The 57,671-nt window shown below is 46.6% G+C and carries 54 protein-coding genes and 4 tRNA genes (1 of these 58 only partly in view); 24 read left to right on the forward strand and 34 right to left on the reverse strand.

Translation table 11 applies throughout. The features are described 5' to 3' along the window. Positions 1-13: 13 nt before the first annotated feature. From BN3349_RS00580 to lexA, 10 genes are all read right to left on the reverse strand, one after another. Complete coding sequence (locus BN3349_RS00580) at positions 14-1,255, reverse strand: serine/threonine transporter (protein WP_040975377.1); 1,242 nt, start codon at positions 1,253-1,255, stop codon at positions 14-16. Between the two features lie 299 nt (positions 1,256-1,554). Further along, positions 1,555-2,382 carry a class II glutamine amidotransferase gene (locus BN3349_RS00585; protein ID WP_040975378.1) on the reverse strand — a complete coding sequence of 276 codons (828 nt, stop codon included), beginning with the start codon at positions 2,380-2,382 and terminating at the stop codon, positions 1,555-1,557. Positions 2,383-2,899: 517 nt separating this feature from the next. Continuing rightward, a complete protein-coding gene (locus BN3349_RS00590) occupies positions 2,900-3,454 on the reverse strand; it encodes a DUF5358 domain-containing protein (RefSeq protein ID WP_040975379.1) in 555 nt (184 codons plus the stop codon). Positions 3,455-3,585: 131 nt separating this feature from the next. Beyond that, the gene (gene rlmB / locus BN3349_RS00595) at positions 3,586-4,326 is read right to left on the reverse strand and encodes a 23S rRNA (guanosine(2251)-2'-O)-methyltransferase RlmB (protein ID WP_040975380.1); all 741 of its coding nucleotides are present in this window, start codon (positions 4,324-4,326) and stop codon (positions 3,586-3,588) included. A 124-nt stretch (positions 4,327-4,450) separates the two neighbouring features. Continuing rightward, entirely contained in the window at positions 4,451-6,811 is a 2,361-nt protein-coding gene (gene rnr / locus BN3349_RS00600) for a ribonuclease R (RefSeq protein ID WP_040975381.1), read from the reverse strand. A 132-nt stretch (positions 6,812-6,943) separates the two neighbouring features. Beyond that, complete coding sequence (rplI, locus tag BN3349_RS00605) at positions 6,944-7,393, reverse strand: 50S ribosomal protein L9 (RefSeq protein WP_040975382.1); 450 nt, start codon at positions 7,391-7,393, stop codon at positions 6,944-6,946. Positions 7,394-7,411: 18 nt separating this feature from the next. Continuing rightward, positions 7,412-7,639 (reverse strand): 30S ribosomal protein S18, encoded by a 228-nt coding sequence (rpsR, locus tag BN3349_RS00610; RefSeq protein WP_032108441.1) that lies wholly within the window; start codon positions 7,637-7,639, stop codon positions 7,412-7,414. A 12-nt stretch (positions 7,640-7,651) separates the two neighbouring features. After that, positions 7,652-7,978: a primosomal replication protein N gene (priB, locus tag BN3349_RS00615; protein ID WP_040975383.1), complete on the reverse strand. Its 327-nt coding sequence runs from the start codon at positions 7,976-7,978 to the stop codon at positions 7,652-7,654. Then, on the reverse strand, positions 7,965-8,342 hold the full coding sequence (gene rpsF / locus BN3349_RS00620; protein WP_032092350.1) for a 30S ribosomal protein S6: 378 nt from the start codon (positions 8,340-8,342) through the stop codon (positions 7,965-7,967). Before rpsF ends, priB begins: the two co-directional genes overlap by 14 nt. A gap of 246 nt (positions 8,343-8,588) precedes the next feature. Beyond that, a complete protein-coding gene (gene lexA, locus BN3349_RS00625) occupies positions 8,589-9,221 on the reverse strand; it encodes a transcriptional repressor LexA (RefSeq protein WP_040975384.1) in 633 nt (210 codons plus the stop codon). Positions 9,222-9,377: 156 nt separating this feature from the next. Here lexA and plsB point away from each other — a divergent pair, with 156 nt between their 5' ends. Continuing rightward, positions 9,378-11,801, forward strand: a complete 2,424-nt coding sequence (gene plsB, locus BN3349_RS00630; protein ID WP_040975385.1) for a glycerol-3-phosphate 1-O-acyltransferase PlsB — start codon at positions 9,378-9,380, stop codon at positions 11,799-11,801. A gap of 115 nt (positions 11,802-11,916) precedes the next feature. Here plsB and ffh read toward each other — a convergent pair whose 3' ends face one another. Beyond that, positions 11,917-13,302 (reverse strand): signal recognition particle protein, encoded by a 1,386-nt coding sequence (gene ffh, locus BN3349_RS00635; protein ID WP_040975386.1) that lies wholly within the window; start codon positions 13,300-13,302, stop codon positions 11,917-11,919. A gap of 146 nt (positions 13,303-13,448) precedes the next feature. Here ffh and BN3349_RS00640 point away from each other — a divergent pair, with 146 nt between their 5' ends. The 6 genes from BN3349_RS00640 to BN3349_RS00665 all read left to right on the forward strand — a co-directional run bounded on the left by BN3349_RS00640 (position 13,449) and on the right by BN3349_RS00665 (position 19,565). Continuing rightward, positions 13,449-14,258 carry a cytochrome C assembly family protein gene (locus BN3349_RS00640; RefSeq protein WP_040975387.1) on the forward strand — a complete coding sequence of 270 codons (810 nt, stop codon included), beginning with the start codon at positions 13,449-13,451 and terminating at the stop codon, positions 14,256-14,258. 99 nt (positions 14,259-14,357) lie between these two features. Further along, positions 14,358-15,638 (forward strand): HlyC/CorC family transporter, encoded by a 1,281-nt coding sequence (locus BN3349_RS00645; protein WP_040975619.1) that lies wholly within the window; start codon positions 14,358-14,360, stop codon positions 15,636-15,638. A 136-nt stretch (positions 15,639-15,774) separates the two neighbouring features. Beyond that, positions 15,775-17,778: a TonB-dependent receptor domain-containing protein gene (locus BN3349_RS00650; protein ID WP_082024863.1), complete on the forward strand. Its 2,004-nt coding sequence runs from the start codon at positions 15,775-15,777 to the stop codon at positions 17,776-17,778. Between the two features lie 181 nt (positions 17,779-17,959). Next, the gene (gene exbB / locus BN3349_RS00655) at positions 17,960-18,415 is read left to right on the forward strand and encodes a TonB-system energizer ExbB (protein ID WP_032092343.1); all 456 of its coding nucleotides are present in this window, start codon (positions 17,960-17,962) and stop codon (positions 18,413-18,415) included. Position 18,416: 1 nt separating this feature from the next. After that, entirely contained in the window at positions 18,417-18,803 is a 387-nt protein-coding gene (gene exbD, locus BN3349_RS00660; protein ID WP_032108450.1) for a TonB system transport protein ExbD, read from the forward strand. Then, positions 18,804-19,565, forward strand: a complete 762-nt coding sequence (locus BN3349_RS00665; protein ID WP_040975388.1) for an energy transducer TonB — start codon at positions 18,804-18,806, stop codon at positions 19,563-19,565. It abuts the gene before it with no gap. A 312-nt stretch (positions 19,566-19,877) separates the two neighbouring features. Here BN3349_RS00665 and BN3349_RS00670 read toward each other — a convergent pair whose 3' ends face one another. The 10 genes from BN3349_RS00670 to gltX all read right to left on the reverse strand — a co-directional run bounded on the left by BN3349_RS00670 (position 19,878) and on the right by gltX (position 28,912). Continuing rightward, entirely contained in the window at positions 19,878-20,801 is a 924-nt protein-coding gene (locus tag BN3349_RS00670) for an inorganic pyrophosphatase (protein ID WP_040975389.1), read from the reverse strand. Between the two features lie 9 nt (positions 20,802-20,810). Further along, on the reverse strand, positions 20,811-21,683 hold the full coding sequence (locus BN3349_RS00675) for a hypothetical protein (RefSeq protein ID WP_040975390.1): 873 nt from the start codon (positions 21,681-21,683) through the stop codon (positions 20,811-20,813). Next, positions 21,670-21,978, reverse strand: coding sequence for a Mor transcription activator family protein (locus tag BN3349_RS00680; protein ID WP_040975391.1), 309 nt, complete (start codon positions 21,976-21,978; stop codon positions 21,670-21,672). The genes BN3349_RS00675 and BN3349_RS00680 overlap by 14 nt, the downstream gene beginning before the upstream one ends. Before the next feature lie 372 nt (positions 21,979-22,350). Then, a complete protein-coding gene (locus BN3349_RS00685; RefSeq protein WP_040975392.1) occupies positions 22,351-24,171 on the reverse strand; it encodes a DNA primase family protein in 1,821 nt (606 codons plus the stop codon). Further along, positions 24,161-24,481: a hypothetical protein gene (locus BN3349_RS00690; RefSeq protein ID WP_040975393.1), complete on the reverse strand. Its 321-nt coding sequence runs from the start codon at positions 24,479-24,481 to the stop codon at positions 24,161-24,163. The genes BN3349_RS00685 and BN3349_RS00690 overlap by 11 nt, the downstream gene beginning before the upstream one ends. After that, positions 24,474-25,106: a host cell division inhibitor Icd-like protein gene (locus BN3349_RS00695; protein WP_245853693.1), complete on the reverse strand. Its 633-nt coding sequence runs from the start codon at positions 25,104-25,106 to the stop codon at positions 24,474-24,476. The genes BN3349_RS00690 and BN3349_RS00695 overlap by 8 nt, the downstream gene beginning before the upstream one ends. Beyond that, positions 25,103-25,294, reverse strand: coding sequence for a helix-turn-helix domain-containing protein (locus BN3349_RS00700; protein ID WP_040975395.1), 192 nt, complete (start codon positions 25,292-25,294; stop codon positions 25,103-25,105). Before BN3349_RS00700 ends, BN3349_RS00695 begins: the two co-directional genes overlap by 4 nt. Before the next feature lie 624 nt (positions 25,295-25,918). Beyond that, the gene (locus BN3349_RS00705) at positions 25,919-27,133 is read right to left on the reverse strand and encodes a tyrosine-type recombinase/integrase (protein WP_040975396.1); all 1,215 of its coding nucleotides are present in this window, start codon (positions 27,131-27,133) and stop codon (positions 25,919-25,921) included. 175 nt (positions 27,134-27,308) lie between these two features. Next, positions 27,309-27,384 (reverse strand) — tRNA-Ala (locus BN3349_RS00710). Between the two features lie 85 nt (positions 27,385-27,469). After that, complete coding sequence (gene gltX / locus BN3349_RS00715; protein ID WP_040975397.1) at positions 27,470-28,912, reverse strand: glutamate--tRNA ligase; 1,443 nt, start codon at positions 28,910-28,912, stop codon at positions 27,470-27,472. A gap of 172 nt (positions 28,913-29,084) precedes the next feature. Here gltX and BN3349_RS00720 point away from each other — a divergent pair. The 4 genes from BN3349_RS00720 (at position 29,085) to BN3349_RS00735 (ending at position 30,306) form a co-directional block, all read left to right on the forward strand. After that, positions 29,085-29,160 (forward strand) — tRNA-Val (locus BN3349_RS00720). A gap of 39 nt (positions 29,161-29,199) precedes the next feature. Then, positions 29,200-29,275 (forward strand) — tRNA-Val (locus tag BN3349_RS00725). 78 nt (positions 29,276-29,353) lie between these two features. Beyond that, positions 29,354-29,429, forward strand: a tRNA-Val gene (locus BN3349_RS00730). An 88-nt stretch (positions 29,430-29,517) separates the two neighbouring features. Further along, positions 29,518-30,306, forward strand: coding sequence for a glycosyltransferase family 32 protein (locus BN3349_RS00735; protein ID WP_040975398.1), 789 nt, complete (start codon positions 29,518-29,520; stop codon positions 30,304-30,306). A gap of 187 nt (positions 30,307-30,493) precedes the next feature. On the opposite strand, the gene argE is transcribed toward BN3349_RS00735, so the two are convergent. Then, positions 30,494-31,639 carry an acetylornithine deacetylase gene (argE, locus tag BN3349_RS00740; protein WP_040975399.1) on the reverse strand — a complete coding sequence of 382 codons (1,146 nt, stop codon included), beginning with the start codon at positions 31,637-31,639 and terminating at the stop codon, positions 30,494-30,496. 111 nt (positions 31,640-31,750) lie between these two features. Here argE and argC point away from each other — a divergent pair, with 111 nt between their 5' ends. Genes argC through argH form a run of 3 tightly spaced genes read left to right on the forward strand, consistent with a single transcriptional unit; the run spans position 31,751 to position 34,967 of the window. After that, entirely contained in the window at positions 31,751-32,758 is a 1,008-nt protein-coding gene (argC, locus tag BN3349_RS00745; RefSeq protein WP_040975400.1) for an N-acetyl-gamma-glutamyl-phosphate reductase, read from the forward strand. Between the two features lie 9 nt (positions 32,759-32,767). Continuing rightward, positions 32,768-33,541, forward strand: coding sequence for an acetylglutamate kinase (argB, locus tag BN3349_RS00750; protein ID WP_040975401.1), 774 nt, complete (start codon positions 32,768-32,770; stop codon positions 33,539-33,541). Positions 33,542-33,593: 52 nt separating this feature from the next. Next, positions 33,594-34,967, forward strand: a complete 1,374-nt coding sequence (argH, locus tag BN3349_RS00755) for an argininosuccinate lyase (protein WP_040975402.1) — start codon at positions 33,594-33,596, stop codon at positions 34,965-34,967. Between the two features lie 69 nt (positions 34,968-35,036). On the opposite strand, the gene BN3349_RS00760 is transcribed toward argH, so the two are convergent. Beyond that, on the reverse strand, positions 35,037-35,591 hold the full coding sequence (locus BN3349_RS00760) for a TetR/AcrR family transcriptional regulator (protein ID WP_032108368.1): 555 nt from the start codon (positions 35,589-35,591) through the stop codon (positions 35,037-35,039). Between the two features lie 152 nt (positions 35,592-35,743). Here BN3349_RS00760 and BN3349_RS00765 point away from each other — a divergent pair, with 152 nt between their 5' ends. The 6 genes from BN3349_RS00765 to BN3349_RS00790 all read left to right on the forward strand — a co-directional run bounded on the left by BN3349_RS00765 (position 35,744) and on the right by BN3349_RS00790 (position 45,225). Next, on the forward strand, positions 35,744-36,724 hold the full coding sequence (locus BN3349_RS00765; protein WP_040975403.1) for an HlyD family secretion protein: 981 nt from the start codon (positions 35,744-35,746) through the stop codon (positions 36,722-36,724). 11 nt (positions 36,725-36,735) lie between these two features. Continuing rightward, on the forward strand, positions 36,736-39,474 hold the full coding sequence (gene rbbA / locus BN3349_RS00770; protein WP_040975404.1) for a ribosome-associated ATPase/putative transporter RbbA: 2,739 nt from the start codon (positions 36,736-36,738) through the stop codon (positions 39,472-39,474). Position 39,475: 1 nt separating this feature from the next. After that, positions 39,476-40,600, forward strand: a complete 1,125-nt coding sequence (locus BN3349_RS00775) for an ABC transporter permease (RefSeq protein ID WP_040975405.1) — start codon at positions 39,476-39,478, stop codon at positions 40,598-40,600. 13 nt (positions 40,601-40,613) lie between these two features. Beyond that, complete coding sequence (locus BN3349_RS00780; RefSeq protein ID WP_040975406.1) at positions 40,614-42,011, forward strand: efflux transporter outer membrane subunit; 1,398 nt, start codon at positions 40,614-40,616, stop codon at positions 42,009-42,011. A 697-nt stretch (positions 42,012-42,708) separates the two neighbouring features. Further along, on the forward strand, positions 42,709-43,416 hold the full coding sequence (locus tag BN3349_RS00785; protein WP_040975407.1) for a type 1 glutamine amidotransferase: 708 nt from the start codon (positions 42,709-42,711) through the stop codon (positions 43,414-43,416). A 462-nt stretch (positions 43,417-43,878) separates the two neighbouring features. Next, positions 43,879-45,225, forward strand: a complete 1,347-nt coding sequence (locus BN3349_RS00790) for a patatin-like phospholipase family protein (protein WP_040975408.1) — start codon at positions 43,879-43,881, stop codon at positions 45,223-45,225. A gap of 40 nt (positions 45,226-45,265) precedes the next feature. On the opposite strand, the gene BN3349_RS00795 is transcribed toward BN3349_RS00790, so the two are convergent. From BN3349_RS00795 to ispF, 7 genes are all read right to left on the reverse strand, one after another. Then, complete coding sequence (locus tag BN3349_RS00795) at positions 45,266-45,625, reverse strand: hypothetical protein (RefSeq protein ID WP_218971796.1); 360 nt, start codon at positions 45,623-45,625, stop codon at positions 45,266-45,268. Positions 45,626-45,666: 41 nt separating this feature from the next. Then, the gene (gene nlpD, locus BN3349_RS00800; protein ID WP_040975410.1) at positions 45,667-46,905 is read right to left on the reverse strand and encodes a murein hydrolase activator NlpD; all 1,239 of its coding nucleotides are present in this window, start codon (positions 46,903-46,905) and stop codon (positions 45,667-45,669) included. A gap of 16 nt (positions 46,906-46,921) precedes the next feature. Beyond that, positions 46,922-47,113 (reverse strand): hypothetical protein, encoded by a 192-nt coding sequence (locus tag BN3349_RS00805; RefSeq protein ID WP_082024864.1) that lies wholly within the window; start codon positions 47,111-47,113, stop codon positions 46,922-46,924. 13 nt (positions 47,114-47,126) lie between these two features. Then, a complete protein-coding gene (locus BN3349_RS00810; RefSeq protein ID WP_040975411.1) occupies positions 47,127-47,702 on the reverse strand; it encodes a YqaA family protein in 576 nt (191 codons plus the stop codon). A gap of 36 nt (positions 47,703-47,738) precedes the next feature. Next, positions 47,739-48,479 carry a 5'/3'-nucleotidase SurE gene (surE, locus tag BN3349_RS00815; RefSeq protein ID WP_040975412.1) on the reverse strand — a complete coding sequence of 247 codons (741 nt, stop codon included), beginning with the start codon at positions 48,477-48,479 and terminating at the stop codon, positions 47,739-47,741. A 63-nt stretch (positions 48,480-48,542) separates the two neighbouring features. Further along, on the reverse strand, positions 48,543-49,559 hold the full coding sequence (gene truD, locus BN3349_RS00820; protein WP_040975413.1) for a tRNA pseudouridine(13) synthase TruD: 1,017 nt from the start codon (positions 49,557-49,559) through the stop codon (positions 48,543-48,545). A 9-nt stretch (positions 49,560-49,568) separates the two neighbouring features. Beyond that, entirely contained in the window at positions 49,569-50,045 is a 477-nt protein-coding gene (gene ispF, locus BN3349_RS00825; RefSeq protein WP_040975414.1) for a 2-C-methyl-D-erythritol 2,4-cyclodiphosphate synthase, read from the reverse strand. A 172-nt stretch (positions 50,046-50,217) separates the two neighbouring features. Here ispF and mprA point away from each other — a divergent pair, with 172 nt between their 5' ends. The 3 genes from mprA to BN3349_RS00840 are packed head-to-tail and all read left to right on the forward strand — an operon-like array spanning position 50,218 to position 53,485. Further along, a complete protein-coding gene (mprA, locus tag BN3349_RS00830; RefSeq protein WP_040975415.1) occupies positions 50,218-50,724 on the forward strand; it encodes a transcriptional repressor MprA in 507 nt (168 codons plus the stop codon). Positions 50,725-50,739: 15 nt separating this feature from the next. Then, entirely contained in the window at positions 50,740-51,957 is a 1,218-nt protein-coding gene (locus tag BN3349_RS00835) for an EmrA/EmrK family multidrug efflux transporter periplasmic adaptor subunit (RefSeq protein WP_048736615.1), read from the forward strand. A gap of 13 nt (positions 51,958-51,970) precedes the next feature. Next, positions 51,971-53,485 carry a DHA2 family efflux MFS transporter permease subunit gene (locus BN3349_RS00840; RefSeq protein WP_040975416.1) on the forward strand — a complete coding sequence of 505 codons (1,515 nt, stop codon included), beginning with the start codon at positions 51,971-51,973 and terminating at the stop codon, positions 53,483-53,485. A 38-nt stretch (positions 53,486-53,523) separates the two neighbouring features. Here BN3349_RS00840 and BN3349_RS00845 read toward each other — a convergent pair whose 3' ends face one another. The 4 genes from BN3349_RS00845 to BN3349_RS00860 all read right to left on the reverse strand — a co-directional run bounded on the left by BN3349_RS00845 (position 53,524) and on the right by BN3349_RS00860 (position 57,052). Next, positions 53,524-55,335, reverse strand: coding sequence for a monovalent cation:proton antiporter-2 (CPA2) family protein (locus BN3349_RS00845; RefSeq protein WP_040975417.1), 1,812 nt, complete (start codon positions 55,333-55,335; stop codon positions 53,524-53,526). A 14-nt stretch (positions 55,336-55,349) separates the two neighbouring features. Further along, entirely contained in the window at positions 55,350-56,042 is a 693-nt protein-coding gene (gene ispD, locus BN3349_RS00850; RefSeq protein ID WP_040975622.1) for a 2-C-methyl-D-erythritol 4-phosphate cytidylyltransferase, read from the reverse strand. Then, entirely contained in the window at positions 56,042-56,320 is a 279-nt protein-coding gene (gene ftsB, locus BN3349_RS00855) for a cell division protein FtsB (RefSeq protein WP_040975418.1), read from the reverse strand. Before ftsB ends, ispD begins: the two co-directional genes overlap by 1 nt. A gap of 135 nt (positions 56,321-56,455) precedes the next feature. Next, complete coding sequence (locus BN3349_RS00860; RefSeq protein WP_040975623.1) at positions 56,456-57,052, reverse strand: GDSL-type esterase/lipase family protein; 597 nt, start codon at positions 57,050-57,052, stop codon at positions 56,456-56,458. A gap of 385 nt (positions 57,053-57,437) precedes the next feature. Between BN3349_RS00860 and BN3349_RS00865 the strand changes: the two genes are divergently transcribed. Next, positions 57,438-57,671, forward strand: partial view of an N-acetylmannosamine-6-phosphate 2-epimerase gene (locus tag BN3349_RS00865; RefSeq protein WP_040975419.1) — the 5' portion only. The gene runs 456 nt beyond the window's last position; the window shows 234 of its 690 coding nt (coding positions 1-234); it begins with the start codon at positions 57,438-57,440; the stop codon falls past the right edge of the window.

The raw sequence follows: 57,671 nt of genomic DNA on the forward strand, positions 1-57,671 counted from the left end.
TTTACATTAATTTCTAGAATAAGCCATATATTACCGCGGAAATAGCGATAATACCCATGACCGTTACAAAAACGTTGCTGAGCTGCCCTTGATAGCGTTGCATTGCCGGAATTTTACGAATGGCATACATCGGCATAATAAACAGGATTGCCGCAATAATCGGACCGCCGAAGGATTCGATTAAGCCCAGAATGCTCGGATTCATGATCGCCACGCCCCACAGGGTTATCAAGAAGAAAAGTGCGGTCATATAATTGAGTTTTTTACGATTAATGCGGTGGTTGTCGGTCATTTTAACGAAAAGACCTTCCAATCCTTCTTTAGCCCCCAAATAATGTCCGAAGAAAGAACTGGTAATCGCTAAAAACGCCACCAATGGTCCTAAATAAGAAATATAAGGATTTTCAAATTTGTTAGCCAGAAAAGAGAGAATGCTGATATTTTGCAATTTGGCTAATGCCAGTTCTTCCGGGGTTAGCGTCAGTACGCAGCTGAACACAAAGAACATCACAAAAAATAACAGAATCGTCGCAGTGCCTTTTAACGTATGCGCCGCATGTTTTTCGGTTAACGCTCTGTCCTGATATTGGCGCTGCTGTGATTGCGAAAATGAAGAAATTGCCGGCGAATGGTTAAAAGAGAAAACCAACACCGGAATGGTGATCCATAATGTAGTAATAAATCCTTGTGCAGTTGGCATTTCGTGCAGCATTGAGGTATTCCATTCGGGAATCAGATAAATGGACAGCACAAATAAAATCAGCACCAGCGGATACACCAGAAATTCGGTGATTTTCAGCATGATTTTTTCGCCCATCAACATCACCGAAATTAATGATGCGATAAGCACAAAAGATAAGATCACGCGATTCGGTGAAGCTAAGCCCATTTGGTTCACAATAAAGGAGTCTACTGTATTGGTGATACCGTTGCCGTAAATCAGCAGAATAGGGAAAATGGCGAAGAAATACAGTAACGTGATCAGCTTGCCAGCATTTTTACCGAAATGCTCTTCAACCACTTCGGTAATGTCGCTGCCTTCGATGGAAGAGGATAAGACGAAACGTGACAGCGCTCGGTGCGCAAAATAGGTCATCGGTCCGACCAATATTGCCATTACGACTAACGGCCAGAAGCCACCCATCCCAGCGTTAATCGGTAAAAACAGCACGCCGGCGCCGACGGCGGTACCGAATAAATTTAACGCCCAAAGCAAATCAAATTTGTTCCATTTAACGGAAGAATTATTAACCATATACATCCCCATATTTTGTATTTATTTTGGTTTTTTATGTTTTATTTCCAGTCTAAAACGACATATTGACAAATATGCCGATTTTCGGTGCGGAATAATATGTTGATTGGAGAAATATTTCAAATAAAGATGCCTGATTTGTGAAAACGATCGCATTTTTATTTTAAAGTTGGTTAAAGAATGGTTCGTTATTTACCGAATTTTAACATTGTAATGCTAAATGGCATGAATAAATGATATAAAGAAAAGGAATAAAGATAATATGACAGCGCAATAACTTGCGCTGTATCCTGCCGTTTTTATGCCGCTTTACGATTGCCTAAAGTGCCGTCGTCAATGGCTTCTTTCGGTGTTCCGAGTATTTCATAGACTTTTTCGCCGTCTTTAAAAAAGGCGAAACCGCCGTGTTCCATTTTGGTCCAGACTTCATTTTTAGTAATCGGGAAAGTCGCGATAATCGTAATCTGATCGCCATCTTTGGCATAATCCCGAAAATCAATGATGCTATCGTCATCAATCCGCTGCGCCGTACCGAAAGGCGCTTTGCGGGTGAGATAATGCAAATTGGTCGAGCAATGGGCGATCATCCATTCGCCGTTGGACAAAATAAAGTTAAAAGTTCCGCGCGAAGAAAGATCTTCGGTAATTTCACGGATCGCGGTGAAGATTTCTTTTTCGGTCGGTTTTTTGCGGAAACGGTTTTTCAACTGTTCTGCCATATAGCAAAATGCGGTTTCCGAATCAGTGGAACCGATTGGTTGGCAGAAACTTTCCGACATATCTGGCAGGCTGGTGAGGTTGCCGTTATGCGCGAACACCCAGTTTTCTCCCCAAATCTCGCGGATAAACGGATGCGTATTTTCAATATTGACTTCACCCTGCGTTGCTTTGCGAATGTGAGCGATAACGTTTAAGGATTTAATGTTGTACTGCTTAACGCAATCGGCGATCGGCGAGGAATGACCGGGATGATTATCGCGGAAAATCCGCACCCCTTTGCCTTCGAAAAAGGCAATGCCGAAACCGTCCGAGTGGCAGTCCGTCAACCCCGCCCGACGGCGAAATCCCTCAAAGGAGAAAACGATATCTGTCGGGGTATTACAGTTCATTCCGAGTAGTTGGCACATAATATTTCTGACCTGTGTAAAATCTATCTAACTAGGTGTGATTTAACACGATAATGTACGGAAATTCAAGCTTACCGTTAGATTAAAATGTTACATAAAATAACCTACGGGAATGATTTTAGATAACCCTGTTTCATTTCGCTTTTCTTCTTTCTTTCCATTTATCTTGGATTTGCGTTGGCGATGATGCTGGGTGACTTAATAGAGTGCTTTTTTGGGTGGTTGAACACGGAACGTTTTTCTCTCAACAGTTTGATACAGTTAAAGCGCTTATTGCTATAATTAAACAAAATCTTGAATATGGTAACCGCAACGGTATTGCTTCAACCTGACTCAACAAGAAAAAACAGCGAAAATCCGACCGCACTTTAAATCTATTATTGATAGGCAAAAAGTGCGGTCGTTTTTTTATGCGTTTTTACGCGTATGCCGTGGCAGTAGTGCAACATTGCGGCGCAAGGCTTAGCGGTTTTTAGGTTTGTGGCAGCAGTTGTTGCAATAGGGCATGTTTTCCGATTTACAGCAACAATGCCGAGCCCCATTTGATAATGTCAAAGAAGAATTTGTTCTGGTTGGTGGCGACGCCGTCGGTGTTTTTGCTGCCATCGCTGTTGGTTTCTTCCACCATGCCGCTTTTATACTGCCCTTTTACCACCGCGAGATCATCACGGGCCTTCTGGCGCAGTACCGCACATTGCGCGCCTGCGAGCGGTTCGAATTCGGTATCTTTGAATTTTTTATATTGATACTGCGCATAACCCATGGATTTTGCATCTGTCTGAATCATCTTGACATAGTCGGCACCGATGATTCGCTCTAACGGATAAAAGAAGACATATTGCGAGTGAATATAGGCGTCTTCTTTGGAGAAATGTTCCTGCTGGATACGAGTTAAATTCGGGTAAACACATTGTTCCGCCTGATGGCTGGCGGCAACCCAGCGTTGCGCGTCGTCATCGGAAAGCAGGTAGTCAGCATTGGCGAACTCGCCCGGCATCGTATCCGGTTGGGTATGCCACGAACAGCCGATAACAGCACAAAGCATAACGGCTAATATACATTTTCTTAACATATTAAATCCTGAATAGATAGCATTAAATTGCTGCGAATTTTAACAATAACATTGTGATTGATAAAGGGGTTATCCAAAATCAGGGAAAGAAAAACGGACGGCAACGCATTTGCCGCCCGGCTGTACAGGGATTATGTGTTGAGTCGTTGTCTGACAATTTCAAACAAGCAAACGCCGGTGGCGACGGAAACATTGAGCGATGAAACCGAGCCCGCCATCGGGATGCTGATTAGCTGATCGCAGGTTTCGCGGGTTAAACGGCGCATACCCTCGCCCTCAGCTCCCATCACCAGCGCCAGTGCGCCGTTCAGTTTGCTTTGATAAAGCGTTTCGCTTGCTTCGCCTGCCGTGCCGACCACCCAAATATTGTGTTTTTGCTGCAAATCCCGCAATGTACGGGCAAGGTTGGTGACGCGAATCAGCGGCACAACTTCCGCTGCGCCGCAGGCAACTTTGCGCGCGGTGGCGGTCAGCTGAGCCGATTTGTCTTTTGGTACGATGACGGCGCACACGCCTGCCGCATCCGCCGTGCGCAAACAGGCGCCTAAATTATGCGGATCGGTAACGCCGTCCAACACTAACAATAACGGTGTCGTGGTGTGCTGCAACAGGCTGTCGAGATCGGTTTCATTCAGCTCTTTTGCTGTCTGTACGCGGGCGATAATACCTTGATGCACTTCGCCACCGGCTTTTTTATCCAACGTGTCGCGGTTGAGAAACTGCACTGCGATACCAAGCTGCTGAAGTGCGTCAAGTACCGGTTGCAAGCGTTTATCCGCTCTACCTTTAAGAACGTACACCTCGATCAAACGCTCGGGCGCAGTGGCGAGGAAGGCGTTAACGGCATGAATGCCATAGATATTTTCAGACATATTTTCCTTTGACTGTCAGTTGAGATTCAATAATTTGCTTGTCATCTGACGGGCGGTAATGAATGCCGCCCGCGGTTTTTGGGTGCTCGCAAAGATTATTTTCTGCCGGAAACACTTAATTTTTTCACCGCACTTTTTTCTTGGTATTGGCTTTTTTCGTGCTTTTTTGCGCCGGCTTTGCCTTGCTTTTTTGTTTTTTAATACTTTCTGCATAACGCAGATTTTTCTTGGCGTTATCTCTTGCAGTTTTACCGGCACGCAGTGGTTTGCGCGCGCTAGCAACCAGTGAGAAATCCACCTGCCGCTGTTCCAGACTGACGGCTTCGACGCGAATGCTGACGCGGTCGCCCAAACGATAAAGCATACCGCTGTTTTCGCCGATAAGTTGTTGTTTTCCCAAATCAAACTGATAATAATCATTATCTAAGCTGGAAATATGCACCAGTCCGTCGATAAATAAATCATCCAGCCGAACGAAGAATCCGAAGCCGGTGACTGAGGAAATTACGCCATCAAATACCTCGCCCACATGGTCTTGCATATATTCGCATTTCAGCCAATCCGCCACTTCGCGGGTGGCGTCATCGGCGCGGCGTTCGGTCATTGAACAATGTTCACCCAGAATATCCATTTCATCGACGGAATAATGGTAACCGCCGCCATTGGTGGTTTTACGCTTTGAGCCTTGCTGTTTGGCAAGCAGATATTTGATTGCGCGATGCAGGGTTAAATCCGGATAGCGGCGAATCGGCGAGGTGAAATGGGCATATTCTTCCAGCGCCAAGCCGAAATGACCGATATTGTCGGGATCGTACACCGCCTGACTGAGCGAACGCAGCAGCATGGTTTGAATCAGTTCGTGATCTGGGCGTTCCCGCACGGTATCCAATAAGGCGGCATAATCTGCGGTCGTCGGTTTTTTATCGCCGCCTAGGCTTAAACCGCATTCATTTAAGAAACTTCGGAATGCGAGCAGTTTTTCTTCGCTCGGACCGGCATGGATGCGGTAAAGTGCCGGTTCATCGTGGCGTTGCATAAAGTTTGCCGCCGCAATGTTGGCAAGAATCATACATTCTTCAATGATTTTGTGCGCGTCGTTGCGTACTGCCGGTTCAATACGTTCAATGCGCCCCATAGCATTAAACACAAATTTGCTTTCAACGGTTTCAAAATCAATGGCGCCGCGCTGATGACGAGCGTTAATCAATGCCTGATACATAGCGTGTAGCGCCTGCAAATGTGCCACTAGTGTTTGATAACGCTGACACAGCGTTTCATCGCCTTCCAGAATGCGCGCCACTTTGGTATAAGTAAGACGGGCATGGGAATTCATTACCGCTTCGTAGAAGCGATAATCAGTGATTTTCCCTTTAGCGGACAGCGTCAATTCGCACACCATACAAAGGCGGTCAACCTGGGGATTCAGCGAACATAAGCCGTTCGACAAAATTTCCGGCAGCATCGGCACTACGCGATTCGGAAAATACACCGAATTGCCGCGGTTATAGGCCTCCGTATCCAGCGCAGTGCGCGGGCGGACATAGTAGCTGACGTCGGCAATGGCGACCCACAATGTCCAACCGCCGCCGCGTTTTGGCTCGCAGTATACGGCATCGTCAAAATCGCGCGCATCTTCGCCATCGATGGTAACCAATGGCAAATGGCGCAAATCTATGCGATCCTGCTTGGCTTCCTGCGGCACGTCTTCACTGAATTTTTTTGCCTGTTTTTCGACCGCACTTGGGAATACATGGGGAATATCATGATTGCGAATGGCAATTTCGGTTTCCATTCCCTTTGCCATATTATCACCCAACACTTCCGTAATCATACCTACCGGTCGATTGAACGAAGCGGTGCGCGGTTTCAGCTCGACAACCACAACTTGCCCCATTCTGGCACCTTTGCGGTGCTCATCGGGAATTAAAATATCGCGGTTGATGCGGCTGTCGTCAGGAACCACATAGCCGATTCCTTCTTCCACAAAAAAGCGACCGACCAGTTGTTTCTTACGATTTTCCAGCACCCGCACAATGCGTACTTCCGGCCGACCTTTGCGATCAAACCCGTTCGGTTGTGCCAGCACGTAATCACCGTGCAGTACACGTTGCATTTGTGTGTTGGGAATAAACCAGTCGGATTTCGCGCCCTCCACCTGCAAAAAACCATAGCCGTCGCGATGACCGACGACCACGCCTTTGAGCAAATCAAGTTTTTCCGGCAGGGCGTAGCGGCTACGTTTGGTAAATACCAGCTGACCGTCATTTTCCATCGCCCGTAAACGTCGGCGCATACCTTCCTGTTGCGCGTCATTGTGGATATCCAGTGCCGTTTGAATTTCTTCGCGTGACATTGGGGCATTATGTTCGCGGATAATGCTCAAGATAAATTCTCGGCTGGGGATCGGATTTGCGTATTTTTCCCGTTCCTGCTGATAGTTCGGATCATTAAGTGCGGTGGTTTTTTTAGTTGTTTTGCGAGCCATAGCAATTCCCTTGTGTGGAATAGAGTAGTGTAAGTTTGACACCCCGGACAGGGGAAAGCAAGGAAAGAATTTTGTCTCATGGAAGAAACAAAAACCCGGTGAAAGACCGGGTTTTATCAACAGCGCGGGGGATTATTCGCCGACAACAACAACGTTTAATGTTGCGAATACTTCACCGTGAAGCTGGAAGCGTACTTCGTGATCGCCGGTTGTACGAATAGGACCGGTTGACAGACGAACTTCACTTTTTGCAACTTCAACACCTGCCGCAGTCACGGCTTCAGCTACATCGCGTGTAGTGATTGAACCGAATAAACGACCTTCTTCACCCGCTTTAGACGCGATAGTGACGCTTGCCAGTTCAGTCAACTGAGCCGCACGAGCCTGTGCCGCAGCAAGTTCTTCTGCAACTTTGGCTTCTAATTCAGCGCGGCGCGCTTCAAAATGTTCAACGTTAGCTTTGGTTGCCATAACTGCTTTTCCTTGAGGAATTAAGAAGTTACGAGCATAACCCGGTTTAACGTTAACTTGATCACCTACGTTACCGAGGTGAACGATTTTATCTAAAAGAATTACTTGCATTACCGTATCCTCTCTTGATTACTGATGATTGTCAGTGTACGGAATCAACGCTAAATAACGTGCGCGTTTGATAGCGCGGGCTAACTGACGTTGATACTTCGCACGAGTACCGGTAATACGGCTTGGAACAATTTTGCCGCTCTCTGTAATGTAGTTCTTTAATGTCGCGATATCTTTGTAATCGATTTCCACAACATTTTCCGCTGTGAAACGGCAGAACTTACGACGACGGAAATAACGTGCCATTTGGCTAGTCTCCTAATCTATAAATTCGATTTGCTCGGCATGTAATACCAGCTGGCTTAAACCGTTTGCCGATTTATGCGAGGTAATAAACCCCATAACCAATAATTTACTGCCGACCGTAATGCTTTGAGTGTTTTTCATTAATTGCTTGCCACTAACTTGAACCGGCATTTTACACCATGCTCGACGCGTCAACCCAGCTTCCTGCTGTTCGGAACAATGTTCCAAATAAAAGCGGCAGTGCTCAACGCCGTTAGGGCTTATGGTCCGTTTAGGAAAATCGCTGACTTGCCCAATTAACCATAAACGGTTATTAATGTCCAAATTACTCTTCAGCATCCTCAAAATCGTTGTTTTCAACTTCAGCTAAAGCTTTACGTTCATCACGCGCTTTAACCATTGGGGACGCTTCGGTTACGGCGTGCTTAGTACGAATAATTACGTTACGAAGAACGGCGTCGTTGTAACGGAACGTTGTTTCTAGCTCGTCGATGACTTCTTGAGGCGCTTCTACATTCATCAGCACATAATGTGCTTTATGTAATTTGTTGATTGGGTAAGCTAATTGACGGCGACCCCAATCTTCTAGGCGATGAATTTGACCGCCGGCTTCTTTTACAGAACCTGTGTAGCGTTCAATCATGCCCGGTACTTGTTCGCTTTGGTCCGGGTGAACCATAAACACGATTTCGTAGTGACGCATTACTGCTCCTTACGGGTTAATCAGCCTCCGACGATAAGACCAGTCACCAATCTTGCGGAAGCAAGGAACGAAAATTGAATATGACTGTAAGGCGTGCGATTATACAGAGAACGCGGATAAAGGGCAAGGGGAATATTTGCCCTGTATTGCCATGCTGTAGCTTGTTATTGCATGCCGGGAAGAATAAAGCTGAAAAGTAAAAATGCTCGGCACGCTTTCGCATCTGTGTGCTCTCCCGTTAAACGGTTACATCCACGCGTTATTGCGGATAATACCCACCGCGATTCCCTCAATTTCGAAATTGGGTTGTTGGTTTAAATCAACGACAATCGGCTCAAATTCTTCATTTTCCGCATGCAAATAAATGATCGAACCTTTACGTTCCAGACGTTTTACCGTGACTTCATCCTCAATACGGGCGACGATAACCTGACCGTTGCGCACATCTTTGGTACTGTGTACGGCAAGTAAATCACCGTCCAGAATACCGATGTTTTTCATGGATTGACCATAAACTTTGAGCAGAAAATCCGCCTGCGGTTTAAACATATTGGCATCCACCCGATAAGTGCCTTCAATATGCTGTTCGGCGAGAATCGGTTCGCCGGCGGCGACACGACCAATCAGCGGCAAGCCTTCTTCTTCATGTTCATCTTCATTGGCGAGTAAACGAATACCGCGCGATGCGCCGGAGATAATTTCAATCACACCTTTTCTGGCAAGAGCTTTTAAATGCTCTTCTGCGGCATTGGGTGAACGAAACCCCAGCTCTTTTGAAATTTCTGCGCGGGTAGGCGGCATGCCGGTGGTTTCCAGATGGCGTTTAAGAAGATCGTAAACTTCTTGCTGGCGTGCGGTCAGTGCTTTCGTGAATGCCATAGTTATCCCCTGTTTTTATATACATGATAACTGGTATTATATACAGAACAAGGATTGTTGCAATCTTTCTTTTGTGATCTACATAAAAGAAATATGCTGTTTTTATGCTAAAATGCGTTAAATTTTTAAACCAGTTAATCAGTTAATGGAATTTATATGTCTGGTGTACTTAATTTATACAGAAAATTACTTGAATTACCGTTGTCTTTGCTGGTGAAAGACAATCCGATTCCCCATAATCCCATCGAAGAACTAAAACTGAACATTGCACAACCTATTGTTTATGTGCTGCCTTACACTTCGCAGACCGATTTGGTGATTTTCCGTAAAAACTGTTTGAGCGTCGGTTTGCCGGATCCTTTTGAAAATAATCAGATTAACGGCATTGAATTACCGCGTTTCGTGTTTTTGGATGAAGGGCGTCGGATTTTCAAAAGCAAGGGCGCTAAACAGGAAACTGCCACGATTTTTAATAAATACCTTGAATTGCACCGCACTTGTGCCGGTCTTGACGTGCAATTGATTCCGGGCTCAGTATTATGGGGGCGCTCGCCAGGGCATGAGGATCAATCAGGGTTGCCGAATCTGCGCTTGCTAAACGGCATTCAGAAAACCGCCGCGGCGATTTGGTTCGGACGCGACACCTTTGTGCGTTTTTCACAGGCAGTGTCTCTGCGTTATATGGTAAACGAACACGGCTCCGACAAAAAAATCGCCAATAAACTGGCGCGGGTGGCGAAAATCCATTTTTCCAAGCAACGAATTTCCGCCACCGGTCCGCGTTTGCCGAATCGAGAAGCAATGTTTAATAAATTATTACAGCTGCCGACTATTTTAGACGCCATTGATGATGAGGCAAAAAATAAAAAAATCAGCCGTGACAAAGCGCAAAAAGAAGCCTACAAAATGTTGGACGAGATCGCCGCCAATGTAAGTTATGAAGGGCTGCGCATGGCGGATCGTTTTTTACGCTGGCTGTGGAATAAATTATATCAAGGCATTGATGTGCAAAATGCCGATCGCGTGCGTAAACTGGCGTTGGAAGGGCATGAAATCGTCTATGTACCTTGTCACCGCAGCCATATTGATTATTTACTGCTGTCTTACGTTTTATATCATCAAGGGCTGGTTACGCCGCATATCGCTGCTGGCATTAACTTGAACTTCTGGCCGGTGGGCGCTATGTTTCGTCGCGGCGGCGCGTTTTTTATTCGCCGCACATTTAAAGGCAATCGCTTATATTCAACCATTTTTCGTGAATATTTGGCGGAATTGTTCCATCGTGGTTATTCTGTCGAATACTTTATTGAGGGCGGACGTTCGCGCACCGGGCGTTTACTGGCGCCGAAAACCGGCATGATGTCAATGACGTTACAGGCACTGCGCCAGCGTCAGACCCGTCCGATTTCCGTTGTGCCAGTTTATGTGGGATATGAACATGTACTGGAAGTGGATACTTACGCGAAAGAGCTGCGTGGCGCAGCGAAGGAAAAGGAAAACGCCGGTCTGGTACTGCGCGTGATTAAAAAACTGCGCAATTTAGGCAAAGGCTATGTGAATTTCGGCGAACCTATCGTGTTGAGCAACTATTTAAATCAGTATTTCCCGCAATGGAAAGACAATGATGACGAAGAGCGTTCGCTATGGTTCAGCAAAGCGGTAGATTCGGTGTCTCAGCAGGTAATGGTGAATATTAACAAAGCGGCGGCGGTCAATGCCATGAATTTAACCGGCACCGCGCTGCTTTCTTCCCGTCAGCGTGCATTATCCCGCGAGCAATTATTGGAACAATTGGCAAGCTATCAGCAGTTTTTACAAAACGTGCCTTATTCCGACGACATTATTATTCCGACAGAAACACCGCAGGAAATGTTGGAACATGTGCTGGGATTGGATCGCGTCGGTGTGCTGGTAGAAAAGGACAGCTTCGGGGAAATCATCCGTTTGGAGCGCAACTATGCGGTATTGATGACTTATTATCGCAATAATATTCAGCATTTATTCGTGTTGCCATCATTGGTGGCGAGTGTTGTACTGCATTATGAAGCGATTCAGAAAGGATTGCTGCTGGATGCGGTCAGCAAAATTTACCCGTTCCTGAAAGGTGAACTGTTTCTACATTTCCCGCAAGATGAACTGCAAGCCAAGATAGAAAATGTTATCGCCGAGTTACAGCGTCAGGAGATCATTAAATGTAATGAAAACGTACTGGCAATTAACAAAGCGCATGTCAGAACCTTGCAACTCTGGTCTGCTGGTGTACGTGAAATTTTACAGCGCTATTACATCACCGTCAGCATTTTGCAAAAAGATCCTGACATTCCGCGCGCCGTATTAGAAAAAGAAAGTCAATCGGTAGCACAGCGTTTATCCGTGCTACACGGCATTAATGCGCCGGAGTTTTTTGATAAAGCAGTATTCTCAGCATTTATCGCCAGCTTAAAACAAAATGGCTATTTCACCGAGGACAATCATGCAGATATTGAAAAACTGGGCGGACTCAGCACCATTTTAGCGCATATGATTTCAACCGAAATCTGCCTCACCATCAAAAGTGCGGTGGAAAAAGGGGAAGAATAATTGACTGGCAAAGCGCAGTCGCAGAGCTGCGCTTAATAATTGTTGATTATCACGGGAAACGGAATATTGCGGCACAAAAAATGCAGTGAAATTCAACCGCACTTTTGCCCGTTAATCAGCGTTTGAACATTCCGCCGAAGCTACCTAAACCGCCCATGCCGCCCATCATGCCTTTCATACCGCGCATCATTTTTGCCATGCCGCCTTTGCGCATTTTTTTCATCATGCGCTGCATTTCATCAAATTGTTTGAGCAGTTTATTGACGTCTTGCACCTGCGTGCCGGAGCCCAATGCGATACGGCGCCGGCGCGAACCTTTGATAATATCGGGGTGGGCGCGTTCTTTCAGTGTCATGGAGTTAATTATCGCTTCCATTTTATTGAACATGTTATCGTCAACCTGATTTTTCACATGATCCGGCAGATTTTTGGCACCCGGTAGCTTTTCCAGCATGCTCATCATGCCGCCCATTTTTTTCATTTCGATCAGCTGTTCGCGGAAATCTTCAAGGGTGAACTCATCACCTTTCTTGAATTTTTTCGCCATTTTTTCCGCTTTTTCCTGATCCACCGAACGTTGTAAATCTTCAATCAGCGACAGTACATCGCCCATGCCGAGAATGCGCGAGGCGACGCGATCGGGGTGGAACGGTTCCAGCGCATCGGTTTTTTCGCCGACCCCTAAAAATTTAATCGGTTTGCCGGTAATCTGGCGGATAGACAGCGCCGCACCGCCGCGCGCATCACCGTCCACTTTGGTCAGAATGACGCCGGTCAGCGGCAGGGCTTGGTCGAAGGCTTTTGCCGTGTTGGCGGCATCCTGCCCGGTCATGGCATCTACCGTAAACAGGGTTTCAATCGGATTAAGTGCGGTGTGAATTTGTTTGATTTCTTCCATCATTTCGCCGTCTACATGCAGGCGACCGGCGGTATCCACAATTAACACGTCGTAAAATTTTAATTTCGCCTCCGCCAGCGCAGCCTGTACGATAGCAACTGGTTTTTGCCCGCTGTCGGACGGAAAACAATCCGCGCCGACGGCTTGAGCCAATGTTTCCAGCTGTTTGATCGCTGCTGGGCGATATACGTCGGCGGAAACCACCAAGACTTTTTTCTTCTGTCGCTCACGCAGGAATTTCGCCAGTTTTCCGACGCTGGTGGTTTTTCCCGCCCCTTGCAGACCCGCCATTAAAATTACTGCCGGCGGTTGTGCGGCCAGGTTGAGGCTTTCATTCGCCTCGCCCATTGCTGTTTCCAGCTCAGATTGTACGATCTTGAGAAATTCCTGACCGGGCGTCAGGCTTTTGTTCACTTCTTCACCGATTGCGCGTTCTTTTACTTTGCTGATAAATTCCCGCACCACCGGTAGTGCCACATCGGCTTCCAGCAGCGCCATACGCACTTCGCGCAGCGTGTCTTTGATATTATCTTCGGTTAAACGGCCTTTTCCGGTAATGTTGCGTAAGGTTTTGGACAGGCGATCCGATAAGTTTTCAAACATGCTTTTTCCTAATCGATTTTCATTGCAAAAATTTTCCCAATTATACTGAAATCTGGATGATTTTCATCATTTGCAAGAAATTTATAGCGATTTTGCGGCGCCGAGGCTAGAATAAAACCATTCTTGCTCGTTAAAGGATAAATGTCATGTGGTTTGCAATCATTTCAATGTTGCTGTATTTAATCAGTATTCTGTTGATAACGCCATTGTTGCTGAAAGCGCAGACCGGCGAACAACGGCAGACGGGAAAACCGAATAAAACATTGTTTTTTCTGACCGCACTTTTCGCCATTGTTTTTCATTTTGCGGCGTTATCCGCCTTATTTGCGCATTTGCTGGCAGGGCAGAGTTTCACGCTGATCGAAATCGGTTCGCTGATCAGCGCGATGATTGCCGCATTGGCAACGGCGGCAATGCTGCTGCGCGTGAACACATTGTGGTTTTTGTTGCCGATTGTCTATTGTTGTTCGGTGATCAGCCTGATTTTGCAAACCTTGCTGCCCAGTGCCGTGGTGCAACATTTGGTACAGAATATCGGCTTATTAATTCATATTGCGCTGGCGCTGTTGGCGTATGCGGTCTGCTTTATTGCCACATTATATGCCATTCAGCTGCTGTGGTTGGATCGCAATCTGAAAAACAAAACCCTGCCTCTTTCGCCGATTATTCCGCCGCTGATGACTGTGGAACGGCATTTCTTCCGTTTAATGTTCAGCGGTGAATTGCTGCTGACTCTCACGCTGATTTCCGGCGCGTTTTATCTGGCGGATTTTTTTGCTGCCCAGAATATTCAGAAGGCGATATTTTCCTTTCTGGCGTGGATTGTGTTCGGGCTGTCGCTGCTTGGCCATTGGAAGCTGCACTGGCGTGGAAAAAGGATGATAATTTATACAATTTCAGGTATGATTCTGCTGACTGTGGGGTATTTCGGCAGTCGAGTCATGTTTGACATCTAAGTTCAGGTGCCGTCGGCAATAAAAGCCGCGCCGGCCCGAAAAAAGTGCGGTCAAAATTACCGCACTTTTACGTTTAATCAATATAAGGATCATGTTATTTTGGATAGTATCCCCCTTAGCAGTTTATTCATTACGTTAGTTATTTTGCTTATTCTGTCTGCCTATTTTTCCGGTTCTGAAACCGGGCTGCTGTCAGCCAACCGTTATCGGATGCGCGCACTTGCCGAAAAAGGCAATAAAGGTGCGCAGAAAGCGGAAAAATTGCTGAAAAAAACCGATATTCTGCTAAGCCTGATCTTAATTTGTAACAATCTGGTGAATATTTCCGCCTCGGCCATTGCGACGATTATCGGGATGCGGCTGTACGGCGATGTGGGCGTGGCGATTGCCACTGGCGTGTTGACCTTTGTGATGCTGGTTTTTTCCGAAATTTTCCCGAAAACCATTGCGGCGCTTTATCCTGAACGGATTGCTTTTATTTCTAGCCATTTACTGACGATTCTGCTTAAACTGTTCAGCCCGATTGTGTATTTGATGAATCTGATTATTCGCGGGTTAATGAAGGTTTTCCGGGTAAAAAGCGAAGTGAAGGGCAATTCGCTGAATACCGAAGAACTGCGCGCCATTGTCAATCAGTCGAGTAAATTTATTCCTTCCGCTCACCACGAAATGTTGCTGTCTATTTTGGATCTGGAAAAAGTCACAGTGGACGATATTATGGTGCCGCGCAATGATATCGGCGGTATTGATATTGAAGACGACTGGAAAGCGATTATGCGCCAGCTCAATCATGCGGCGCACAGTAAAGTGGTGCTGTATAAAGAGAGCATGGACGAAAATATTCTGGGCATTTTGCGGGTACGCGAGGCTTATCGGTTGATGATGGATAAAAATGAATTCAGTAAAGAAACGCTGATCCGCGCAGTGGACGAGGCGTATTTTATTCCGGAAGGTACACCGCTGAACGCTCAATTACTTAATTTTCGCAATAAAAAAGAGCGTGTCGGTCTGGTGGTGGACGAATACGGTGATATTAAAGGACTAGTGACGCTGGAAGATATTTTGGAAGAGATTGTCGGTGAGTTTACCACTTCCACCGCGCCTTCCATTGATAAGGAAGTTACCCAGCAATCGGACGGGTCAATGATTATTGAAGGCTCAGCAAATATTCGTGATCTGAACAAACTGTTTGACTGGCATTTGGATACGGAAGATGCGCGTACCTTTAACGGCTTGATTTTGGAACATTTGGAGGAAATTCCCGATGTCGGCGAAGTCTGTGAGATTGACGGTTTGCGCATTACCATTCTGGAAGTGGCGGACAATATGGTTAAACAGGCTAAAGTGGAAAAAATCACCCGTTTAGAGACAACGGATTAAATTTATCTTTTGCACAGGATGAAGCGAGGTGTTGATGCCTCGCTTTTTTTATGGGCGAATTTTAGGATATTAGGGTATTTTGCTAAAAAGAATGATTTTCTTTCCTGCTTAGCCTTGACAATAAAATGTCATATAAATGATAATTGTTCCCGTTTTTGTTGAGGTAGTTATTTATAGGAAAGATCATGAAAAAACACACTTTATATTATTACCGTTAGCCGCATTTGTCTCCACTGCTGTACAGGCTGAAACGCTGGATGTGATCAATGTTGTATCTGAAAATACCGGTGCTAAGAGCAAGACTAATATTGTTACATTAGCCGATACGAAGAAAAGTACAGAAACTGATTTGCGAGGTTTATTGTCGTCGGAACCTTCAATCAATTTCGGTGGCGGTAATGGCGGCACATCACAATGGGTGACGATTCGCGGTATGGGACAGGATCAGATTGATTTTAAAGTGGACAACACCTATTCCGATTCGCAGATTTTCCACCATCAGAGCCGTTTTATGTTGGATCCTTCATTAATTAAACGGATAGATGTTCAGAAAGGTTCGGGATCTGCAAGTGCGGGTATTGGCGCAACCAGCGGCGCGATTATTGCGACAACGGTCGATGCTAAAGACTTGTTGAGAGATGGGCAGGATGTTGGGTTTAAACTGAATGCGGGCGTAAGCAGCAATAAGGGACATTCACAGGGTGCAACCGTTTATGGTAAATCAGGTGCGGTTGACGCGTTATTAAGCGGCAATTGGACTACTGAGGAAATGTATAAAGACGGTAACGGTACAAAAGTGCGAGGCAGCGCGTTGGGTGAACGGGGATTACTTGCAAAATTAGGGGTTGATCTGAATGAGAATCATCGCTTGGTATTAAGCCATCGTCAGGAACGTTATCATGGCGTGCGTAATTTGCGCGAAGAATTTGATTTTACTCAGAGTGGCGATGAATCCAGAAATGATCCGCGTTACCGTATTACTACCAGCGATACGACAAATTTGGAATGGACAGGCAAAAACCTCGGTTTTATCTCACAAGTAAAAGCGAATTTATATCGTATGCAGGTATCCCGGAAAGAAACTGATACGGACTCCGAAACCAAAGTGATAACATCAGGCGCTAATCTTGATTTTGATTCGGCTATTGGACATAGTCATTTGATTAAGTACGGTTTAAATTACCGCACACAAGAAGGCAAGCCGAATTCAATTACTGTCGCTGGTGCGCGTAATCAGGAAAAAGACGATCTCGGTTTGTATGCCGAAGGCATCTGGGGATTTGGTCCTATTACCTTAACAACTGGCGCCCGTTACGATTACTTTAAATTCAAAGCCGGTAACGGTACCGAGGTTAGCAAGGGATATTTTAATCCGAGTGTCGGTTTAATTTGGGAGGCGACAAAAGATTTACGCTTTAATACCAGCTTAAACTATGCCACCCGCAGTCCACGTTTGTATGAAGTAGCGTTGTCAGGCGGAAGCATCAGTAGTGTCGATGATGATTTAGCAGCCGAAAAAGCACGTAATATTGAAGTTGGCTTCAACTATGATTTTAATGATTCGTTTGCATTAGAAGGGAGTTATTTCTGGCAGAATATTAAGGATTTACAGAACTATTCTTGTACAGGGGTAATGCAAGGTAGAAACTGTTCTACGCATACTTATCGTTATTTTAATTCCGGCAAATTGAAAAATGAAGGTTATGAGTTAGGCGCGGCTTATAAATATTCCGGCTTGACCGTGCGTGCCGGTGTTGCTTATAGTAAGCCGAAATTAAACGGTACGACTTATGACGCGATTGTGACGGCAGTGCCTATGGGACGTACTTGGACAGCCGGAATTTCTTATAAATTTGAAGCGCCGAATCTGGAAATCGGTTGGAAAGGTCGCTTTGTGGAAGGTAAAGAATACGTTTCAAGCAGCGAAAGCAACCGTGGCGGCGGTGACTCAACGAGAAAAGCGGGTTACGGGGTAAGTGATTTTTATGCAAGCTGGAATGCAAACGATAATCTGACGATTAATTTTGCGATAGATAATGCGTTTAATAAATATTACAGACCACATAGCCAACGGGCGGGCAACACAAGCTTACCGGCGGCAGGACGTGATTTCCGCGTCAATGTAAACTATACATTCTAATATTGGCAACATGAGAAAGGAGCGGTAAAAAATACCGCTCTTTTTCGTTAACTAGCTTTTGACCTCTTATCGCAAATTTGCTACAATTTTGAGCCTAATTGAGATTAATTCTCAATAGCAATTAATGCTATCAACATTATTATTAACTTTATTGCAAGTCACCTTGGAAAGGATATATCAAATGCCGCAATTATTTGCATTTTTACAAAGCTATGTCGATTACATTATTCTCGGCTTATTGGGCCTGATGAGTTTTCTCATGTTATGGTTTGTGATCGAACGTTTTATTTTTTTAAGCCGGGTTAAAGTCGCCAGTTACACCAACATCCACGAACTTGATATTGATTTAAATCGCAATTTAACCATTATCTCGACCATCGGTTCTAATGCGCCTTATGTCGGGTTGCTCGGAACCGTTATCGGGATTTTGCTGACTTTCTATGAACTGGGGAATTCCGGTGGCGATATTGATGCCGCGGCAATTATGTTGAACCTCTCTCTGGCGCTGAAAGCAACCGCAGTAGGGATTTTAGTGGCGATTCCGTCTATGGTGTTTTATAACGGTTTATTGCGCAAGGTGGAAGTGAACCGCCTGAAATGGAAAGCCTTGAACGGGCAAAAAAATGTAGGGGCGTAATGTGAAAAAATTTGATGAAATCAATATTATTCCCTTTATCGACATTATGTTGGTATTGTTGGCAATCGTGTTGATTACCGCGTCTTTTATTTCGCAAGGCAAAATTCAGGTAAACGTGCCGAAAGCCAGCAGTACGGTGGCGTTTAAATCCGACGATCTGGCTAAACTGCTGACGGTAACGGAAACCGGCGAAATTTATTTTAACGATAAACCGATTTCGCCGGACGCACTGGAAAAAGAAATCGCCGGCTGGCCGAAAGATCAAAAAGTGACCTTAAAAGTAGACGCCCAATCAACGTTTCAGCATTTCGTGACGTTAACCGATTTAATGGCGAAAAATGAGATTAAAAATGTTGCCATTGTCACCATGAAAGAAAAAGGCGAGTAAATGGCAAATCGATATCATTCCGGGCTGGGTTTTTGCCTTTCTTTATTGTTCCATGCCGCGTTAATTGGCGCCTTGTGGTATGCGGTGAAAAGTGATGACAGCGCGAACGGACATCAAGCTCAGCTGGTAGACACCAATATTTCCATGGAAATGATTATGGGAATGGTGGAAGCGGAACCGGAGCCGGAACCTGCGCCGGTTGTCGAACCGGAACCTGTCGCAAAAGAGATTGTCGCCGATCCGACACTGAAACCGGAACCGCCGAAACCGGAAAAACCGAAAGAGCCGGAAAAGAAAAAGGAAAAACCGAAACAAAAGCCGAAAGAGAAACCGAAACACAAACCGAAAGAACCACTTCGACAGGATTTGCCGCGAGGTGATCGCACGGTAAATTCCGAGGCGAAAGCCAATTCGGTAGCAACTGGACCGGGCGCGGTGACAACCAATAACCCGAATTTAGTCGGCAGTGGAACCAGTGCCGATGAGTTAAGCGCTTACCGCACAGCGTTACGACGCGAAATCGAGCGGCACAAACGTTATCCACAACGGGCGAAAATGATGCGTAAACAAGGTATTGTTACGGTGCAGTTTAGTATTGGTGCGGACGGCTCACTGACTAACGTGGGCGTAACTAAAACCTCCGGCGCCGACGATCTGGATAAAGCCGCAATGGCGGCGGTACAAAGCGCCCGCTCAATCGGCCCACGTCCTGCCGGAATGGGGACATCACTGTCGGTGCCGATTAGTTTTAAGCTGCAATAATTCAGCGTATTAACGAAAAGTGCGGTCGATTTTTAAACTGTTTTTAATCCGACCGCACTTTTGTCTGTACGATAATCACAATCAAATTAAAAGAACAACCAGTTGATTTTATTTAATATCTCATGCGGTATATTTTAATTGTGTTACTAAACGTGTTACCAAATAAAAAAGTCATCAATAATTATTTAGTTATTCCGCCAAATTCAACATAATTTAGCATAATCCCGCCTTATTTTTTCTTCCTGCCACAAGGAGGGCGGGATTATGCCAAAAAATGAAAAATCGCTTTTTCTTGGGCTATTGTGTCGGTTTTTATGGCGTTACGCAACCCTTGATTAGGTAACCTGCGGATTTTCCCACTAAGTGCGGTTTGTGAATGTCAGTGCAACGCACAATCTGAACTTTCCCGCCTTTTTCTTGGTAAGTATCAACAAATAGTCCGCCTTTTCTGCGCACGGTGTAACCATAAGACGGATCAAAGATATTGCCCGCCTTTTCTTTACTCTTCGGTGAGACGTAAGCCAAAATAATGCAATCTGTCCAAATTGGTTTTAAGTTGCCTTCTACTTCTTGCTGTGCGGCACCAATTTTCACCACATCAACGCCAATTAGCTCGGCAAACACGGCGGAGGTAAGAATGCCCGTGCGGGTATATTTAATACGCTCTAAAAGCGTTTCGTTTTGCTTTAATACCGCCCAAACATCAGAAGAAATAACGCAAACATTCGGCTTGCGCCCAATCGTTGAATAAACCGCGTTTAAACCGTCATCAATCAACTGTAACGGGTTGCTTTTAGCATTCGTCAATTTAGACGTGCCAGAAAGGGTGATTTTGTTATGTTGGCTGTAATTGCTTTCATCTTGTGCGATTTTAGCCGTTTCAACTTCACGCCCGAGCGCGATAATATCTTGCACTACGCCTAGCGCGTATTTTTTCAGTGGATAGCTTGCATCGTTGTCTTCACGGTAGTCGATTGGGTATTCGATATCGTGTTCTTCAAGCTCTACATTAATTTGCGTTACGTCTTCCGGTGTTAATCGGTTACTTTCGCCTAAAACTTGGCGCACTGTGGATTGTTGGCGGAATGCTAAACGCCCAAATTGTGGAATTTTTCCCGCTTCTTTCTCAATTTCCACCACAGGAAAAAGGCTTTCGCATACTAATTCTGCATTGTGATAGCCTTGTGCAAGTTCGGTTAAGATCGGGTCTTGGATTCGTTGTGCTGATAAGCTCATTTGTAGCTCCTATTTTGATTTGTGAATAAGGTTGAATGCCGTGCTGTAATCCACGTTATGTTGTTTCATGCAATGGCGGATTTGTTGGTCTAGCTCTATGACCGTTGCTGGAGTATTTTCAGCATACTCTACTACGTCGGAAGATTGACCGCTTACGGCGCGTTCTTTTGTGGCAAACTCCCCAAAACTCACTACTTTCGGTTGAAGGGCTAAAAACTCGCGCACTTTCTGCGCCATGCTTTCGCCTTCGTTGAAATTAATAATGCCCGCTTGGTCGCATTCTTCAGCATAATTCAAAATCTCTAGGGCTTTTGCTTTCGCGATTGGCGCAAGTCTGCCAACGGATACTAGTCCTTCTGCAAACTCAAGATTTTTACGCGTGCGTTCTTCTGCCTTTAATTGCTCGTTTTCAGCGCGTAACGCATTAATCTCCGCGTTATCTTCCATTTCTATGGAAAAATTCACCACGCCTTTTTCATCTTCCGAAAATTCGGGATTGCGTAAGCCTTTAACTGCGGGTGGTATTGCCCCCAAAAATCCAACATGGCGCAAATATAAGAAACCCGGCTTAGGATTGTGCGGACTGTCAGCAAGGTAAAAAGACGCGGAAACTTTCTTAAACCGCCCGGTATCCACCATTTCCGCAAAATTTGGGTCAACCTGAGCTAATTCAGCTTTTAAAATGTCGCCGGTGGTGGTTAAACGTTTTACCCACGCGTAAGCGGGCGCGTTGTGTTGCGGGTGCCCAATTACCGCTGGGGCTTCGTGTAAATTAGGGTCATAAGCATTAACCGCTTGCAACAAGTCGCTGGGCTTGATTTCTATCATCTGCCCGTTTGCGTCCGGTCGCTTCCCGGCGCGGAATATTTCAATTTGATTCATTTTTTTCCTCCAAAATCATGTAAATCCATTGCACGCTTACGCCATATTTTCTTGAAAGTTCATAGTGGTTATCGCCTGTAAATTCCTTTCTAATTAGTGAATTTCTGGCGTTAACTTTGCTTGTAAAGCCTTTCGGAATATAAACTAATAAGCCCCCGAAAGCTTCCTGCATAAGTTCAATAATTCGAACTCTTAATTGCTCATTGTCCAAATTTTCAGAAAGTGCGGTGAGAATTGCGCCGTCTAGTCCTTCAATAAAATCATTCCAAATGCGCTCTCTTCTTGGTGTTTTCATTTTTCCTCCTTTGGTTGTTGTGGGAGAATTTTAAGGAAATTGAAATAAGAATCTTATTAAAGGAGTTTAAAGATAAATAAAGAAAAAAGTGTGACGTAAAAAAAGAAAAAAACTTTTGAAAAATTTTTCCACTTTTCCACTTAAACGCGCTCAAGCCTTGTGGCGTAAGGCTTTAGATTCAGTGATGCAAATCACTCAAGTGACTTTTTAAAGTGAAAACAGATAAAAAAGACAAATTTTAGGCGAAAAAAAGGCGACAAAGTCGCCTTGTTGTGCCTAATTAGGTGCGGTGGTTTGCCTGATTCGAACAGGATAATACGGGCGGAACCGCAACCTTTCCAGTAGGAAACCCCACCGCAATAATATTTTACTCTATCCCTCCCATTGTCGTATAGATAAGCTACGATTTTTCCAAAATGCATTGGTTGTTGGGTTGCCGTTATAGTCTTTAATCTCAAATCTTATTTTTTCGCCACTCTCCTTGAATATATCAATAATTGCATAATTAAAGGAACGGCGGTTTATTGGGTTTATCCCATTGCATTCGCAATAAAATAAATAAGCTGAATAAAGGCTGTCGGGTTTGTCTTGTTTTCCATGCGGAAAAAATCCGCCTCGCGCGTTGCCTGGTCTTAGTGCTTGCTCATTTCGTTTTTCCCTTAATTCAAAATTTCCCGCAAAATCAATTAAATGATTAGATTCGCGTTTTATTTCTTTCCCTTCATCTAATTCGCGGTAGTCTTCTAAAATTTGGCGGGCAGTATCCGAATTCGGATACAGTGCCAATAGTTTATTCACAATGCCGTAAACTTCCGCTTGCACTTTTTCCGTAAAATGCACGTCTTTTTTCTCTTTCGGAATCTCCCGCTCAAACGGGATAATAATCCGTCTGCGCAATATTCCGCCGTTACGGTCAGTAAATTCTAGCGGGTTGTTTGTCACAAGCATAAACACTGGGCTAAGTTTTGTTGAAAATGATCCAACATAAAGCATTCTTACGCCTACATTGTCGCCCCCGGTAATCGCTTTCAATTCGTCCGCACTTCCGGTGTAAGGTTTCTGATCCGGTGATATGGCTAGGCTTTTACCGATAAGCATTGCCCGCTTTTCGTCTTTTTCTAATTCTTGTAGGCTGATGTAAGCCGTATTGATTTCGCCGTTGATAATGGACGCAATGCGCGAAAATACGGATTTTCCCGCGCCCGCCGCGCCGGTTGCTTCTAAAAATAGTCCCCATTCGTTGCGATTGGTGAGTACCATATAAAGCCCCGCTAAGATTGCATTGCGCTTGTTGTCGTTGTCATTACATACAAAATCAAGCCAGTCATCAAAATGTGGTGTGTTTTTGCTTTGAATATTGCACTCAAATTTTTCTGCCGAGCGCAAATAATGGTCAATTTTGTGCGGCATAAACTCGCCCGTTTTCTTATTTAATACGCCATTCTGAAAGCCGATAAAATCGGGGCTTGGTGTGGGTATTCTTTCCGCTTCAATCGCAATTAAATCCGCGATAGATTTTAAGCTGTTGGCGGTGTACTTGTTATAGCCGTGCGCCCTGTAAAACTCCCGCACTTTTCGTTGAAGTTCCATACTTGGCAATTTTTCCCAGTATAGCCCGTTATATTCAAAGGATTCACCTGAATTGCCGTCCGTTCTTAGCGGGTTGGCATTCCAGTTCAAAAAGGCTTCGGCGATTTCCGGCTGTGTCGGTTTTTCGCTTTCAAAATCCAATAATGGCGCATTCGGGGTTAAGGTTTCCGCCAACATCTCCGCCACGCTTTCCGCGCCTTGCGCCCGTGTGCGTTTTAGCCAGTCCGATAAATCTCCGTCTTCTTGTAAGTGCCCTAAACTATCGCACAAGGTCAAGGTTTGAACGTTCGTATTCTTTGCCAAGTTCGCCACCACCGCCGGCAATTCCTCGGAATGCGAAAATTTTCCGAATTGGCAAAGGCGCACAAAAGTGCGGTCGTTTTCGGCAAGGTTTAAGGCGTTGATTTCCTCTAACTGGCTTGAGCCAAGAATCACGGGCTTTTGTTTCGGGTCGGTCTCAATCGCTTGCGCTAATAAGCTCCATTCTATCCCGTTGCCTTTATCCCATGCCTGCCACGCTTTGGAACCGACTAAAATAATCAATTCCGCCCCGTCCTGCGCTTGGTCGGCTAAATGCGGGGCGTTTTTAAGTTTAGTTTTCATTGTTGCCACCTTGAGTTAAGCGATCCAATGCCATGCTTGTGTATTCGTGCCCATATTGCGCAAGGCTTAAATCATTAGCTAGGCTTCTGAGTACCATGCCAATCCCCATGACTACGGGCGCATCTATCTTAGATAACGTACTATCTTTATCTACGCCATAATCAAAAACTAAATCGGCGTAAATAGCCAAGGCTTCCGCCGTTCTTTCTTCGCTGTCTTTAAACGTTTGATAATATTCATTGAGTTTTTTAGGGTCGTTTGTGTTTTGGTCTAAATGTTCGCACAGGGCATTTTGAAGAATATTATGCATAAATTCTCCCCGTTAAAGCGCGGTCAAAATTGGAAAGGTTTTTCAGGTTAATTCTGCCGGCAAGGACTAAAACAAATTCACGGGCTAAAATAGCGCGGGCTTGTAGTTCGCTTTCGGCTTGAATGCGGATTTTTTGAATACGGTTTGTAAGGTCGGTTCGGCGTATGCCGGCAAAAATGAATTGATACATTTGCGTAACTCCACTGAAAAATTGATTGGAAGTTACCGCTAAAGTTCTCAGGCTTGGGCGGTAACGTGTAACGGGCTGAGAAACTGTCATCAGTGGAAAACAGCAAAGGGCGAAACCTTTCCCGCTACACGCTACCATAGACGGACGCGCTAGGCGTTCTTGGGGTGCGTGTGCGCTACGCATAAAAAAACACGCAATAGGCGTGTTCTGCGCCACTGATAAATGATTCGAGTTCTCAGGCTCGGCGGTTGATTTTGCAACCACGGCAAAATAATGCCAAAAGCCACCGCACTTTGTAAAGTGTTTTTTGGCAAATTGGCAAAATATTTTGCTAAAATGTGAATTAGTCATTGTTTTGCTCGCTTGGCTAAATGATGATAAGGGGCTTTTTGGTGTTGGCGCACTGAAAAGCCCTGCCTGTTTCTGTGTCCTCATTGGTTGATACTCGCTAAATAACGTTGAATTTCCGTCGCTTTATAAAGCGTAGTCGCGCCAAATTTGGTTTTCTTGATTTTCCCTTCTCTCGCCAAACGGTCTAACTTGCTCCGGGATACGCCAAAAAGCTCGCCCATTTCGCGCACGGTGTAGTGTTTGTCATTGATTGGGTTTTGTTGTTCGTTCATATTAAATCGCTCCGCTTAGATTAAATTGATTTATCATGCGTTATTTAGCGTAAATTGTTGCAAACGTGCTGTCAATAGCGCCGAAAAGCGCCAATTTCTCATTTTAAATGGTTAAAAACCACTTAAAATGAGAAACGTAAAAAGAAAAGAGTTTGTATGCTTAAATAGTATTTGAAATTGCTTTAAATGCGGTTTAAATCGCTTAAATTTGATTTAAATTTTTGAAGTGATCCCAACGGTGCGCCTAAAATTATTTAAAGCAAGCGGGGAAAATTTAAACGTGGTTTGAACGGGTGGGCTTTTTAGGAACTTTTGCGGGTTTATTTAACATAATAAGGCTCTTTCTAGAACTTGAAAGAAACAAAAATATTTTTCGATTGGATAGATTTTAAACAGTTGGCAAAATTGCCTTTTTTCTTACTCTTCTCTTTTTTCCACTTAACCACTTTAAACCACTTAATTTACCACTTAATTATTTTTCTTTATTTTCATATAGATAAGATAAAAAATCTTTAGTTAAGTGGAAAAGTGGAAAAAATTTTAAAAAGTTTTATAGAAAATGATGAAAGGTGAGAATAAGGCGAAAAAAAAGGGCGATTGTTCGCCCTTGTTGGTGGTGGAAGATTATCTCAAAAGGCTTGAGCCTTGTGCGCATTGCTCTACATAATCCGCCCATTTTTGCATTATTGCCTTGCGTTGCTCTAAGTAGGTGGCGTGGTTGTAGGCTAGGCTTACGTTCCCGCCTGTTTTGTGGGCTAGGCAAGCCTCTGCGTGTTCGTGGTTGGTGTTCTGTTCGGCTAAGTAAGTTCTAGCTAATCCCCGCAAGCCGTGGGCGGTTTGTCTGCCGGCGTAGCCCATTCGCTTTATAGCCATATTGGCGCTTGATGAACTCATAGGCGCGTGGTTATCACCATGTTTAGGGAATACATATTCAAAGCGCCCCGTTACTGGTTGCAAGGTTTCCAATAGTTGAACGGCTTGAGAAGATAGCGGAATAACGTGCACTTCTCTCGCTTTCATTCTTTCTGCCGGAATCGTCCATAATCGCTTATTTAAATCAATTTCCGACCATTGCGCCCCGCTTGCCTCGCCCGGTCTTGCCATAGTTAAAAGCTGAAACTGAATTAAAGCGCGGGTTTGTGGCTCAATCTTGGCTTGTGATAAGGCTTGCATAAATTCCGGTAATTCTTCACTTTTAATACGCGGGTTATTTTCTTTTTTGTGCTGTTTTAACGTTTTATTCATTCGTAAGCAAGGGTTAAACGGAATAAGTCCACCGTTCACGGCATAGTTTAATATCTCATTAATGTAGCTCGCTAGACGGTTTGCCATGTCAATATTGTTACGCTGTTCTACGCGTTGTAGTGGGATTAGGGCTAGTGTGGGTACTATCTCACTAATTGGGTACGCGCCAATAAACGGGAAGATATGAAGGCGTAAGCTACTCCAATATTTATCTAATGTTTTCTTGGTTATCTCGCCTTGCTTCTTGGCGCGCCATTTTTCGGCTACAGCTAGGAAGGTATTAGCCTCGGCAAGCTCTAATTCTCGCGCTATGCGCGCCCTGTGCGTTTGCGGATCCACCCCTTGTGCAAGTAAAGCCCGCCATTCTTCTCGCTGTTGGCGCGCCTGTGCAAGCGTTATTTCAGGGTAATTGCCTACGGTTAAATTGGTGCGCTTCTTTGTGGTGGGGTGATAGTAGTTAAAAGTCCATGTTTTCGCCCCAGTGGGCTTAATCCGTAAGTGCAAGCCTTGCCCGTCTGATAAATTATATTCTTTATCTTTTGGCTTTGCTCTTTCAACTTCTGTATTAGTTAAAGGCTTGGTAATACGTGGCATAAATCCCCCATTTAGTAACACGATTTCTTGTTACTATATCATGGTGTTACTAAACGTGTTACCAAAATTTGCGGTCAATATGATTTAGAATAAACCAAAATAAACGATTAAATTCACTAGAATGCGCTATTTTAGGCGTAAAAAAAGCAAGGTGATTTACCTTGCTTTAGTGATTTGGTGGAGATAATCGGGATCGAACCGACGACCTCTTGAATGCCATTCAAGCGCTCTCCCAACTGAGCTATATCCCCGAAATGCTGTTTGTGGCGCTATGATAAATTCCGCCAGTTAAGCTGTCAATATTAAATCGCAAATATTCGTTCGGCAGCCGAAATATTAAGCGTTTTGTTGTTTGATAAAGTCAATGGCGCGCTGAATCCGTGCCAGCGTGCGTTCGCGCCCGATTGCCACCAGTGTCACGTCCATAGACGGCGATTGTCCAGCGCCGGTGACGGCTACTCTTAGTGGCATGCCGACTTTCCCCATGCCGACGCCCAGTTCGGCGGCAGTTTGTTCAATGGCTTGGTGAGTGCTGTGCAAATCCCAGAGCTCAAGTGCGGTCAGTTTTTCTTGTACTTTTTGCAACGGTGCGATAGCAGCAGATTTAAAGTGTTTTTTCACCGCACTTTCATCGAAATGGTCAAAATCTTCAAAGAAATAACGGCTTGTGGCAGCCATCTCTTTTAAGGTTTTACAACGTTCCGCTAGCATATTGACAATCTCTGTCAGCGCCGGACCGTTTGTGGTGTCGATGCCTTGATCCTGATAGTGCCAGGCAAGGTGCTGCGCCACATAGGCAGGATCTAGCGTGCGCAGATAGTGCTGGTTCAGCCATTGCAATTTTTCTGTATTGAAAGCACTGGCGGATTTGCTGACGGAATGTAAATCAAACAGCTCGATCATTTCTGTGCGGCTGAAAATTTCCTGATCGCCATGTCCCCAGCCCAGACGCACTAAATAATTGACCAGCGCTTCCGGCAGATAGCCGTCGTCACGATATTGCATGACGCTGACTGCACCGTGGCGTTTAGACAGTTTTTGACCGTCGTCACCGAGGATCATGGACACGTGAGCGTAAGTCGGAATCGGCGCGCCCAATGCCTGCAAAATATTAATCTGGCGCGGTGTGTTGTTAATGTGATCTTCGCCGCGTACCACGTGCGTAATGCCCATATCCCAGTCATCGACGACGACGCAGAAGTTATAAGTCGGTGAGCCGTCGGTACGGCGGATAATCAGATCATCCAGTTCGCTGTTGCTGATTTCAATTCGCCCGCGCACGGCATCTTCAAACACGACAGAACCTTCCGTCGGGTTTTTGAAGCGCACTACATGTGGTTCGTCCGCCGAATGGCTGTGATCATTGAGGCAATGGCGGTCATAGCGCGGTTTTTCTTTATGTTGTTCTTGCGTATGGCGTAATTGTTCCAGACGTTCTTTCGAGCAATAACAGCGGTAGGCGAGACCTTGCTCCAGCATTTGATCGATCACTTGATTATAGCGCTCAAACCGCTTGGTCTGATAATAAGGGCCGTGTTCCCAGCTCAGATCCAGCCATGCCATGCCTTCTAAAATCGCTTGTGTGGCTTGCGGGGTTGAGCGTTCCAAATCCGTATCTTCGATACGCAGCACGAATTCGCCCTGATTGTGTTTGGCATAAAGCCAAGAATACAGCGCGGTTCTTGCGCCGCCGACGTGTAAATAGCCGGTCGGGCTTGGTGCGAAGCGGGTGCGCACTTTAACATTCGGATCTAATTCAAATAGGGATTCTGATTTCATTATATTGCCTTTGTTTTGCCTGAAAATAAATGAGCAATATTGTACTATGACTTTACCCGTCGCACGATAGAAAATCAAAATTTATGCCTATTTTTACGTCGATTGGGCGAAATTATGTAAAAATCTGTTGACTGTCATGCCATAACACTTATAATGCCACTCCACAACATAAGGGCGATTAGCTCAGTTGGGAGAGCACCTCCCTTACAAGGAGGGGGTCACTGGTTCGAGACCGGTATCGCCCACCACTTTTTTAGTGGCTTATGTTGTGATGCTTAAACTGACGAGGGCGATTAGCTCAGTTGGGAGAGCACCTCCCTTACAAGGAGGGGGTCACTGGTTCGAGACCGGTATCGCCCACCACTCTCAGTTTAATTTCCCATTTGATGTGTCGAACATCAAAACCGATAGTCAAAAGACATTTGTCTAAAGACCGTTGTCGGGCGATTAGCTCAGTTGGGAGAGCACCTCCCTTACAAGGAGGGGGTCACTGGTTCGAGACCGGTATCGCCCACCACTCACTTCAATCTCATTTCAGAATAATCTTGTTATTTATCAATAAACTGGTAAAGTACGCACAGTTGTCTGTTAGTTTAGGTGTATCAATGAATAAACCTGTCAAATATGAAAATCTGATTTTGCTCAGTAACGGCTTGCTGCGTTTGACCGGCAATATCGTCAAAATGCTCAGCTATCCGTTTCATCTGCTTTTTCCGAAAACGCGTTTTACTATTCCCGAATTCAGTCCGGCGAAACGAAAATCCGCACAACACGGCAAGATCAACCGCACTATCTGGCAAACCAATTACAGCAATAAAGTGACCTTGCCGGTGTATTGCAATTACCTGCTCAACCGTGTGCTGGCGCTGAGTTATGATTATCGTTATGTTAGCACCGAAGCGCGTGCCGAGTATATCAAAGCCAATGCGGATACGCGTACTTTCGAGGCATACGGCAAGTTGACCGACGGTGCGGCGCAGGCGGATTTCTGGCGGATTTTTACCCTGTATCATGAAGGTGGCGTATATATGGATATTGACGGGCATCTGGTTTGGTGTCTGTCGTCAATTATTGAGCCGGCAGATAGCGAAGTGGTAATTACCCGCCGCGATAAGTACACCAATTTCTTTTTGGCCGCAGCGAAAGGCAGTTCGTTTCTGAAAGATACGTTGGATATTATTATTGATAATATTGAGCAACGTCGCATTGACGGCGGCGTGTTCTGTCTGACCGGACCGGATACCCTAAATCAGGCGCTGGCGGGCAAGCGGGTCAATGCCAGACGGGATAAATTAACTTGTTCACAAGGGACGTTTACCAACGAATATTTTCAGTATATGGATAAAAAACGCGGTAAATGGAATCACGCCAAAAATGAAGATTTGTTGAAATAGCGTGGTAAAGTGCGGTCGAAAATAGGCGAATTTTCGGCCGATAAATTAACGGCGATAAACTTAGTTTACCGAGCGGACTGTGATGTCCGCCTATTTTTTGAAATTTAACGAATTGTATTGATGTTATAAGAAAAAAACGTCAAAAATTTTTACCGCACTTTTGGCATCTATTATCTGCTTACACCGATTATCCGCAAAAATGGCTAATCAGTTTGGTCAGCAGAGCATTAGTCGGCTGAATAAATTCGGCGGAAAGGTATTCGTCCGGCTGATGCGCCTGTTCAATTGAACCGGGGCCCAGTACCAATGTCGGGCAGAGTTGCTGAATAAACGGTGCCTCGGTACAGTAATTGACTGCCTCACATGTTTCTCCCAGCAGTTTTTCCACCACTTGCACGATCTGCGCCGAATGTTCGCATTCATAACCCGGTGTCGGTTCGTGTAAGGCACGGATACTGATTAAATCTCCCCATTGTTCAAACATCGGGGTGAGTTTTTCGCGCAGCATTTCATCAAGATCTTCTAAGCGCATATGCGGCAGCGGGCGAATATCAAAATGCAGTTCACAGCAGGCGCAAATCCGATTGACCGCATCGCCGCCGTGAATCGCGCCGAAATTCATGCTTGGATAAGGAATATCAAAGGCGGCGTGATGGTAGTTCGCTTTCAACTCATTGCGCATTTGCATTAAATAACCGGTGGCCTCGTGCATTAATTCGATGGCATTGATGCCTTTGTCCGGGTCGCTGGAATGCCCGGTTTTGCCGGTAATTCGCAGTGCTTGACCAATGTGTCCTTTATGAGCGCGTACCGGTTTGAGGGATGTGGGTTCGCCGATAATGGCGCAGTCGGGGCGGATTTTGCTATGCTTACTGAAAGTTCTGGCGCCGATCAATGTGGTTTCTTCATCGGCGGTCGCTAGAATTCGCAGCGGTTTAGTCAGTTTGTTCAGTTCAATATTGCGGATTGCATCCAGCACAAAGGCGAAAAAGCCTTTCATATCGGCGCTGCCCAGCCCGTAAAATCTGCTGTTTTTTTCCGTCAACTTAAACGGATCATAATTCCAGCGTCCCTGATCGAAAGGCACGGTATCCGTATGCCCCGCCAGCAGCAGTCCACCTTCGCCGGTACCGTAAGTGGCGAGTAAATTGAATTTGTTGCGACTGCCTTCAACCGGTATGATGTCGGTATTGAACCCCAGATTATGCAACCAGTCGGCCAGCAGTTCAATCAGCGCTTGATTGGATTGATCGGATGAGGCATCGACGCTGCTGATCGTCGGCAGGGCAATTAAGCGAGAATACATCTCAAGAAATGGCGGCAGCTTTTTCATTTGTGTTATCCTATAAACAAATAAACGTTGATCTGTGATTAATTATGCATAATAATAGCATAATTAATCAAATATGACTGGTTTATCGTTAATTATAAGGCACAATGTACTATGCAGAAAGCGATTATTATCGGCGCAAGCGGTTATACCGGAGCTGAACTTGCGCGTATTCTTGCCTCTCACCCTGAATTTGAACTGAACGGCTTATATGTTTCCGCCGCCAGTCAGGATGCAAACAAACCCATTTCTTCTCTTTATCCGCACCTGAAACACATTGCCGATTTACCCTTGCGTCCGTTGGAAGAGGATTTAGCACCACTGGCGCAGGCTAATGATCTGGTTTTTCTGGCGACAGCGCACGAGGTCAGTCATAATTTGGCGCCGATCTTTTTACAGAATAACTGCAAAGTGTTTGATTTATCTGGCGCATTTCGAGTAAATAATGCTGATTTTTACCCGCACTATTATGGTTTTGCGCATCAGTATCCGGAATTGCTGGAAAATGCGGTTTACGGTTTGGCGGAATGGAATGCGGATGCCGTTAGAAACGCGGATTTGGTGGCGCTGCCCGGATGTTATCCGACCGTTTCGCAGTTGTGCCTAAAACCGTTGATTGAGCGCAACCTGTTGGATGTCTCCTATTTGCCGGTGATTAATGCGGTCAGCGGGGTCAGCGGTGCGGGACGGAAAGCGTCTTTAACCTCCAGTTTTTGTGAAGTCAGCTTAAATCCTTACGGCGTGTTTAATCACCGTCATCAGCCGGAAATCGCCGCCCATTTGGGAACGGAAGTGATTTTTACGCCGCATCTGGGGAATTTTAAACGTGGCATTCTGGCGACGATTACGGCGAAACTGCAATCCGATGTATATAATGAGCATATCCGTGCCGCTTATCGCGATGCTTATCAACACAAACCGCTGGTGCGCGTTTACGAGGAAGGCTTGCCGAGCATTAAAGCGGTGGAATTTACCCCTTATTGCGATATCGGTTTTGTCGGTAAAGACGGTTATATCGTTATCGCCGGTGCGGAAGATAACTTGCTCAAAGGCGCAGCGGCGCAGGCGGTGCAATGTGCCAATATTCGTTATGGTTTTGAAGAAACATTAGGCTTAATGTAGGGAAATGGAATGAGACCTTTAGTCATTAAACTGGGCGGCGTGCTGCTGGATACGCCGGCGGCAATGGAAAATCTGTTTACGGCGCTGGCGGATTATCAGCGTAATTTCGACCGCCCTTTATTGATTGTACACGGTGGCGGCTGTGTGGTGGACGAATTAATGGGTCGCTTGCAACTGCCGGTGAAAAAGAAAAACGGGCTGCGTGTTACACCGCATGATCAAATTGATGTGATTGTCGGTGCACTGGCGGGCATTGCCAATAAAACGCTAATTGCGCAGGCGACTAAATTTAAACTGAACCCGGTCGGACTGTGTTTGGCGGACGGTAATCTGACCCGTGCCGCGCAGTTTGACCCTGAACTGGGGCATGTAGCGACGGTCGTGGCGCGTAATCCGGCGCTGTTGAATACGCTGTTGGGCGAGGCATTTTTGCCGATTATCAGTTCGATTGCAGTGGATGATAACGGGCTGCTGATGAATGTTAATGCCGATCAGGCGGCGACGGCGATTGCGGCGCTGATCGACGCGGATTTAGTGATGTTGTCCGATGTGGACGGCGTGCTGGACGGCGACAAGCGCCTGATCGCCCAACTGAACGGTGCGCAAATTGATCGCTTGATTGAAGACGGTATTATAACCGACGGAATGAGCGTAAAAGTTAATGCAGCGCTGGATGCGGCGAAGATTCTCAACCGCGGTGTAGATATTGCAAACTGGAAATATGCGGAAAAACTGACCGCACTTTTCGGCGGCGAGATCATCGGCACGCGCATTAATCCGTAAGGCGACGGGCGTGCGCGGGTATTGGATAACAAGCAAGGATAAAGGAAATAGTATGGCACTTTGGGGTGGACGTTTTACACAAGCGGCGGATAAGCGGTTTAAAAATTTCAACGATTCGCTGCGTTTTGATTATCGTTTGGCGGAGCAGGATATTGAAGGCTCTATCGGCTGGTCGAAAGCGCTGGTCGGTGTCGGTGTATTAAGCGAGCAGGAACAACGCCAGCTGGAAAATGCATTGCAGCAGTTATTGCTGGAAGTGCGGTCGAATCCGCAGGCAATTTTGCAGGATGATGCGGAAGATATTCACAGCTGGGTGGAAAGCAAACTGATTGATAAAGTCGGTAATCTGGGCAAAAAGCTGCATACCGGTCGCAGCCGCAATGATCAAGTGGCGCTGGATATTAAAATGTGGTGCAAACAGCGAGTTACCGAGTTACAGCACTCGGTACGCGCTTTGCAGCGTAAACTGGTGGAAACCGCAGAACGTAATCAACAGGCGGTAATGCCGGGTTATACCCATTTACAGCGCGCCCAGCCGATTACCTTTGCGCACTGGTGCATGGCTTATGTGGAAATGCTGGAACGTGACTATTCCCGCTTAACCGATGCTTATCAGCGCATGAACACTTGCCCGTTGGGCAGCGGCGCGTTGGCGGGAACCGCCTATGCAGTGGATCGCGAGCAGTTGGCGCACGGCTTAGGCTTTGCGGCGGCAACGCGCAACAGCTTAGACAGCGTGTCTGATCGCGATCATATTATCGAATTATTATCTGCCGCCGCGTTAAGCATGGTGCACCTTTCTCGTTTTGCCGAAGATATGATTATTTTTAACAGCGGTGAAGCGGATTTCGTCGAATTGTCCGATCGCGTGACTTCCGGCTCTTCTCTGATGCCGCAAAAGAAAAATCCGGACGCCTGCGAATTAATCCGCGGTAAAACCGGTCGGGTTGCCGGTGCGCTGAGTGCCATGCTGATGACGCTAAAAGGGCTGCCGCTGGCTTATAACAAGGATATGCAGGAAGACAAAGAAGGTATTTTTGACGCATTGGACAGCTGGCAGGATTGTCTGGATATGGCAGCGTTCGTGCTGGAAGATATTAAAGTGAATACGGAACGCAGCAAAGAAGCGGCGCTGAAAGGTTATTCCAATGCCACCGAACTGGCGGATTATCTGGTGGCGAAAGGTGTGCCGTTCCGAGATTCTCATCATATTGTGGGCGAAACCGTGGTGTATGCGATTAAGGCGCACAAAGGGTTGGAAGATCTCAGCCTGGAGGAGTTTCGTCGTTTTAGTGCGGTGGTTGATGAGGACGTGTATGCGATCCTATCCTTACAATCCTGTCTGGATAAACGTTGTGCGAAAGGCGGTGTTTCGCCGCTGCGCGTTGCAGAAGCGATTGCAGAAACGAAAGCTCGACTGAAATAAGGGTGAGATAAAAAGTGCGGTGAAAAAAACGATTGAATTTTTCACCGCACTTTTTCTATGTATTTTTATTTACAAAATAGCTTTTTCAAACAACATTTTCATATTGGCCAAAATCTGTATCGGTTCTAACGGTTGTTCGCTGTTTACCGAAAACGTCATGGCAGCCAGTGCAAAAGAAGCATACATATGCCCCTGAAATTCGATATTGATTGATTCGTCAGCGTGTTGCGGATGTAAATTTTCAATATATTTTTGTTTTATCAGCTGATACATGTCCTGCCGTAAATGAATTTTAGGCGTTTCGATTTTCCATAATGACCGCACTTTTTCCCGGTTTTGCAGTAATAGCGGCGAGACTTCGCGGCTGAATTTTAATGAACTGTATGCAAAGCGTTTTTCCAGCGCCGGCAGAAAGACCGTTTGTTTGAATTCGTCAATAAGGTGCTTGGCGAGTGCATTTTTATTGGCGTAATGTTTATAAAATGTAGTTCGGTTGATCTGCGCCTGATCCAAAATATGCTGCACGGTAATGTCATCAAAGTCCATGGTTTTCAGCAGTTCCAAAAACGCATCGCAAATATTTTTTGAGGTTTTTATAACCCGAATATCTTTTCTGTTTAACATGCTACCGCTTTTTTATTATTTCTAGTGAAGATAAGCAACAAAATAATCTAATTTGTCCGTTTAAGCAACATTTTATCGTTCTTTGATGATTGCAGGTTGTCGGTACATTATCTAAACTGAATCAGTTTAATTGAGGTATCTTGGAGTAATCTATGAAAAAATTGTTGGTGATTATATTGGTCGTGGTGGTGTTGGCGGGAATTGCCTATTGGAAAATCTTCCGTGCGGATTCCGGCACGCCGGAGGGCGTTGCGGTGGTTAACGGGCGTCTGGAGCTCGATCGCATTGATGTGGCAAGCCTATATGCGGGACGCGTAGAGGAAATTTATGTGCAGGAAGGCGACTTGGTGGAAAAGGATCAACCACTGGCTCGACTTTCCTCTACTCAGGTTACGGCACAGTTGAATGCGGCAAAGGCGCAGAAAACACGGGCATTAGAAGCGGTTGTGCGCAGTCAGGCGGAAATTGATTCTTATCAGCAACAGGCCAATGTAGCGAAACTGGATCTGGATAACGCAAGAAAGTTAAAACGGGATAATCTGGTTTCCACGACTGAAGTCGCACGTCGCGAATCCTCTTATCAGGCAGCGGTTGCCGGGGTAAACGCAGCAAAAGCAGCAGAGGCGGAAGCGCAGGCTGCGGTAGAACAAGCTGAAGCGGATATTGAACGTATTGCCGATATGGATACCGATATGGTGATCAAATCTCCGATTGGTGGGCGAGTGGAGTATAAAATCACTGATGTCGGCAATGTGCTCGGCGTGGGTGGAAAAGTGGTCAGTGTGTTGGATCTGAATGATGTGTATATCAATGTGTTTTTGCCTTCTTATCAATCTAACCAAGTCAGTATCAATGATGAAGCGCGTATCGTTGTGGATGGCGTCGATGCGGTGTTTCCAGCGACAATTACCTATGTGGCATCTGAAGCACAGTTCACGCCGAAATCCGTAGAAACCACGGAGGAGCGAGCGAAATTAATGTTTAAGGTGAAACTACAAGTGCCGCAGGATATTGCGCGACAGCAACAGGCGTTGTTAAAAGGCGGTATGACGGCATTGGGTTATGTGAAATATGATCGACAGGCGCAGTGGCCGGAGAATTTGCAGGTAAAATTACCACAGGCACAGCAATAGGATAAGGCGTTATGGCGGAAGTAAATGATATCGCGGTTTCCGTTACGGAGCTAAGCCACAGTTACGGTAAGACGCAGGCTTTAGATAGGGTGTCTTTGCAGATTCCCAGAGGCGTCAGCGTCGGTTTAATCGGTCCGGATGGGGTGGGAAAATCGACGCTGCTTTCCCTGATTGCCGGGGTGAAAGTGCTGCAACAGGGCACAATAAAGGTCTTTGATAAAGATGTCAGCGATAAAACCCAGCGCGACAGTCTGTCTTATCAAGTGGCGTTTATGCCGCAGGGATTAGGCAAAAATTTATATCCTACCCTGTCTATTTATGAAAATATTGAGTTTCATGCCCGTTTGTTCGGTTTGGCTAAAGATTATCGTAACGCACGGATTCAGCGCCTGCTCAATGCAACCGGTTTGTTACCCTTTGCCGAGCGTGCGGCAGGCAAATTATCGGGCGGGATGAAACAGAAATTAAGCCTGTGTTGTGCTTTGGTGCATAATCCGGATCTATTGATTCTGGATGAACCGACGACCGGGGTGGATCCGCTTTCCCGTCGCCAGTTCTGGGAATTGGTGGCGGATCTGCGGCAGGAATCACCACAAATGACCGTCGTTGTCGCCACTGCCTATATTGAGGAGGCGGAGAAATTCGAACATTTGTTGGCAATGGATGACGGTAAATTAATTGCCGATGCGCCGACCAAGCAGGTGATGGAAGAGACGGAAAGCAGCACGTTGGAACAGGCTTATATTAAGTTGTTGCCGCCGGAAAAACGCGGTGCGGAAAACGGTTTGGACATCCCGCCTTTTCAACCGAATAAAGATGAGCCGCCCGCCATTGAGGCGGAGGGGCTGACCAAGAAATTCGGCGATTTTGTTTCTGTCGATCACGTCAGTTTTACCATTCCGAAAGGTGAGATTTTCGGCTTTTTAGGTTCCAACGGTTGTGGTAAATCTACTACCATGAAAATGCTGACCGGTTTGCTGGATGCGACGGAAGGTTCGGCACAGTTATTGGGCAAACCGGTGGATGCTGGCGATATTAACACACGCAAAAGAGTAGGTTATATGTCGCAGGCTTTTTCGCTGTATGAAGAACTCAGCGTGCGTCAGAATCTGGAACTGCATGCCAAGCTGTATCAAATCGAGAAAAGTCAGTGGCATGACTATGTGAATACAGCGATGGAACAGTTTCATTTAACCGAATTCGCCGATCAAAAACCGGAATCGCTGCCGTTGGGGATCCGCCAACGTTTGCAGCTTGCCGCCGCTTGTTTGCATAAACCAGAGGTGTTAATTTTGGACGAACCGACCTCGGGCGTGGATCCGGCAGCGCGTGATATGTTCTGGGAATATCTGATTAAACTGTCGCGCGAAGATAAGATCACAATTTTTGTCACCACGCATTTCATGAATGAAGCGGAACGCTGTGATCGGATTTCGTTTATGCACCGCGGTAAAGTGCTTGGGGTTGGCACACCGGAAGAGTTGCGCGAGGGCAAAAACGCAGAGACGCTGGAACAGGCATTTATCATTTATCTGGAAGAACAGGAAGACGAAGTGACTGCGCCACAGCATGAAACATCGCTTGAAACCTCACCGACTCAGGCGCGAACCGCATATTCGAGCGGTTTTGCAGCATGGTTTGCGATGGTGTGGACATTTGCGGTACGCGAAAGCAAAGAATTACTACGCGATAAAATCCGTCTGTTCTTTGCACTGGGCGGACCGGCGGTTATGCTGGTTGCCATGGCGTCAAGCATATCCTTTGATATTAATCCGCTTAAATTTACCGTGTTGGACCATGATAATACGTCGGAAAGCCGTAAGCTGGTGGAGTATTTTAACGGCTCACATTACTTTATTCGTCAGCCCGCTATTTATCATGTGAGTGAAATTAATGAAGTTCTACAAAGCGCACAAGTAAAAATGGTGATTGAGATACCCGCCGGGTTTGGGCGTGAGATGTTGAACGGGCAAAAACCGGAAGTCGGGTTTTTTATTGACGGCGCATTTCCGTCTATGGCGGAAAATCTGAAAGGTTCCACGAGCGGTGTGATTGCGCAATATAGCCGCGATTACTTGCGCGCGCAGGGAATCAGTGTAGCGGGAAATTCTATTTTGGAAACCCGTTTTGTCTATAACCAGGATTTCCGCAGCGTATTTGCCATGACGCCGGGCATTATTATGCTAGCGATGATGATGGTCCCCTCAATGATGACCGCACTTGGCGTGGTGCGAGAAAAAGAAATCGGTTCCATTATGAATTTGTACGGTTCACCGGCAACACCGTTGCAGTTTTTACTGGGAAAACAGCTGCCTTATATTATGTTGTCTTTTTTCAGCTATCTGTTGTTGGTCTGGATTGCTATTGTCTTGTTTGACGTGCCGATTAAAGGTTCCGCGTGGGCGATGTTTTTAGGTGCGGTATTTGTTATTTGTGCCTCCACAGGCTTCGGGCTGCTGGTATCCAGCTTTGTCAGTTCACAAGTAGCGGCATTGTTTGCCACGGCGATTCTGATTATGGTTCCGACCATGAATTTCTCCGGCATGATGTACCCGACCGCAACGCTGTCACCGAATGTGTATTTACTGGCTCACATTTTCCCGGGCGCATGGTTCCAGATTATCAGCTTGGGCGGTTTTACCAAAGGGCTGGGATTTACCGATTTTCTGCCGAATTATGCGGCGCTGCTGATTATTTACTCCGCTTATTTGGCGCTGGCAGCCCGCTTTCTAAAGAAACAGGAGAAATAATATGCGTTGGCTAAAAAATGTGGCTTATTTGTCCGTGAAAGAATTTCGCAGCTTATTTACTGACCCCATTTTAATGGTATTGATTGTATATATGTTTTCCGTGGCGTTAATTACCATTGCCAATATGCCGACGACTGAAGTGAAAAATGCAGCAGTTGCGGTGGTGGATAATGATCATTCGGTGCTGTCTTATCGTTTGCGCGATAGCCTGATTCCGCCGAATTTCAAACAGGTGGAAGAAATCAATTATGCCGATATTGATCGGGCAATGGATACCGGAAAATATACTTTCGTGCTGGATATTCCACCTAATTATCAACGCGATATGTTGAAAGGACAGGCACCGAAAATTCAGCTGTTGGTGGATGCCACGGCGATGACACAAGCCAGTATCGGCAGCTCTTATATTAATCAGACGCTGAGTGCGGAAATTCAGCAGTTTTTGAAAACTGCATCCGTTCAGTCCGCACCGATTAATGCCGCCATTAACGTACTGTATAACCCGAATTATTCCAGTAAATGGTTAATGGGCACCATGCAGATTGTGGGCAACCTGAATTTGCTGGTATTGCTACTGGTTGGCGCAGCGGTTATTCGTGAACGGGAACGAGGCACTATCGAGCATTTATTGGTGATGCCGGTCGGTTCCAGCGAAATTGCGGTATCCAAGATTCTGGCTAACGGCGTGGTGCTGTTGTGTGTCGCCATGCTTTCTCTGACGTTGATTGTCAGAGGCGTGCTGGAAGTGCCGATTGCATTGAACTCTATCCCGCTGTTTGCCTTAGGCGTGATTACTTTTTTGTTTTCCATTTCGGCGCTGGGGATTTTACTGGCGATTATCGCACCGACTATGCCGCAGTTCGGGCTGCTGTGTATTCCGGTGTATGTGGTGATGTATCTGCTGTCGGGTACTAACTCACCGCTGGAAAATATGCCGGAATTGGCGCAGCAAATCACCCAGTTTTCGCCGACTACCATATTGGGCGCGTATGCGCAGGATGTGTTATTCCGCGGTGCAGGTTTTGAGCTGGTATGGGATAAGTTAGTCAAAATGATTGGCTTAGGTATTATCTTTTTAAGTTTAGCGTTGATGCAGTTTAAATCAATGCTGTCAAGACAAGGTTAATCAGGATTTGAATATGAAAAAATTGAGCGTTACGACCATCAGCTTACTTGTTGCCGTACTTACCGCCTGCCAGAATACGGACATGAGCGCGCAATCAAGCGTGCGGCTGCCGCCCCAATTTGAACACGGGCAGAAGGCAACAGGGGCCGGTGAAATATTGCAATGGTGGCGAAACTGGCGGGATCCGCAGCTGACCCGCTTGATTGAACAGGGATTGGCAAATAATCTGGATGTTGCACTGGCGCAGTCCCGTTTAAGTGAGGCACAGGCGAACAGTCGTGCGGCGGATGCGGATCGCGGACCATCGGTTAGTGCGGTAGCTTCGGGCGGATGGAGTGTAACGGATCTGGATAGCGGGCGCGTTAATCCGTCGTCATCTCGAAGTTATTCCGGCTTCGGCGCGCTTGTCGCCTCTTGGGAACCGGATTTCTTCGGGCAAAAGCGCAGTGACGCCGATGCCGCGCAGCACGTTGCTTTGAGTTATCAGGAGCAAGTTTACGCCGCGCAATTATTGGTCGCCTCACAGATTGCAGAAAACTATTTTAAAATTTACGCCACCGAGCAACAAAGTGCGGTGCTAAAACAGAATATTTCTTCATTGCAGCAGTTACAACGTTATATCAAAGGACGCTTTGTCGCAGGTGATGCCACCGCCTATGAAGTGAATGAAATCAATAGTCAGATTTCCGCCTTACAGGCAAAACAGGCGACATTGCAGGCGCAGGCGGACAGCTATCAGCGCAATATTGCCGTATTGTTGGGGCAACCAGCGCAGGGATTTCGGGTAGTGAAACAGGGCGATCCGCTGGCACACATTCCTACCGCGCCGTCTGGACAGCAGCCGGGCAATTTAGTGGAACGCCGTCCTGATATTCGTGCGAATGCGCAACAAATTCAGGCGGCAATGGCAAAAGTTGCTAGCGCCAAGGCGGATTTGTATCCGCGCTTTGATATTACCTTCGCAGGACACGGCGGACGAATTGAGCTGAATAACGATTTATCGCACGTTTCCGGGTTGGGCAGCCTGCTGAGTCTCGGTGTACAGCTACCGATTTTTACCAACGGGCGGATTCAGGCGAATATTGATGCCGCCGATGCGCGGCTGAAAGGTGCGTTAATTCAGTACGATAAAACGCTGCTGACGGCGTTGAGCGAAGTGGACAGTGCCTATCAGATGCAATATAGCCTGACCAATCAGACCCGATTGTTACAGACCGCTTATCAGCAGGCGGAAAAACAAGCGCGCGATGCGCAGGCGCTGTTCCGCCATGGTGAGAAAACGTTGGATGTAGCATTGCGCGCGCAGATTTCAGCGTTAAATTACCGTGCACAGATTATTGAATCCCAATTAAACAGTGCACAGAATCTGATTAATTTATATAAAGCGCTGGGGGGCGGCTGGCAGCCGTAATCGTAATCCTAACAGAATGGCTATACGATAATTGCGGTTGAATGTTCATACCTACCGAAACGGTAGAAAATTCGACCGCACTTTTTGCGTCAAATAAAAAGTGCGGGTGTTTTTTGCCGCATTATACTTTCAACGCCTCAATCACCGCCCACAATGCCGGCGAGTCCATCTATCGCCAAATCTTCAGGCAGATAATCAATTCCCAAGGCATGTGCCAATTTTTGGTAAAAATCGCCTAACTAAAGTTGTAGGGACGCCACGCTGGCGTCCGAAAACATCGCATACGCACAAATATTGAATTAAAATCTAAACGGTCAAATTCCCATAAAAATATATCCATTTTTGCGTAAAATGAGATTGGTGAAATAGTGAAATTGTAGCGGACGCGAGCGTCGCGCCCCTACGAGGTTTTAATGAAGAATAACGATCGAGATTTTACCCCGATAACATGTAGGGACGCCACGCTGGCGTCCGAAAATGTGAAATACGCACAAATATCAAATTAAAATCAAAACGGTCAAATTTTCATAAAAATATCCCCATTTTTGCGTAAAATGAGATTGGTGAAATAGTGAAATTGTAGCGGACGCGAGCGTCGCGCCCCTACGGGGTATCCATTCTATATATTGAAATTCAGCGACAAACCGTTCGCATTCCATTACACTTGTTCCAATTTCACAAACAAAAGGAAAGCAAAATGCACATTCATTGTATTCAACACGAGAGTTTTGAAGCTCCGGGGGCATATTTAGATTGGGCGCAGGCACGTGGCTATTCGATCAGTTTTTCCAAAGTGTATGAGAACGAGTCGTTGCCTGAAAGCGTGGAACACATTGATTTGCTGCTGATTATGGGCGGGCCGCAAAGCCCGAGTTCCAGCAAAGCGGAGTTTCCACATTTTGATAGCCAAGCGGAACAAGCGTTGATTCGCCGTTGCATTGATGCAGGTAAAGCCGTGGTGGGTGTGTGTTTGGGGGCACAGCTGATCGGTGAAGCCTTGGGCGCTGCATACGGACATAGTCCTGAAAAAGAAATCGGCGTGTTTCCGATTCAGCTCACGGCGCAGGGATTGCAGGATCCGCTCATCAACCATTTTGGCGACACCCTTGCCGTTGGGCATTGGCACAACGATATGCCGGGTTTAACTGCCGACTGCCAAATTCTTGCGACCAGTGCTGGCTGCCCACGTCAAATTGTCCGTTACACTTCAAAAGTGTATGGTTTTCAATGCCATATGGAAATCACGCCTGAAGTGGCAAGTTTGTTAATCGCCAGCGAACCGCAGCTAGACCAGCTCAGCCAGCAACATCCATTTGTGCAACGTGCCGATGAAATCGCTTATTACGATTATCGAGAAATGAACGAGAAATTGCATCAATTTCTGGATAAACTGATAGCGAGTTGAGCGGATAAAATTAGAAAAAATTTGACCGCTTATATTTTCAAAACGGCACAAAAAATGACCGCACTTTTGTTTCAAAAGAAAAAGTGCGGGTGAAAATGTTGATGAAATGGAACAGAGGGGCAGATTTTAGGGAAAATTTGCGAATTATGCCACATTCACCGCGTCGCTAATGGCATAACAATGTTCGCCTGCGCGTTTAGCACTTGGCAAACAAATTGTGTTGTTGATGATTGTCAGCAGCAATCATATGGCGATGCCGGCATGCTAGATCGCTTAATTAATTTCCTTTATTTTGCACGGTATCGCTTTTTCTGTGTGGTGCCTTTCGAGCGCTTCTTAAAGTTGCGAGATTAAGTGGCTTTCTGCCATAATAATCCCCCATTAAGTTAAAGTTTTAATAGGGATTTTATGGTTTTTAATCGCTAAAATCTTTATGAGAGCACGTCATAATATCGAAATAATATGAAAAACATGTTAATTTTATCGTGTGCGCTGTTGTTGTCCGCCTGTAGTTTAGTGACTTATCAGCCGGTGGCGACCATCAGTCGGGTTAATCCGCAGGCGGGCTATCGCACCCAAACCGCACTACAGAAGGATGACGGCAATCTGGTCGTGTTGGTCTTTTCTGGCGGTGGAAGCCGTGCTGCTGCGTTGGGGTACGGTATTTTGGAAGAATTTAAACGCACGCCGGTGCGTCGTAGCACGAAAGGGGATACCCTGCTAGACAATATTGATCTGGTGTACGGTGTGTCCGGCGGTTCGGTGCTGGCAACCTATTTTTCACTGGAAGGGCGCGATGTCGTGCCGAAATTTGAGGAAAATTTTCTGAAAAAGGACTTTCAGCGTGAAATTATCAGCCAGATTTTCTCCTTGTCCAATTTGCCGCGTTTGACCTCGCCGCAGTTCGGTCGCAGCGATTTGTTGCAGGAACAGTTCAATCTTGCGTTGTATAAAAAGAAAACTTTCGGTGATCTGGCAACACAGCGCAAGGGACCGTTTGCCATTATCAGCGCAACGGATATGAATGTGGGTCAAAAAGTAACTTTTACGCAGGAATTTTTTGACGGCTTATGTTTGAATTTAAGCGATATGGAAATTGCCCGCGCGGTGGCGGCTTCCAGCGCGGTGCCGTTAGTGTTCAGTCCGCTGACTTTAAATAATAATGCCGGCAATTGTCATTTTTCCTCCGGGGCACTGGAACAGGTTATTGCCGCCAATAAAGATGAGCTGGCGCGAGCTAAGAATATCAATGAACTGAAGGCTGCCTTATCGTTGTACGGCGACAGCCGTGAGCGACCTTATATTCATTTGGTGGACGGCGGTTTAACCGATAATCTGGGATTGGCGGGATTAATTGATATTTATGATGTGGCGGGGCAGGAGCTGATGTATCGCAAGGCGATAGCATCCGGGTTAAAGCGTATTGTTGTGATTAATGTCAACGCCCAGAACGAAGTATCTAATGAAATTGATAAATCCGCTGATGTGCCGACCGCAGCTTATGTGATTAATACGGTGATTAATGTGCCGATTGATCGCAACACACAAACCACGCTGCGCCGTTTTCGTGAGTTTACCGACAGCTGGAATCAGTTTATGCAAAAAGTACCGGCGGAAAAACGGGTCGAGCTGCATTTTGTCAGTCTGGGGCTGAAAGATTTACCCGAATCGGCGCTGAAAAAAGAGGTATTGAATATCAGCACCTCCTTTTATTTGCCCCGTTCGGATGTGAATAAACTGAAACAGGCGGCGCAACTGCTGTTACAGCATTCTGTCGAATATCGGGATACACTGAAAGCGTTGCAATAATTGCATGACGCTTGGCGGTAAAAGTGCGGTTGAAAATATGTTATTTTTTGACCGCACTTTGTGCTTTTCTCAATGTCCAGCCCTGTCGAGTTTTCAGCAGGCGTATGTTTCCGTCATCAGAACCATAACCGCCTTTTACCGCCTGAAGTCGTGTGCCCGGCGGCAGATCGGCGGCAAAGAGTTCCGCTTCAGATTTATCTGCCGAGACGATGACATAAATTGCCAGCCCGGCGTTGTCTGGATCGGCTAAACGGATATCCGCCGCTGAAAAAGGCTGTACGCATTGCTGTTTCAGCACCGACCAGCTGTAACCGGCAGAGCCGATACAACCATGCGCATCCCTGTCGGCGCCGGTTAACGGCGGATTATCGGATTGCGCTGTGCAGGCTGCGGTAAGCATTATGCCTGCAACGAGCGCGAGAAATCTGAGGTACATCGTAATTAACGTCTCGGTAAGTAACGTACTGGATCAACGGATTTGCCTTTGTAGCGGATTTCAAAGTGCAGTTTTACGCCATTGGTGCCGGAGCTGCCCATTTTGGCAATTTGCTGACCGGCTTTAACTTCCTGCTGATCTTTAACTAGAATGCTTTCGTTGTGTGCGTAAGCACTTAGGTAGTCGTCGTTATGTTTAATAATGATCAGGTTGCCGTAACCGCGTAATGCGTTGCCAGCATAAACCACGCGACCGGCTGCCGCCGCATTGACCGCCTGTCCGCGTGAACCGCTGATGTCAATCCCTTTGTTGCCACCGTCAGAACTGGAGAAACCTTGTACGATGTTGCCGTTGGTCGGCCAGCGCCAGAGCACATTGGAGACTGCAGGCGCCACCACGGTACTTTGCACCGGTACTGCCTGTGCGGTCGGTTGCGCCGGTGTCGTGTTGCTTGTCGGTAGAGCGGCAGTTTGCGTTAGCGGCGGATTGGTACCGGCGCCTGATTTAATCGGACCGATAATCGAGCCGTCAGAACCGTATTGTGTGCCGTTTGGTCCCGGTGTGTAAGTGACCGCTGGTTCGACCGGTTTAGCGACTGCCTGTGTGGTGCTGGTTGCGGCTGCAACAGTCGGTGCTGCAACCGCCGCGGTATTGCTGTGATTGGTGATTTTTAAGGTTTGTCCGACACTTAAATTATAGGGTTCGGACATATTATTTAAGGCGGCGAGTTCTTTGACGTCCATACCGGAAATATAAGCGATCAGGAACATGGTATCGCCTTTTCTGACAGTGTAGGTTTCGCCTTTATAAAAACCTTTGTCGATTTTACTGTAATCCGGCGCGTTAGTTTGCGGGTTGCGCGGAATTTCAAAATTCTGACTTGCCGGTTTTACCGCTGTCGTGCTGACCGCGGCGGTTTGGCGGTTTTGAGTCGGTTGTGCCACCGGTTGTTGCACTTGCGGCTGCGCCGGGGTTTGTAGCGCAGGTTGTATTTGAGGTTGTACCGCTTGGGTCTGTAATGCCGGTGCGGTTGTTGAAGTCACAGGCTGTACAGTCATACTTTCCGGCATGCTTTGCTGCTGAATCTGCGGATTCCAAGTATTATTATCGCCGTTACTATCCACCGGCTGCATCATGCCAGGGGTGAGTGCGTTATCGGCATTTTCGACCGGCGCGGGAGCATTCGAGCTACAAGCTGCCAGCACAGCAAGGCTGACAGGTAAAAGTAAAAAGGATTTGTTCATTTCTTTTTTCTTCCTTCTATTCATTCATATTTTCAGGCATTTGTTGTTTTTCGATGTGCGGCGACCAATCGGCATCCGCCACCGCGCCCGTTTCAGGCACTGGTTCCATTATTCCCGGAGGGAGGCTATTTTCATCAGGCGGCGTATCGGCGGATGAGCAAGCCGTAAGCGTTAAAAGTATAGACAACAAGAAACACAATTTATTCATTTTCACACCCGAATTATCTTAAAATTAGATAAGCGATAACCGCCAGCGCAACCACCGACCAGCCGATAACCTCAATGGATTTGCGCAGTTTTGCGGCGAATTTTTCACCACCCCAAGCAGCCAGTTTCGCCACGATAAGGAATCTGGCGGCGCGAGAAACGAAGGCGGTAATCACAAAAGGTAAAAACGCCATTTGCATTACACCGGCGCAAATAGTGAATACTTTATAGGGGATCGGCGAAAATCCAGCGACAAAAACCACCAGAATGCCCCATTGTTTAAACCATGAGATTGCCGTGTTCCAATGTGCCTGATAGCCCCATTGCTGAATATAGTGCTGCACGAAATCAAAGGCATAATAGCCTAGCGCATACCCGAGCATACCGCCGACAGCCGAGGCAACGGCGGTATATAGCGCGAATCTGACCGCACTTTTCGGTTTTGACATGGACATCGGAATAAGCATCACATCCGGTGGAATCGGGAAAAATATTGCTTCAATAAAACTGACAAAGCTCAGCCAGAATGTCGCGTAGCGATGAGTTGACCATTGCATGGTTTTGTCATACATCGCACCAAAAATGTTCAATGGATTTCTCCTCAATTTATTTGCGAAAGCGCAACATTATTCACTTTTTAACCAATCTTGTAAAGCGGCGATTGAGTGATAGGCTGTCATATCGGCTTGAAGTGGCGTGATTGCCACATAACCGTTTTTGACTGCATGAAAATCGGTACCGTCCCCTTCATTTTCCGCCAAACCGGATGGTCCGATCCAGTAAATATGTTCACCGCGCGGATCTTGTTGTTTGATCACTTCCGCAGCGGACGCGCGGTAGCCCAAGTGGCAGACTTTAATGCCTTTTAACTGATCATACGCAATGTCGGGTACGTTAATATTCAGGATTTCCCGGCTTTTCAGCAGTCGATTGTGCAATTTCGGCACTAATTCGCAAACAACCTTGGCCGCAGTTTCATAATGCTGGCGACCGTCCAGCGATACGGCAATTGCCGGCAAGCCGAGATGACGTCCTTCCAGCGCGGCGGCGACGGTGCCAGAGTAAATTACATCATCCCCGAGATTGACCCCGGCGTTAATGCCCGAGACCACTAGATCCACCCGCCCGGATAAAAAACCGTTCAATGCCAGATGTACACAATCCGCTGGCGTGCCGTTAATGCAGTAATCGCCGCTATCTAGTTTTAATGGGCGCAGCGGTTCGACCAAAGTCAGCGAGCTGGAGGCGGCGCTGCGGTTGCGATCCGGCGCCACGACCGTAACCTGTGCGATTTTTCGCAGTTCGTAGGCGAGGGCTTTGATCCCTTCGGCATGAATACCGTCGTCATTGGAAAGAAGTATATGCATTGGGCTTATCCTTATTGTTTGTTGTTATTTTAGTGCGCTGATTTCGTCCGGCGGATATGGCCGCTATGCCGGTTCGTCAACTCGCACCAGTTCCCTGATTAAGGCGGTGGCGTAGCTGCCTGCCGGCAGATAAAAATGCAATTTCAGCCCCGCCGGATTAAATTCCCAGCTTAAATCCTGCGCCTGAATAATCATTGGACGGCGGGCGGGACTTACGCGCGCTTGTCGCATCAGCGCAAGGAGCGACTGATGCTGTTGCACAATGTCATGTTCTAGTGTCGTCGCAGGCGTTATGGAATCACCGATCAACGGCGCAGTGAGTAAAATATCCCGCTTTTTTAACCGCACTTCTAATGCCGCCAAGTCTTCTGCGTGATTTGCCGTGAAGTGACTGTGCGACCCCGCCAATTGTAGAATATCGCCGGGCAATATTTGATCAATCGTGTTTTGTGTGATCCGTGCCGAGACCACCTGATTAAAGACTTCGCTGCGGGCAGCAGAAAGATAAAAACTGCGCCGTTTGCGATCTTTTATATTGATTTCGCCGCTTGCCCAGCGTCGCGCCTGCGTTAAATTGTCTCCGTCACGACCGAAACGCTGCTCGGTAAAATAGTTGGGAAAACCGTGCTGGCGTACATTATTCAGTCGCCGGATTAATTCATCGCTGACGACTGCATTGCGCAGCAGAATATCGAACGCATTACCATCCAGACTGCCGATGCGGATTTTCCGATGATGGCGAGTAACCTGTAGAATTTCTACGCCTTCAAGCCGAAAGGTGCCAAAATCCGGTGTTGTTCGCCCGGGTATATGCAGACAGAACCATTGTTCCGTGACGGCATTACGATCCTTTAAGCCGGCATAACTCATATTTCGCGGCGCAATACCGGCAAATTGTGCCAGCTTTTCGCCGACGAACAGCGTGTTGCAGCCGGTTTTGCGGACTTTCAGCGCGACGAATTCTCCGTTGCCGGACAGGTCGTAGCCGAGTTGTTCTCGCACGATAAAATCCGAGGGTTGGGCTTTTAAAAGTGCGGTCTGTTTCGGTGCGGTTTTTTGTAAATACGCGAGCTCTGTCATGCGCATTCCTTAGGATTTCACTAAAAGCGCCACCGCCTCGCAGGCAATGCCCTCGCCGCGACCAGTAAAACCGAGTTTTTCCGTAGTGGTCGCTTTCACATTAACTTGCGTTATGTCGCAGGCAAGATCCTGTGCGATTGCTGCGCGCATGTTATCAATATGCGGGCGCATTTTCGGCGCTTGGGCGATAATGGTGACATCCACATTGCCGACGTGATAGCCGTTATCCTGAATGCGCCGATAGGCTTCACGCAATAGTGCGCGGCTGTCGGCGCCTTTATAGCGCATATCCGTATCGGGAAACAGTTTGCCGATATCGCCGAGAGCCGCGGCGCCTAACAGCGCGTCGGTCAGCGCATGCAGCGCCACATCGCCGTCGCTGTGTGCCAGCAACCCCCGTTCATAAGGAACGGTAACGCCGCCGATGATAAGTGGACCTGCTCCACCGAAGGCATGTACATCAAAACCGTGACCTATTCTTATCATAATATTGTTTCCGTATTCAGCTGAAATTCTGCCGATTATATCATTCATCAGGATGATGCTGAAAAAATAAATTATTCGCACATGAAAGTGAAAAATTGGCGCTTTATTTTTGACTTAATTAATCACTGGCGTTACTATTACGCACCTTACTTTTTGCCTGGAGGAGCATATTATGCCAATTTCTTTTTCTGAGCAGCAGCAATGTATTCGTGATTTTGCTCGGGATAATCCGTCCATGCCGGTGGACAACATTATCTTGGTACGTTTGCTGCTGCATGTGAACGGGTTGTATTTGGAACATCGGAACCGGTTATTAAAACAACATGGGCTGAACGATACGCTGTTTATGGCGCTGATTGTGCTGTATTGCCAGTCAGAACAGGCCTTGCAGCCTTCCCAGCTTAGTGAAATGTTGGGATTGTCACGTACCAATATTACCCGAGTTGCGGATGTGCTGGTCGAAAACGGTTGGGTCGAACGTGTGGCGCTGGAGAGCGACAGACGAGCATTTTTGCTGAAATTAACCGCACAGGGTGTTCGTTTTTTTGAGGAATTGTTGCCTAATCAATGGCATCGTTTGGATCAGATTTTTTCCGTTTTGAAACCGCAAGAGCATGTGGAACTAACTCATCTGCTGCTAAAACTTTCTACTCGCTTGGAACATCTGCAAAAAGCATAACATAAAAGGACGCTTATGAACGAACCATCAAAAAATACGACTGCGGCAACCGCGGCAGTCAGTGCGGCGGGCGCGGCAGTTGCAAGCGGCAGCAATTCCACCGCTAAAAAGCAGAAACGACGGAAAGCCTTAGGCTATTTTGTATTTATTTTATTGCTTATTGCCATTGGCGTCGGGTTGTATTGGTTTTTCTTCGTTAAGGATTACGAACAAACCGAAGATGCTTATGTGGGCGGTAATCAGGTGATGATTTCTGCTCAGGTGAGCGGCAACATCGCAAAAATTCACGTGGATAATATGGATGTTGTGCGCGCCGGTGATGTACTGCTGGAACTTGACGATGAAGACGCGCAGCTCAGTTTTGCGCAAGCGCAGAACAATCTGGCAAGTGCGGTGCGCCAAATCGAACAATTAGGTTATACGGTCAAACAGCTTGAAGCGGCAGTGAAAGCTAAAGCGATTGCGTTATCCAAAGCGCGCGGCGATTTGAATCGTCGTGAACAGCTGGATAAAAGCGGTGCGATTGACCGAGAAACACTGCACCATGCCAGAGATGCGGTTGTAAGCGCACAGGCGGAACTGGATGCGGCACAGAATCAATTGGCGGCAAATCAAGCGTTGCTGAAAGCGCTGCCGTTGACCGAACAGCCGGAAGTGCGGAAAGCGGCGAGCGCTTTAAAACAGGCATGGCTGAATTTACAACGGACGAAAATCGTTAGTCCGATTGACGGTTATGTTGCCCGCCGCAGCGCGCAAGTGGGACAGAAAGCGGCTGTCGGTAGTGCATTAATGGCGGTGGTATCGCCGCGCCAGATGTGGGTGGATGCCAATTTTAAGGAAACCCAGCTGCGCAATATGCGGCTCGGTCAGCCGGTGGCGCTGGTGTTTGATTTATACGGCGATAAAGTGAAATTTAACGGTAAAGTCGCCGGTATTGAAATGGGTACCGGTAGCGCCTTTTCGTTGCTGCCGGCGCAAAATGCCACCGGTAACTGGATTAAAGTGGTGCAGCGCGTACCGGTGCGAATTGAACTGGATCCCGAGCAACTGGCGCAGCATCCGCTGCGCATTGGTTTGTCGGCAAGCGCAGAAGTGAATATTTCCGATAACAGCGGCGAAGTATTGCGTCGACAACCGCACGCCGCCGTTCGCTACAGCACTGATGTGCTGAGATATGATCAAAGTGCGGTGGAAAAATTGATCGAAAATATTATTCGTGATAACCGAAATTAAGGTCGCTATCAATATGCAAAAATCTGTGCAGGGAATGGCGTTGGTGTTGATGACATTAGCGCTGTCGTTGGCGACCTTTATGCAGGTGTTGGACTCGACCATTGCTAATGTTGCGATCCCGACTATCGCCGGTGATTTGGGCGCTTCGTCCAGTCAGGGTACTTGGGTTATCACCTCCTTCGGGGTGGCGAATGCGATTTCCATTCCGATTACCGGCTGGCTTGCCAAGCGTTTTGGCGAAGTGCGGTTGTTTTTAATTGCAACCGGGCTGTTCGTGTTTGCCTCTTGGCTGTGTGGCATTTCCCATAGCCTTGAAATGCTGATTGTCTGTCGCGTCTTGCAGGGACTGGCGGCAGGCCCGGTGATTCCGCTGTCGCAAAGTTTATTATTGAATAATTACCCGTCGGAGCGCCGCAGTATGGCACTGGCATTTTGGTCGATGACCGTGGTGGTGGCGCCGATTTTTGGTCCGATTTTGGGCGGTTGGATCAGTGACAATCTGCATTGGGGCTGGATTTTCTTTATTAACGTGCCTATCGGTTTGCTGGTAGTGTTTCTAACTTGGAAGGTGCTTGGTAAACGGGAAACGCAAACCCAGAATCAGCCGATTGATATGGTCGGATTAGTGCTGCTGGTGGTCGGTGTCGGCTGCTTGCAGCTGATGCTCGATCAAGGCAGAGAGCAGGATTGGTTTAATTCTACCGAAATTGTTGTGCTGACCGTGGTTTCCGCTATCGCGTTGACCGCGTTGGTTATCTGGGAACTCACCGATGATAACCCGGTGGTGGATATTTCTCTGTTTAAATCGCGTAATTTCAGTGTCGGCTGCTTATGTACCAGTCTGGCATTTTTGATTTATCTTGGTTCGGTGGTGCTGATTCCGCTGTTGTTGCAGCAGGTATATGGCTATACCGCCACATGGGCGGGGCTTGCCGCCGCACCGGTGGGGCTGTTTCCGATTCTGCTGTCGCCGATTATCGGGCGTTTCGGCTATAAAATTGATATGCGGATTTTAGTGACCGTCAGTTTTATCGTATATGCGCTGACTTTTCACTGGCGCGCAGTCACGTTTGAACCCGGCATGGCGTTTGCGGACGTTGCGCTGCCGCAATTGGTGCAGGGGCTGGCAGTCGCCTGTTTCTTTATGCCGTTGACGACGATTACCTTGTCCGGTCTGCCGGCGCAGAAAATGGCTTCCGCCTCGAGCCTGTTCAACTTTCTGCGTACTCTGGCAGGATCGGTAGGCACATCGCTGACGACTTTTTTATGGTATGACCGTGAGGCGGTACATCATACGCAATTAAGCGAGGTGATTAATCCTTATAATCCCAATGTGCAGGCGTATTATGAGCATATGTCGGCACTTGGTCTGAGCGACACGCAAACCTCGGTTTCCATTGCGCAGAAAATTACCGCACAAGGATTTATTATTGGGGCGAATGAAATTTTCTGGTTGTCCGCCGTTATGTTTATGTTATTGTTTATTATTGTCTGGTTTGCCAAACCGCCGTTCGGTAATCGGCATTAACGCTCTCACCGGCACAACCTCTGCGTTGAGAGATGATCTCAACGCTCTTTGTGCATAATTTGCTGGATTTCAGCCATGATTTCCTGATTGACTTCCAAGGCGGTTTGAATCAGTTGCTTGTTTTCAAAGCGATCAATCTTCGGATCATACACTTCGGCGGTGCGTTTTAAGCTATGGCGATCCTTGTAAAAATAAGTGCGGGCGATTTCTTCTGCCATTTCTTCATCCATGCCTAAGATGCGCAGTGCTTTTTTCGCCATTCTGACCGAAGAATCAAAGGTTTCGCGCACCTGTAGATCAGCACCGGCGCGGTACAGTTCATAAACGTGGATGCGGTCATAGGCGCGCGCAATAATTTTAAGTTGCGGATTCATTGCGCGTGCTATTTCGACGATATGAGTCGCCTGCGCTTTATCATCAATCGCGACAATCAGCAATTCTGCATTTTCAATGCCGGCGGCATGCAGTAATTCCGGTCTGGTCGCATCGCCGTAATAACTTTTGGTGCCCATTTTCTTCATGCCGGCGATTAATGCCGCATCTTTATCAATGATCGTCGGATGATGCCCGGTCATCACCAGCAAGCGGTTGATGATCTGCCCCGCCCGCCCCAGACCGATTAGTACGATCGGATGTTGTTCTTCAATATGATCTGCCGCCTGTTTATCATATTTATGGGATAGGCGCGGGATAAGATATTTTTTGTGTAAAATAATAAACAGTGGGGTCAATACCATGGATAACACTACAATCGCTGTCATATTGGCTTGTACTTCCGCACTGATTACACCCTGCGTTGCGGCGGCGGAAAGAAGGACGAATGCAAACTCACCGCCCTGCGCCATAATAATAGCGCGATCAATGGCATTGGCATTACTATTTTTGGTGATGAGTGCAATGAGATAAATACAAAGCCCTTTTACCAGCATGAACGCTAATACGCCGAAAATAATTAAAAACCAGTTCTGGGCGACAACCGATAGATTCAGCGACATACCGACACCGAGGAAAAACAGACCGAGCAGCAGACCGCGGAACGGCTCGATATCCGCTTCTAATTGATGGCGAAAACTGGACTCGGATAATAATACGCCGGCGACAAAAGCGCCCATTGCCATGGACAGCCCGCCCTGTTCCATTAACAGCGCTGAACCCAGCACCACCAGCAATGCGGCGGCGGTCATCACTTCACGGATTTTGGTTTTTGCCAGCATTTTGAACAATGGATTAAGCAGCCATAGCCCGGCGGCGACTAAGACCGCAACCGATACGCCGGCGATTGCGATTTTCTGCCATAACGGCTGGTCGTTGACCATATTCGGATCCGTCGGTGCCAGAAAGGTGACAAATGCCAACAGCGGCACGATCAGTAAATCTTCAAATAATAAAATGGATACGATTTTCTGACCGCGCGGGGAGGCAATATCACCGCGCTCGCTCAGTTCCTGCATTACAATGGCAGTGGAGGTTAATACGAATCCCGCGGCGCTGACAAACGCCACTTTCCAGTCAAAACCGTAAGCGATAGTTATCGCAGTCAGGGCGGTGGTACATAATCCGATTTGAAAGGCGCCCAGACAAAAAATATGATTGCGCAGTCCCCAGATATGAGACGGCTTCATTTCCAAACCGATAATGAACAGGAACATGACCACGCCCAATTCGGCAATATGGATAATTCCTTCAGGATCGGTAAATAATCCGAAACCGAAAGGACCAATAACCAGACCGGCCGCCAGATAACCGAGCACCGCGCCTAATCCCAAACGTTTGAATAATGGTACGGCAATCACTGCTGCGGCAAGTAATGTAACGACACTGATAAGTTGATTTGCACCTTCTGCTGCCATAGTATTTCCTCGGTTTATTGCGTTCGGCTTAAATAAAATTCGGCTAATGCCAGATCTTCTGGTCGGGTAATTTTGATATTATCGCCCCGACCTACCACCAAGTGCGGTCGAAATCCCATCAGTTCCATGGCTGATGCTTCATCGGTGACCGAAAGCCCCTGTGCGAAAGCCTGTTGTAATGCGGTTTTTAATAAGTCTGCGCGAAACAGCTGCGGGGTTTGTGCCAGCCACAACTGACTACGATCTTCCGTATGCTGAATCTGCTGCTGTGCGGTGGCGCGTTTCACTGTGTCCACTACCGGAACAGCTAAAATGGCGCCGTTTTCATCATCAATTTCTAGCAATCGGTCTAAATCCTGTCGGTTTAAGCATGGTCGCGCGGCATCATGTACCAAAACCCAGGTGTTTGTCGGGCAATCTATCTGACATAAACCGTTGAAAACCGATTGCGCACGTGTATTGCCGCCGACAGTCAGTTGAATTTTCGGCTGCTGCAAAAAATCCAGTTGTGCGGGATAAGGATCTTCCTGCCCGACTACGACAATAATTTTCGCTATGGCAGGATGCGCCAGCAATCGGTTTAAGCTGTGTTCGAGTATAGTTTTACCTTGTATTTCAAGATATTGTTTCGGTTTATCGGTCTGCATACGACTGCCGACACCGGCGGCGGGTACAACGGCGATAAATTGGCGTAACGGCGTGCTCATCATTTATGATCTTTTACAATACGGTAGAAGGTTTCGTCCGGCTTAACCATCTCGTGCTGCAATCTGGCACGTTCTTCAATGGCATCAACGCCTTCTTTCAAGTCTTTGATTTCGGCGGCAATAATTTGATTACGTTGCGATAATTTTTCATTTTCCTGCTGGCGTACGGCAATTTCTTTCGCCGTATCCTGATAATCGAAATAGCCGTTTTTGCCGAACCAGAAATCATACTGGAACAGCAGTAGAAACGCCGCAAGGGTAAAAATAAGTAAACGCATACTATAAAGTTATTTTCATCATTTAATCAATTTAAGGTCCATAGTTTACCGTGAAACCGCTAAAAATGAGAAGAAAAAATACCGCACTTTAAGGATACGGTATTTTATTGGGACGACTGGTGGAAAATCAAGCAGTTAACCTAAATGCGGTGTAAGCAGCTGAATTAGTTGTGCATAACCGGCAGCGGTAAAATGCACGCCGTCGGTGGTTAGCGCCGCCTGCAAATTCTGATGAGGATCGCTAAAGGCGCGATAGGTGTCGATAAATCCAAGTCCTGCCGGACAATGCGCTTTCAGGTAAGCATTAAGTTCGCGAATTTGAGCATTGTGGATTTTTTGTTGGTTTAAAACCGGTGTGGCTTCCAATAGAAAGTAAGCCGAGTGCGGTGAAATTTCGCGCAGTTTAGCGAAAATCTGGCTGATCCAGTCGGCAACCTGCTGTGGGCTGTAATCGATTTCTTTCAGAATATCGTTGACGCCAAGAAAGATAAAAACTGTTTTACCAAGCTGCGTGATCAGATTGCGCTTAATGATGATGTGCAGATATTGATAGGCGCTGGTGCCGGAAATGCCCAGGTTGGCAACCGTTTTTTCCGGCGCAAAAGGCGGATAGTCGGCGATATCTGACCACATATCAAATAATGAATGACCGATTAAGGAAATATCGGCGTGTTTTGTAAACTCGTCTTTTTTCTGTTGATAGCGGTTAAACATATCCTGATCGTTTAGCATCCCTTGCTGCTGTATATATTGAAGGCGTGCGGAAAGCGGGTTTTCTGATGACATGATCGGTCCTTTTTTAGTTGATATGGTTTCAAATGCACTTATTAAAGCATTTATGGAGTGTAAATTCCAGTTTATTACATTAGAAATAAAGTAATATTTCATTATTGCGAAAGGGATCACATATTCAGCCAAATGGCATTGGATAAGCTGATGTAATTGACGCTAGTAATAAAATTGGAAAAAAATTGCAATGTTTCTATTTGTATGAAGTTTTACTCTGATTTTATGATCAAGATCTCAATTTTTGATTATTTCGCTTGTTTTTTATTTTTATCCGACTATGCTAATGATGAAGATTAACTTCTTTTTTAATTTATAGATTGGAGTTTGTATGTCAAAACTATCACATCAAGAAATTCTGAATCGCATTCGCTACGGATTAATCGCTTCTTGTCAGCCGGTTGATGACGGCCCCATGGATAAACCCGAAATCGTCGCGGCAATGGCGCAGGCTTCGGTGATCGGCGGCGCTTCAGGATTGCGTATTGAGGGGGTAGAGAACTTAAAAGCGACGCGTCAACTTGTGGATGTACCGATTATTGCAATTGTTAAGCGTGATTTGCCC

Origin of the sequence: Necropsobacter massiliensis, from assembly GCF_000827595.2 — a bacterium.
GTDB classification, from domain to species: domain Bacteria; phylum Pseudomonadota; class Gammaproteobacteria; order Enterobacterales; family Pasteurellaceae; genus Necropsobacter; species Necropsobacter massiliensis.

Excerpts from the sequence above, each read along its gene's own strand:
- BN3349_RS00580 (WP_040975377.1), bottom strand. The coding sequence starts at position 1,255 with ATGGTTAATAATTCTTCCGTTAAATGGAACAAATTTGATTTGCTTTGG.
- BN3349_RS00585 (WP_040975378.1), bottom strand. The coding sequence starts at position 2,382 with ATGTGCCAACTACTCGGAATGAACTGTAATACCCCGACAGATATCGTT.
- BN3349_RS00590 (WP_040975379.1), bottom strand. The coding sequence starts at position 3,454 with ATGTTAAGAAAATGTATATTAGCCGTTATGCTTTGTGCTGTTATCGGC.
- rlmB (WP_040975380.1), bottom strand. The coding sequence starts at position 4,326 with ATGTCTGAAAATATCTATGGCATTCATGCCGTTAACGCCTTCCTCGCC.
- rnr (WP_040975381.1), bottom strand. The coding sequence starts at position 6,811 with ATGGCTCGCAAAACAACTAAAAAAACCACCGCACTTAATGATCCGAAC.
- rplI (WP_040975382.1), bottom strand. The coding sequence starts at position 7,393 with ATGCAAGTAATTCTTTTAGATAAAATCGTTCACCTCGGTAACGTAGGT.
- rpsR (WP_032108441.1), bottom strand. The coding sequence starts at position 7,639 with ATGGCACGTTATTTCCGTCGTCGTAAGTTCTGCCGTTTCACAGCGGAA.
- priB (WP_040975383.1), bottom strand. The coding sequence starts at position 7,978 with ATGCTGAAGAGTAATTTGGACATTAATAACCGTTTATGGTTAATTGGG.
- rpsF (WP_032092350.1), bottom strand. The coding sequence starts at position 8,342 with ATGCGTCACTACGAAATCGTGTTTATGGTTCACCCGGACCAAAGCGAA.
- lexA (WP_040975384.1), bottom strand. The coding sequence starts at position 9,221 with ATGGCATTCACGAAAGCACTGACCGCACGCCAGCAAGAAGTTTACGAT.
- plsB (WP_040975385.1), top strand. The coding sequence starts at position 9,378 with ATGTCTGGTGTACTTAATTTATACAGAAAATTACTTGAATTACCGTTG.
- ffh (WP_040975386.1), bottom strand. The coding sequence starts at position 13,302 with ATGTTTGAAAACTTATCGGATCGCCTGTCCAAAACCTTACGCAACATT.
- BN3349_RS00640 (WP_040975387.1), top strand. The coding sequence starts at position 13,449 with ATGTGGTTTGCAATCATTTCAATGTTGCTGTATTTAATCAGTATTCTG.
- BN3349_RS00650 (WP_082024863.1), top strand. The coding sequence starts at position 15,775 with ATGATAATTGTTCCCGTTTTTGTTGAGGTAGTTATTTATAGGAAAGAT.
- exbB (WP_032092343.1), top strand. The coding sequence starts at position 17,960 with ATGCCGCAATTATTTGCATTTTTACAAAGCTATGTCGATTACATTATT.
- BN3349_RS00665 (WP_040975388.1), top strand. The coding sequence starts at position 18,804 with ATGGCAAATCGATATCATTCCGGGCTGGGTTTTTGCCTTTCTTTATTG.
- BN3349_RS00670 (WP_040975389.1), bottom strand. The coding sequence starts at position 20,801 with ATGAGCTTATCAGCACAACGAATCCAAGACCCGATCTTAACCGAACTT.
- BN3349_RS00675 (WP_040975390.1), bottom strand. The coding sequence starts at position 21,683 with ATGAATCAAATTGAAATATTCCGCGCCGGGAAGCGACCGGACGCAAAC.
- BN3349_RS00680 (WP_040975391.1), bottom strand. The coding sequence starts at position 21,978 with ATGAAAACACCAAGAAGAGAGCGCATTTGGAATGATTTTATTGAAGGA.
- BN3349_RS00685 (WP_040975392.1), bottom strand. The coding sequence starts at position 24,171 with ATGAAAACTAAACTTAAAAACGCCCCGCATTTAGCCGACCAAGCGCAG.
- BN3349_RS00690 (WP_040975393.1), bottom strand. The coding sequence starts at position 24,481 with ATGCATAATATTCTTCAAAATGCCCTGTGCGAACATTTAGACCAAAAC.
- BN3349_RS00695 (WP_245853693.1), bottom strand. The coding sequence starts at position 25,106 with ATGAGGACACAGAAACAGGCAGGGCTTTTCAGTGCGCCAACACCAAAA.
- BN3349_RS00700 (WP_040975395.1), bottom strand. The coding sequence starts at position 25,294 with ATGAACGAACAACAAAACCCAATCAATGACAAACACTACACCGTGCGC.
- BN3349_RS00705 (WP_040975396.1), bottom strand. The coding sequence starts at position 27,133 with ATGCCACGTATTACCAAGCCTTTAACTAATACAGAAGTTGAAAGAGCA.
- gltX (WP_040975397.1), bottom strand. The coding sequence starts at position 28,912 with ATGAAATCAGAATCCCTATTTGAATTAGATCCGAATGTTAAAGTGCGC.
- BN3349_RS00735 (WP_040975398.1), top strand. The coding sequence starts at position 29,518 with ATGAATAAACCTGTCAAATATGAAAATCTGATTTTGCTCAGTAACGGC.
- argE (WP_040975399.1), bottom strand. The coding sequence starts at position 31,639 with ATGAAAAAGCTGCCGCCATTTCTTGAGATGTATTCTCGCTTAATTGCC.
- argC (WP_040975400.1), top strand. The coding sequence starts at position 31,751 with ATGCAGAAAGCGATTATTATCGGCGCAAGCGGTTATACCGGAGCTGAA.
- argB (WP_040975401.1), top strand. The coding sequence starts at position 32,768 with ATGAGACCTTTAGTCATTAAACTGGGCGGCGTGCTGCTGGATACGCCG.
- argH (WP_040975402.1), top strand. The coding sequence starts at position 33,594 with ATGGCACTTTGGGGTGGACGTTTTACACAAGCGGCGGATAAGCGGTTT.
- BN3349_RS00760 (WP_032108368.1), bottom strand. The coding sequence starts at position 35,591 with ATGTTAAACAGAAAAGATATTCGGGTTATAAAAACCTCAAAAAATATT.
- BN3349_RS00765 (WP_040975403.1), top strand. The coding sequence starts at position 35,744 with ATGAAAAAATTGTTGGTGATTATATTGGTCGTGGTGGTGTTGGCGGGA.
- rbbA (WP_040975404.1), top strand. The coding sequence starts at position 36,736 with ATGGCGGAAGTAAATGATATCGCGGTTTCCGTTACGGAGCTAAGCCAC.
- BN3349_RS00775 (WP_040975405.1), top strand. The coding sequence starts at position 39,476 with ATGCGTTGGCTAAAAAATGTGGCTTATTTGTCCGTGAAAGAATTTCGC.
- BN3349_RS00780 (WP_040975406.1), top strand. The coding sequence starts at position 40,614 with ATGAAAAAATTGAGCGTTACGACCATCAGCTTACTTGTTGCCGTACTT.
- BN3349_RS00785 (WP_040975407.1), top strand. The coding sequence starts at position 42,709 with ATGCACATTCATTGTATTCAACACGAGAGTTTTGAAGCTCCGGGGGCA.
- BN3349_RS00790 (WP_040975408.1), top strand. The coding sequence starts at position 43,879 with ATGAAAAACATGTTAATTTTATCGTGTGCGCTGTTGTTGTCCGCCTGT.
- BN3349_RS00795 (WP_218971796.1), bottom strand. The coding sequence starts at position 45,625 with ATGCTTACCGCAGCCTGCACAGCGCAATCCGATAATCCGCCGTTAACC.
- nlpD (WP_040975410.1), bottom strand. The coding sequence starts at position 46,905 with ATGAACAAATCCTTTTTACTTTTACCTGTCAGCCTTGCTGTGCTGGCA.
- BN3349_RS00805 (WP_082024864.1), bottom strand. The coding sequence starts at position 47,113 with ATGAATAAATTGTGTTTCTTGTTGTCTATACTTTTAACGCTTACGGCT.
- surE (WP_040975412.1), bottom strand. The coding sequence starts at position 48,479 with ATGCATATACTTCTTTCCAATGACGACGGTATTCATGCCGAAGGGATC.
- truD (WP_040975413.1), bottom strand. The coding sequence starts at position 49,559 with ATGACAGAGCTCGCGTATTTACAAAAAACCGCACCGAAACAGACCGCA.
- ispF (WP_040975414.1), bottom strand. The coding sequence starts at position 50,045 with ATGATAAGAATAGGTCACGGTTTTGATGTACATGCCTTCGGTGGAGCA.
- mprA (WP_040975415.1), top strand. The coding sequence starts at position 50,218 with ATGCCAATTTCTTTTTCTGAGCAGCAGCAATGTATTCGTGATTTTGCT.
- BN3349_RS00835 (WP_048736615.1), top strand. The coding sequence starts at position 50,740 with ATGAACGAACCATCAAAAAATACGACTGCGGCAACCGCGGCAGTCAGT.
- BN3349_RS00840 (WP_040975416.1), top strand. The coding sequence starts at position 51,971 with ATGCAAAAATCTGTGCAGGGAATGGCGTTGGTGTTGATGACATTAGCG.
- BN3349_RS00845 (WP_040975417.1), bottom strand. The coding sequence starts at position 55,335 with ATGGCAGCAGAAGGTGCAAATCAACTTATCAGTGTCGTTACATTACTT.
- ispD (WP_040975622.1), bottom strand. The coding sequence starts at position 56,042 with ATGAGCACGCCGTTACGCCAATTTATCGCCGTTGTACCCGCCGCCGGT.
- ftsB (WP_040975418.1), bottom strand. The coding sequence starts at position 56,320 with ATGCGTTTACTTATTTTTACCCTTGCGGCGTTTCTACTGCTGTTCCAG.
- BN3349_RS00860 (WP_040975623.1), bottom strand. The coding sequence starts at position 57,052 with ATGCTAAACGATCAGGATATGTTTAACCGCTATCAACAGAAAAAAGAC.